The sequence below is a fragment of the Micromonospora humidisoli genome, from assembly GCF_016900955.1.
Classification (GTDB): domain Bacteria; phylum Actinomycetota; class Actinomycetes; order Mycobacteriales; family Micromonosporaceae; genus Micromonospora; species Micromonospora wenchangensis.
This window is the reverse complement of sequence record NZ_JAFEUO010000003.1, coordinates 1-56392: the sequence shown is the minus strand read 5'-3', so window position 1 is coordinate 56392 and position 56392 is coordinate 1. Positions and strand designations below refer to the sequence as shown.

Here is a 56392-nt window from a genome sequence, read left to right as displayed (position 1 = left end):
GTCCTGGCTCTGGTGGTGGCGGAACTTCCTCCCGTAGCCTGGTGGGCCGCATCCACAGTGGATATCGGAGCTGACCGGGGAGTTTGACGCATGGTGACGGATGCCCACGATGGGCCGGTTCCGGAAGTGGCCGGAGGTGGGCAGCGGGTCCTCGATCTGCTGGACAAGGCGATCACCCTCCAGAGCCCCCTGGTGCGCAAGAACATAGCCCGCGCCCGCCAGCGCAACCCGGAGGCGACCCCCGCAGAGGTGATCCGCAACCTGGAGCGGATGTACGTCAGCGCCCTGACCGGGACGGGTGCCGCAGTGGGCGGAGCCGCAGCAGCGCCCGGCGTCGGCACGGGAGTCGCGCTGGCGCTGTCGGGAGGCGAGTTCCTCTCTTCGCTCCAGTTGAGCGCCCTCTTCGCGCTCTCCATCGCCGAGGTGCACGGCGTGCCCATCGACGAGGTCGAACGCCGCCGGACGATCGTCATGGGCATCATGCTCGGCGGCTCCGGCTCCGCCACCATCACCAAGATGGCTGAACGTACGGGGCAGCACTGGGGGCGGCTGATCGTCGGGCAGGTTCCCGGCGAGACGTTGCCAGATCAACAAGGTCCTGGGAAGGCACTTCATCACGAAGTACGGCACGAAACAGGGCATCATCGTTCTCGGTCGGGTGGCACCGTTCGGCGTCGGCGCGGTGATCGGCGGTGGTGCCAACGCAGCCCTGGCTGCCCTGGCCGTGCGGGCCGCCCGCCGTGCCTTCGGCCCACCCCCGACGTCCTGGCCTGGTGATACCGGCGCGGGGCCGGACATCTGAGCGGCCCAAAGCCGGTGGGCCGAAGTAACGGTGTCCCGGTCCGGTCGATGCCCCAACATCGCCCCAATGCGATCGATCAACCCGGGTGCGGATCTCAAGGACCCATTCGATGCTCTGCGGGGTTTTTTTTCGATCCTGGAAGGAGGCAGCCCGCGCACATTCCCGTCGTGCGCGGACCGCCTCCGTCAAGACGGAACTGCAATGCCGGACCTACGTGCAGGTGACGAGCGCGGGTCGCCCGCCCCGGCCGTGACCGGGTCCTATCGGTAGACGATGTTCGACGAGGTGTACTTGCAGTACGTCCCGTCGGGGCCACTGCCGGTCTTGACGGGTTCGGCACCGGAGCTGTTGCCCGTGTAGCGGTCGCAGATGGAGATCTTCCGGCTGCTGTCGCCGTAGATGGTGATGCCCGAGAACGTCGCGGTGTCGCCGTAGTTGGTGTTGATGCCGGCGAGCACCTTGCCGGGGGCGGTCACGGTGACGTTCTGGATGACGACGGTCCGCTTGTACTGGGTCGAGCAGTTGCCGCACGACCGGTACAGCTTGCCGAAGTTGCTGACGTCGAAGTTCTTGATGGTCAGCTTGCCGCCGCCGTTGTGCTGGAACACCTTGTCGGAGGCGGACCGGGCACCCCCGCCGTCGACGGTGTAGTTCGCCGACGAGCCGCCCTTGAACGTCGCGGCGTCCTCGCCGACGTCCTCCCACCACACGTTGACCAGCGTGCAGCTGCCCTTGCAGTGGATGCCGTCGGCGGCCGGCGAACCGATGATCACGTTCTTGATCGTCGCGCCGTCGGCCAGCTCGAAGATCGGCTTCTGGCTCTCGCTCTGGCCGCCGTCACCCATCGCGCCGCCCGCCTTGTAGCGCACCAGACCGAAGTCCCGGGTGCCGCTGATCGACTGGGTGCTGGTGACGGTGGTGGTGCTCTTGGCGGTGGGCCAGGTGGCGGCCTGGGCGCCGGTCTGGGTCACGACCAGGCCGGCGGCGACCAGCCCGACGGTGGCGAACGGCAGCAGGGCGACCTGCCACCGTCGGCGTCGTGGCGTCGCGCCGTTGTCACGTGTGCTCACGTGTCCTCCGAGACGGGTGATGGGACGGGACGGTGGTGCCGGACAATCGTCCGCACGCGCAGGGGGACGCTCTCCGCCGACCGCTCCGTGCACTGGGAAAGCGCTTGCCTGCGCCTCGATACGTTACGACACACTTCGATGGAACGAAAGGCTCTCCTCAGGGGCCATGCGCCGGCTGCCGGAGTCAGTGCGTGACACCGCGCAGCCGGTGCAGGCGCTGTGTCCGTACCAGCACCGAACCGCGTCGAACGGCGGCTTCTATGGTCCTTCCGCGCGTTGCTGGCGGAGCTGCCGCAGGAGAGCGCTGTCGGCTTCGAGGTTGGAGTGACCGATCTGCCGGTCGAGGTCGACGACGCGTTCAAGTTCCCGGATCGCCTGGTCGAGATCGCCGTCCGCCCGGTGGAGCCGGGCGATGTGGTACCGGGTGGTGGCTTCGCCGACCCGGTCGCCGACCTCGCGCCGGATGGGGAGGGCCTGGCGGTGATGGTCGAGGGCCCGCTGCCGGTCCCCCAGCGTGTGGTAAGCCGCGCCGATGTTGTTGAGGATGGCGGCCTCGCCGGCCCGGTTGCCGACTTCCCGGATGATGCGAAGGGCCCGGTGGAACTGGTCGAGTGCTCGTTGAAGATCTCCCGACCTGACGTACGCGTCGCCGATGTTGTTGAGGACGGCGGCCTCACCGGCCCGGCTGCCGACGTCCCGTTGGATGGTGAGGGCCTGGTGGTAGTGGTCGATGGCCCGCTGCCGGTCCCCCAGCCTTTCGTACGCCGTGCCGAGGTTGTTGAGGGTGGTGGCTTCGCTGGCCCGGTCGCCGACCTCCCGTTGCAGGGGTAGGGCCTGCCGGTAGTGCTCGATGGCCCGGTGCGGGTCCCCCAGGTTGTTGTAGATGGAGCCGATGTCGGTGAGGGTGGTGGCTTCGCCGGCCCGGTCGCCGACCTCCCGCCTGATGGTGAGGGCCGGGCGGTAGTAGCTGAGGGCCCGGTGCGGGTCGCCCAGACTGCTGTAGACGGCGCCGATGCTGTTGAGAGTGGTGGCTTCGCCGGCCCGGTCGCCGACCTCCCGTTGGAGGGGGAGGGCCTGGTGGTAGTAGTCGATGGCCCGCTGCCGGTCCCCCACGTCGAAATACAGGTGACCGGTTTTGCCGAGGGTGGCGGCTTCGTTACCCCGGTGGCCGGCCTGCCGGTACAGGTTCAGGGCCTGCCGGTAGTCCTCCAGCGCCGGCCCGGGCCGACCGGTCGCCGACCGCGCCCATCCCCGGTCGTAGAAGGAGCCGGCATCCGGTCCCAGGGTCAGGGTGGCGGTGGCGAGGGCCTCGACGTCGGTGAACCGCGAGGTGGGCAGCCACACCCGACTCACCCGGTCTCCGACGTCCCGGGCGATCTGCGGCTGCCGCCCGGCGACCGCGAGCCGGTGCACCTCCACCAGGCGGGTAACGGTGGCCGTTGCAACGGAGACGGGCGTTTCCCGATCCCGGCTCTCCGATGCCACAGCGCTCCTCCTGATGCTCCCTGTTGCCGGCCCGGTCACCACCGGACCGTGACACCACCCGGCAAGAGGCAGTGAACGTTCTACCCGCCCGGACACGGCCGGTGAGTCGGAAAGCCGTCACCCGAGGCGGGTCCACATAGCAGTTGCGGGACGTGAGGGAAACGTACAGTGGCCACCCAAGGTCCACCGTCGACTACCCGGCGCACTGAACTGACCACCACGACGGGGATGGGCAGATGAGCACCTTCGACCTGGAGGTCTTCGAGCAGACCTCCCATCACTACGAGCTGCGGCTGTCCGCCGAGGGCCAGCCACCTCGGGTCCGCGGTCTGGACCGCGCCGCGGTCGACGAGCTGCTCACCCTGGTACGCCGTGACTACAGCACCGACGCCACCGCCTACAAGGTGTACGGCGCGGCCGGGCTGGCCGAGCTGGGAACCCGGCTGGCGGAGTTCCTCGACGGCGACGAGCGGTGGCTGGCCCCGATGCTGGCCCATCCCGCCGGGGCGGTGCTGCGGATCAGCGCCGAACAGCGGCTGCGGCACCTGCCGTGGGAGTTGCTGGCCCGGGAGGGCGGGTTCCTGACGGTGGCCGGGCGGGCACCGCTGTTGCCGGTCCGTACGGTCGGCACCCACGCGGCGTTGACCGGCCAGGTTGCGCCGGGTAACCGGCCGTTGCGGGTGCTGTTCATGGCGGCCTCGCCCGAGGGTGTGGAGCCGGTGCTCAACTTCGAGGCCGAGGAGGCGGCGATCCTGGCCGCGACCCGGCGTACTGGCACCGATCTGGTGGTCGAGGAGAGCGGCAGTCTGGAGGGGCTGCGGTTCCTCAGCCGTGACTACGGGCCCGGCCACTTCGACGTGCTGCACCTGAGCGGACACGCCACCACCGCCGGCGGGCAGCCGTTCTTCCTTCTGGAGGACGAGTACGGCAGGCCCACCCGGGCGACGGCCGACCAACTCGCCGAGGCGATGCAGGGCCACTGGCCGAGGCTGGTGTTCGTGTCCGGCTGCCTGACCGCCGACGCCCCCGACGGCGGCGTGTTCCCGTCGATGAGTGAGAGCCTGGTCGCCGCCGGTGCCCCTGCGGTGCTGGGCTGGGCGCTGCCGGTCGGGGACGTCTCCGCCACCGACTTCGCCGCCGCGCTCTACCAGGCCCTGGCCGACGGCGGGCCGTTGGACCGGGCCGTCGTCGAGGCCCGCCGTCACCTGTTCCACGAGCGCAAGAGCAGCTACTGGCATCTGCTCCGCGTCTACGCCGACCGGTCCCCGCTGGCACCCCTGGTCACCCCGCTGCACACCAGGGGTCGCAAGCGGTTGCAGGTGCGCGCCGCCGACCAGCAGTTCCTGGACCCGCAGACCCAACTGTCCCGGGTCGCGTCCCGCGCCGAGTTCGTCGGCCGGCGGCGGGTCATTCAGCGCTGCCTGCGCGTACTGCGGCAACCCGCCGACACCCCCGGCGCGGCGCAGGGCCTGCTGCTGGCCGGCATGGGCGGGCTCGGCAAGAGCAGCCTCGCCTCCCGGCTCCTGGAACGCATGCCCACCCACCAGCGCGCCGTCTGGTACGGCCGGGTCGACGCCATCAAGTTCCGCGAACTCACCAGCAAGATCCGCTTGGATAGCCTCGACCAGACCATCGAGGCTGCCGCACTGCTCGACAACGAGCAGGTTCCTCTCCCGATCCGGCTGCGGTACCTGCTCGATGCCGACGGGCCGCTCGGCGGGACGCCCTGCCTGTTCGTGTTCGACGACTTCGAGACCGGCAACCTCGACACCCGCGACGACGGCAGCCGGGTGCTCGCCCCGGCGATGGCCGAGATCCTGCCCGCCCTGCTGGCCGCCATCCGCGACACCGGCAGCCCGAGCCGCGTCATCATCACCAGCCGCTACCGCTTCCCCACCCCGGCCGGCACCACCATCGCCGTCGAGGCGCTGGAAACCCTGACCCCGGTTGAGCAGACCAAGAAGATCGCCAACCTGACCAACCTGCGCCCCGAATCCATCATCAACCCCACCATCCGGATCCGGGCGATCGAGGCCGCAGCCGGCAACCCCCGCCTGCTCGACTGGCTCAACCGGATCGTCGGCGACGCCACCCTCGACGTCGACGGCCTGCTCACCGCCATCGAGAACGAAGCCGACCGGTTCCGCCGGGAAACCGTCCTGGCCGACAACCTGCTCGACTCCCAACCCCTCGAACTGCGCCGGATGCTCGCGAGGATCAACGTCGTCGAACTACCGATCCCCGCCGCCACCGTCCACGCCCTGCACCAGCATCCCGACGCCGCCCGGCACCTGCGGCGGGCCGTCGAACTCGGCCTGCTGGAAGAGGGCACCGACCCCGACACCCGCGAGCTGCGCTACTTCGTCTCCAACGTCCTGCACCCCCTCGTCCGGCCGTTGCTCACCGACGACGAACACACCGAGGCGTGCGCCGCCGCCGCCCGGTCCCTTTACCAACTCTGGGTCCTCGACCCAGCCACCCCCGATGGCCACTGACCCGCGAGTCCTCGCCCGCTGGGTCGAGGTGCATCGACTCGCTGTCGCCGGGCGACAGCCGGAGATCGCCCGGGATGTCAGTGACCGAGTGTGTCGGGTGTGGCTGAGTGCCTCGCGGTTCGTCGCGGTCGAGGCGATGGCCACCGCGACCCTGACCCTGGGCCCGGATGCCGGCTCCTTTTACGACCGGGGTCGAGCAAGATCGTCGATCGGTCAGCCCTGGTCGGCGATGGAGGACTACCAGCAGGCCCTGACCAGGTACCGGCAGACCAGCCACCGAGGCAACGAAGCCGCGACCCTCCACAACATCGGCACCGTGTACGACAATCTGGGGGATCGGCAGCGGGCCCTCGACCACTTCTACTGGGCCCTCCCCATCCAACGGGACGTCGGTGACCGGGCCGGCGAAGCCGCGACCCTCAACAACATCGGCCGCGTGTACAGCAGCTTGGGGGATCGGCAGCGGGCCCTCGGCTACTACCACCAGGCCCTCCCCATCCAACGGGACGTCGGTGACCGGGCCGGCGAAGCCGCGACCCTCAACAACATCGGCACCGTGTACGCCAGCCTGGGGGATCGGCAGCGGGCCCTCGACACTTCTACTGGGCCCTCCCCATCCAACGGGACATCGGCGATCGGGCCGGCGAAGCCGCGACCCTCCACAACATTGGCCACGTGTACGACAGCCTGGGGGATCGGCAGCGGGCCCTGGACCACTACCACTGGGCCCTCCCCATCCAACGGGACATCGGCGATCGGGCCGGCGAAGCCGCGACCCTCCACAACATCGGCCACGTGTACGACAGCCTGGGGGATCGGCAGCGGGCCCTCGACCACTACCACCAGGCATTGCCCATCCGGCGGGAGGTCGGCGATCGGGCCGGCGAAGCCGCGACCCTCCACAACATCGGCCTCGTATACGACAGCCTGGGGGATCGGCAGCGGGCCCTCGACCACTACCACCAGGCATTGCCCATCCGGCGGGAGGTCGGCGACCGATCCGGCGAAGCCGTCACCCGGTACAACATTGCGATGGTCCACCGGGCGGACGGTGACCTCGACCAGGCGATCCGCGAACTCGAACACGTCGTCGACCTCGACCGGCAGGTCGACCACCCCGACCTCGAAGACGACACCCGCGTCCTCGAACAACTCCGCCGACAACGCGCGGAGGAGCGCGGTTCCGCACCGCCCACGTGACCGGGACGGCAACGCCGCCGCAGGGCCCTACAGCGACGCGCGGGCCGAGAAGGCGATGCTGGCCAGCAGGAACCCGCCGTTGACCACCGTGAACGCCACGACCACCCAGAACACCAGCGCCGGCACCAGCATCAACACCAACCCCGCCACGAAGATCACCGCGCCGTAGTCGCGGACCAGCTTGACCAGCCGTACCGGGAGCGACGTCGAGGTGACCATGCTGGCGGCGTTGGGGCCGGACTGCATCACCGAGGTCACCAGGTTGACCATCCAGGTGCCGGCGAAGGTCGCCACCAGCCAGGTCGGGGTGCTCGGGCGCTGCGCCACGGCGGTGGCCGACAACGCGGCGACCAGGGCGATCTGGGCGGCCACGTCGCAGAGCACGTCGACCCGGGCACCGGCCGCGCTGCCCTGACCGGTCACCCGGGCGAGCTGCCCGTCGGCGCAGTCCAGGGCGTACGCCACCTGCCAGCCGACCAGCGCGACCAGCCCGACCAGCCAGGCCGGGACGTCACCGGCGGCGACCCGGTCGGCGAGCGCCACCACGGTCACCGAGGCGGCCAGGCCGAGCACCAGGTTGGTGATGGTCAGCGCGGTCGGGCGCAGCCCGAGGCGCTGGGCGACCAGGGCGAAGACGGCACCCAGCCACTGGCTGACCGACTCGCTGAACAGGCCACCGCCCCGGTTGACCCGGTGGAAGTCGGCAACGGTGGGACGGGGTTCAGCCACTGTGGTCGCGGAGTGCACCGGCGTAGTCTGCCAGCCGCTCCCGCGTCTCGGTAACCGACATGGCCAGGTGCTCCAGGATGGTGTACCGGTCGGGGCGGGTGGCCGGGGCGAACTGCACCGCCTCGACGAACTGGTCGTCGGTGAGCCCCACGTCGGCCGGGTGCCGGGGCAGCCGGTGCCGGCCCAGGCAGGCCGCCATCTCGACGAAGCGCCGCTGGTCACCGCGCAGGAACGTGCAGAACAGCGCACCGAGCCCGGCCAGCTCGCCGTGCGACGAGGTGCCGGGGAAGAGGGCGTCGACGGCGTGCATGATCTCGTGGCAGCCGCCGCTGGCCGGCCGGCTGCTGCCGCAGACCGCCATCGCCAGGCCGCTGGAGATCAGCGCCTCGGCCAGCACCGTGACGAACGCGTCGTCGGTCATGTCGCCGGTGTGCGCGAGCACCGCCTCCGCGCCCATCCGGGCCAGCGACGCGGCCAGGCCGTCGACCGGTTCGCCGCGTACCTGGCGGGCCAGTTCCCAGTCGGCCAGGGCGCTGATGTTGCTGACCACGTCGCCGATGCCGGCCCGGTTGTGCTGGTCGGGGCCGGCGGCCACGAAGTCGAGGTCGACGATCACCGCGATCGGGATGTGCACCCCGTAGGAGCCCTTGAGCCCGCCGGTGATCAGGCTGGCCACCGGGGAGGCGATGCCGTCGTTGGCGAGGCTGGTCGCCATCGTCACCATCGGCAGTCCGCGCCGGGTGGCCGCGTACTTCGCCACGTCGATGGTCTTGCCGCCGCCGATGCCGACCACCGCGTCGTACGAGCGTTCGCGGAGCTTGCCGCCCAACTCGTCGGCGGCGTCGAGGGTGCCGCCGGCCACGGTGAACACGTCCGCCGAACGCAGCGACGGCCGCAGCAGGTCGGCGATCTGCCCGCCCTGACCGGGGCCGACCACCACCGCCACGTCACCCCCGGCGGAGATCCGCCCGTCGGCGAGGATCGTGGCCAGGTCGGCGACCGCACCGCGCCGCACATCGATGTGCAGCGGGGTCAGGATGGTACGGGCTAGTAGCGGCACGCGATCTCCCGCGCCCGGGTCAGGTCGTCGTGGTTGTCGACCTCGACCCAGGAGACGTCCCCGATCGGCGCGGCCCGCACCTCGCCACCCCGGTCGGCGAACTCCTGGTAGCCGTCCTCGTAGTAGAGGTTCGGGTCCCGCCGCCAGGTCGCCTCCAGCGCGTCGGCGAGCGCCCCGGCCACCTGCGGCTCGATCAGCGTCGCGCCGATGTACTCGCCGTACGCCTCGCCCGGGTCCATCAGCTTGGTGATCCGGGTGAGCTGGCCGGCGGCGTCGAAGGTGGTCTTCATCTCCTCGTCGGCCAGCGCCTTGAGGGTGTCGACGGCGAGCAGGATGCCCGGCCCGCGCTCGGCCAGCAGGGTCTTCTCCACGCTCACCGGGTGCACGGTGTCGCCGTTGACCAGCAGCACGCCCCGGGCGAAGTGTTCCCGGGCCAGCCACAGCGAGTAGGCGTTGTTCCACTCCTCGGCCCTGTCGTTGTGCACCAGGGTGAGGGTGACGCCGTACTTCTCCTCCAGCGCCGCCTGCCGCTGCACGACCGCGTCGGCGGCGTAGCCGACCACGATCACGATCTCGGTGAGCCCCACCTCGGCCAGGTTGCGCAGCGCGATGTCCAGGATGGTGGTCTCACCGTCCACCGGCACCAACGCCTTGGGCAGGGTGTCGGTGTACGGGCGCAGTCGGCGTCCCGCACCGGCCGCGAGCACCATCCCGATCATGCGGGGCCTCCCTCGTACGACTCCAGGTCACCGTGGAGGATAGCCCCGGGTGACCGGCCGGCCGCCGTCAACCGGGAGTTCACCCGGGCCGGCCGGGGGTTCAGCCGGGCAGGGCGGCCAGGTCGGCGAGCACGCCCAGCCGCTCGTCGGCGGTCAGCGTGGCGTACGGGCCGGCCGCCCGACGGTCGGTCTCCAACTCGATGGCCCGCCGCTCCGGCCCGTCCGGCAGCTCGCCGACGCTGGCGGCGGTGTGCCCGGCGGCGGTCCACGCCTGCGCGTACGCGTCGGCCCGGTGGTACCGCAGCGCGCCGATCCGGTTGAGCAGCAGCACGCCCGGCGGGGTGCCGTCCGGCTCGTACGGCGGGGCGACCGCCGCGAACGCGGGTCCCGGCCCGGCGTCCGGCTCTCCGGCCAGCAGCACCGCGTACGCCACCACCCGCCCGTACGCCTCGACGAGCCGGCGTACCCGGTCGTCGTGCCCGGCCCACAGTTCCTCGGTCACCTCGGCGTGCACCTGGTACAGCTCGGTGAGGAAGTCGACGCCGCGTTCGGTGGCGGTGATCCCGCCGTCCGGCCGGCGGGCGATCGTGCCGTGGGCGACCTGTTTGTCCAGCGCCCGCTGGCAGGCGGCGGGGTCGCGGTAGCGGTTGACGGCGGCGAAGCCGGCCCGGTCGACGGTGCCGCCCGGTGCGGCGAGCCGGGTGCGGAACTCCACCAGGAAGCCGGTGGCGGCGGGCCCGCCGTACCGTTGGCTCAGTTCGGCGCCGCCGCCGTCGCGGCCGGCGAGCATCCCGGCCACGAACGCCCGCTCGACCGCCGGGGCGACCAGCCCGGCGAAGCGGTGCGGTGCCAGCTCGACGCCATCGTCCGTGATCAACGCGCCGGCGTTGCGGAGGGGCTCGGTGGGCACGCTTCGACAGTAGCGAGCGGGGGCGGGCCGTGCCGATGCCCGGTCCCGTCCCGACCTGCACCGGAGTCGACCGGTTCGGCCCGTCCCGCCCCGTACGGCGTGCCCGCATGTTGAACTTGGCGTGTATGCCGGCCGGAGCGGCCCGGACAGGCCCTAGGCTCGTGCGCATGACCGCCGAGCAGCTGATCTCGTTCGCCCGTGGCGCGCCCTCGCTGGACATCGTGGATGTCGAGGGGCTCAAGGCCGCCGCCGTCCGTGCCTTCGACGCCGACCCCGCCGGGGTCACCGCCTACGGCACCTCCGTGGGTTACCCGCCCTTGCGGAAGTGGATCGCCGAGAAGCACGGCGTCGAGGCGGATCAGGTGCTGGTCACCAACGGCTCGTTGCAGGCCGACGCGTTCCTCTTCGACCACCTGGTCCGGCGCGGGGACGCCGTGGTGGTGGAGCGTCCGACGTACGACCGGACGCTGCTCAACCTGCAACGGATGGGCGGCGAGATCCACGGCGTGGGCATCGAGCCGGACGGCCTGGACACCGCCGAGCTGCGCAAGCTGCTGGAGTCCGGGGTACGCCCCCGGCTGGCCCACGTGATCCCGAACTACCAGAACCCGGCCGGCGTGACCCTCTCCCTGGACAAGCGCCGTGAGCTGCTCGACCTCGCCGCCGAGTACGGCTTCACCATCTTCGAGGACGACCCCTACGCCGACATCCGGTTCCGGGGCGAGCCGCTGCCGTCGATGCTGTCGATGGACACCCGGGGGGTGGTGGTGCACGCGTCGAGCTTCACCAAGACCGTCTGCCCCGGGGTCCGGGTCGGTTACCTGGTCGGGCCGGCGAGCCTGATCGCCGACATCGCCAAGAAGGCGACCAGCCTCTACATCTCGCCGGGCATGGTGGCGCAGTCGATCGTGCACCAGTTCTGCGTCTCGGGCGACATCCAGCGGTCGATCGCCACGGTGTCGTCGGCGCTGGGTGAGCGGGCGGGGGTGCTGGCCGAGTCGCTGCGTCGGCACCTGCCGGAGGTGACCTTCGTCGAGCCGGACGGCGGCTACTTCCTCTGGGTGGAGTTCCCCGAGGACGTGGACGTGGACCGGTTGGCCCCGGCCGCCGCCGAGCGGGGCGTCGCGGTGGTCAAGGGCAGCGACTTCATGGTCGACGGCGGGCGGCACGCGTTGCGGCTGGCTTTCTCCGCGGTGACGGCGGACCGGATCGACGAGGGTGTTCGCCGGTTGGCGGACGCGGTGGCGGCCGTACGCGGCTGAAATATCTGTCGGGTTTCTGACAAAAGCACGACGTGGGCCGGTTGAGGGCTCCCCTTGACCGGCCCGGCGACCCACAATGCTGCGAGCGTCACTCACGTTCGGCCGGTGACCCGGTCGTTCCCGCCGGACGGGTGGGCGACGCGGCAGCATTACCCCCGCCCCCAACGGTGCCGGGTGGGTCGGGTCGCCCCCTCACCCCCCTGAATGCGGCCCGACCCGCCCGGCGCCCACACCCGCCATCCACGGCGGCGGCGTAGCCTGCAAGCCGCAGCAGGACACCCGGGAGGGGGAACGCCATGACAGACCGGGCGGCACGGGAACGGTCGGCGACACTCCACGGCGGTCGGGTGCTGAACCCCCGCGCCTGGGTGTCCCCGGTGCGCGCGATGTCCCGCATCCTCAATGCCGACGGCTCCCCCCGTACCCCCACGCCCACCGGCCCGGGACGCAGTGGGGTGGTCGACTGCGGCCTCTACGTCGACGGCGAACGCCGCCCCGGCCAGTGGCAGTACGCCGAGGCGCTGGCCGCCGCCCGCGACGAGCGCGACGGGTTCGTCTGGCTCGGCCTGCACGAACCGGAACTGGCCGAGATGACCGCCATCGCCGAGACGTACGGCCTGCACGAACTGGCCGTCGAGGACGCGGTGAAGGCCCAGCAGCGGCCCAAGCTGGAGCGCTTCGGCGACGTCAGCTTCCTGGTGCTGCGTACCGCCAGGTACTGCGAGCACAGCGAGCTGACCGAGACCTCCGAGGTGGTGGAGACCGGCCAGGTGATGCTGTTCATCGGGCCGAACTTCCTGATCAGCGTCCGGCACGGGGACGCCTGCCGGCTGTCGCCGGTCCGGGCCGACCTGGAGGCCAAGCGGGACCTGCTGCGGCACGGCCCGTGGGCGGTGGCGTACGCGATCACCGACCGGGTGGTGGACCTCTATCTGGAGGTGGCCGACCAGTTGGAGGACGACCTCGACGTGCTGGAGGCCGACGTCTTCGACCGGCAGAGCAGCGGCCGGATCCAGCGGATCTACCAGATGAAGCGGGAACTGGTGGAGTTCAAGCGGGCGGTGATCCCGCTGCAACGGCCGCTGCTGACGCTGACCGCCCAGGTCAACCGCGAGGTGCCGCAGGAGGTACGACGGTACTTCCGCGACGTGCAGGACCACCTCAGCCGCACCGTCGAACAGGTCAACTCCTACGACGACCTGCTCAACTCGATCCTCCAGGCCCGGCTGGCGCAGGTCACCGTCGACCAGAACAACGACATGCGCAAGATCGCCGCCTGGGCGGCCATCGCGGCGGTGTGGACCGCGTTCGCCGGTGTCTACGGCATGAACTTCGAGAACATGCCCGAACTGAAATGGACGTACGGCTACCCGGGGGTGCTCGCGTTGATGCTCACCATCTCATTGGCGCTCTACCGGTGGTTCCGCCGCAACGGCTGGCTCTGACCGACCCCCGGTCAGTGGGCCGGGGCGGGCACCGGGGTAGCCGCCGCCATCAGCTGCGAGACGGTGACGAACTCGAAGCCCCGCCGCCGTAGTCCGCTGATCATCGCGGCCAACCCCCGGATCGCGACCAGCCGGTCCACCGGCCCGGTGTCGTGGGCGAGCAGGATGGTGCCCGGCTCACAGGAGTCGACGACGTAGTCGACCAGGCCGTCCGGATTCTGGGTGAACCGGGATTCGAGCATCTGCCGGTTCCACAGGACCACCTGGTAGCCGAGGTCGTTGGCGGCGAGCAGGGTGCTGCCGGCGAGGTGCCCGTACGGCGGGCGGAGCAGGGTGGGCTCCCGGCCCCAGAGCCGGGTCAGCTCGTTGTGCGCCCGGCTGATCGCCGTGCACGCCTGCTCGTAGGTCATCTTCGCCAGATCCTGGTGGGCCCAGGTGTGGTTGCCGATCTCGTGACCGTCGAGCCGGTGCACCACCAGCCGACCGTACTCGCGGGCCCGGCGGCCGACCATGAAGAAGGTGGCCGGGGTGTCGGTCTGCGCGAGGATCGACAGCACCCGTGGGGTCCAGTTGGGCGCCGGGCCGTCGTCGAAGGTGAGCGCGATCAGCCGGCGGGTGGTGTCCACGCTCCACACCACGTCGACCCGGGACGACCGGGGCGGGGTGCGCCGGTCGGCGTGCACGGTGGCGGCGTACCCGCCGTAGACGGGCAGCTTGCTGTCGGCGGTCGCCTCCGCGTACCCGAACTCGCCGGTCAGCGCCACCCCGGCGCCGGCCAGGGCGGCGGCGGTGCCGGAGAGCACCCGCCGCCGGGACAGCGCCCGCTCACGCCCGGCCGGGCGCTGGGCGGACTGGTCCGAGCGCCCCGTCGAGGGGGCACCGCTCGGCTCCGGAGCCGGACGCTCCGGATCGGTGGTCGGCGACATAACGAGCACTGTAGGAGCCGGACGCCCGCCGGGTGGGCCCGTAACGGTCGGGGGGAACCCTGAAAAATCCTTACGTTCTCGTGGGGGGCCGCCGTCCTGGGCAGGCTGGATGACGGTGCCGGGCCGTACCGTGCCGGGGGCTGCGGCCGGCGCGGCCCGCGACCCGCCGCAAGTCGGCTGCGGCGCGGGACGACCTGTGGGGTCGTCGCCGCGCCGCCGACGTGGTGCGGGGGATCAGCGCCGGGTGCCGGACTGCGCCTGGTTCCGAGCGGCGTCGAGCGCCTTGCCGAGGTCGTCGGCCGGCCGGCCGGAGACGTCGGTGGCGCCCTCGGCGACCGAGGGGACCTTGTCGTTGGGGTGGATCACCGGCTTGCCGGCCGGGGTGCCGGCCGCCACCGCGGAACTGCCGACGCCGGTGGCCGGGGTGGCCGAACCGGTGGGCGTGGAGCCGCCCGCCGACGGGGTCTCCACCACCAGGATGTCGACGTCGTCGCGGGGGGCGTCGACGCCGGCGGCGGCCGGGGCGGTGGAGACGCCGGTGGCGGCCGGACCGGTGGAGACGCCGGTGGCCGCCGAACCGGAGGTGGCCGACGGGACGGGGGCGGTGCCGATGCTGCGGGTCGGGTCGTACTCGGCCCACTCCTGCTGCTCGCGGCGGCGACGCAGGGCCATCGCGCCGGCCACCCCGGCCACCGTGCCGGCGACCAGCAGACCGGCCATCATGCCGCGCGAGGTCCGCTTCTGCTTGCGGGCCTTCGGGCTCTTCGCCTTGATCTTCTTGGTCACCCTGGCCTGCTTGGCTGCGGCGGCCTTCTTGCCGGCCACCGCCTTGCCGGCGGCCTCGGCCTGGGCGTGGCGCACCGCCAGGGCCACCGGGGCGAGTGCCGCGGCCGTCGTCGCCAGGCCGCTGGAGGCCCGGTCCCGCACCGCGACGGCGGTCGGTGCGACGGCACTACGGGCCGACTGGACCCGCGGGCCGACCGTGGCGCCGGCGCCCTTCGCCGCGTGCGTGGCGGCCTGCCTCAGGTGACCGATGCCCTGGTGCAGCTCCACCTTTGCCAGCTGCCCCTGGGTCTTGCGCCGCCCGATTCCAAACACGGTCCCACCTCCTGGGAGTTGTTCCTTCGTCATCCTCCACCAACGGATGCCTCCGCACTGCCAGATGGGGCACATGGGAGGATCCGCATGGAACTGACCAACGAGTGAGGAGTACCCGTGGCCGAGGCTGTCTACGCCACCTTGCACACCAACGCTGGCCCGATCCGGCTGGAACTCTTCGGCAATCACGCTCCGAAGACGGTTCGTAACTTCGTGGAACTGGCGGAGGGCAAGAAGGAATACACCGATCCCCGCACCGGTAAGCCGGGCAACGGGCCGTACTACGACGGCACCATCTCGCACCGGGTGATCAGCGGCTTCATGATCCAGATGGGCGACCCGACCGGCACCGGCCGGGGTGGCCCGGGTTACACGTTCGCCGACGAGTTCCACCCGGAACTGCGCTTCGACCGGCCGTACCTGCTGGCGATGGCGAACGCCGGGCCGGGCACCAACGGCTCGCAGTTCTTCATCACCGTCGGGGCGACCCCGCACCTGAACAACCGGCACACCATCTTCGGCCAGGTGGCCGACGAGCAGTCGGCGAAGGTGGTGGACTCGATCGCCAACACCCCCACCGGCCCGAGCGACCGGCCGTTGCAGGACGTGGTGATCGAGCGGGTCGAGATCGAGCGCACCGGGGCCTGACCGCGGCTGCGAGGTACCTTTGCACGCATGACTGAACGCTCCGGGCCGGCCGGCGACGCCACCGGTGGGTCGGTGCCGACCACCCCGGTCTGCTACCGCCACTCCGACCGGGAGACGTACCTCAGGTGCTCCCGCTGCGACCGGCCGATCTGTCCGGACTGCATGCGGGACGCTCCCGTCGGCCACCAGTGCCCGGAGTGCGTGAACGAGGGACGCCGCAGCGTACGGCCGGCGCGTACCGCCTTCGGTGGCGGTGCCGCCGGCCGTCGCGGCCTGGTCACCCGCACCCTGATCGCGCTGAACGTGCTGGTGATGATCGTCTCGGTGCTCAGTGACCGGGGCGGGGACTCGCTGATCGGTGGTTCCGGCTTCGGCGGCCTGCTCGGCGGCGGCACCCCGCTGACCCAGTGGGGTTCGGTGCTCAGCTACGCCTCGTACGTGCCGTTCGGCGAGGCCCACGGGGTCGCCTCCGGCGAGTGGTACCGGCTGGTCACCGCGATGTTCCTGCACTACGGCGTGGTGCACCTGCTGCTCAACATGTGGGCGCTCTGGGTGCTGGGGCGGGAGCTGGAGGCGCTGCTCGGGCCGCTGCGGTTCCTCGGCCTCTATCTGATGGCCGGGCTCGGCGGCAACGTCGCGGCCTACCTGTTCAGCAGCCCCAACACCGCGTCGGCGGGTGCCTCGACGGCGATCTTCGGGCTGTTCGCGGCGGTCTTCGTGCTGATGCGCCGGCTCGGCCGGGACACCTCGGCGATCCTGCCGATCCTGGTGATCAACCTGATCTTCACGTTCACCGTGCCGGGCATCTCCATCCCGGGCCACGTCGGCGGGCTGATCGTCGGGGCGCTGATGGCGCTCGTGTTGGCGTACGCCCCCCGGATGCGGCGCTCGGTGTTCCAGGCGGTCGGTGCGGGGGTCATCCTGCTCGCGCTGCTCGGACTGGTGATCGTCCGTACCGCGATGCTGCTCGGCTGAGTGGCGACGTGGCGGTGGTCGGACATCCGTCGGCCCCGCTGGGTCGGTCACCCCGGCGGCACCTCAGGGACGGGCGGCCCGGACCGCCTCGGCCACCTCGGCCGGGGGCGCGCCCAGGTCGGCCCGGCCGAGCAGGTGCAGGGTCTCGCCAGCGTCGATCTCCAACGTCTCGCCGGTCAGCCCGAACCGGGTCCGTCGGTCCACGGTGACCGCCTCCACCGCCTCCCACGGCAGGTACCGCCGGCCGGCGTACCCCCGCACGACGGTGATCCCGTCGGCGTCGACCGCGAGCCGGACCGGGGCGAGCAGGTCGCGTACCGCCCAGGCGGCGATACCCACGGCGGCGGCGACGGCCAGCGCCAGCCGGACCGGGTCGCCGTCGGCGAGCAGTAGTCCGAGGGCGACCAGCCCGACCGCGCCGGCCAGCTTCACCGCCGGGACCGCCGGGGGGACCCGCCACTGACGGGCCGGAGACGTTGGTGGATGCACCGTTCCAGCATGCCAGCCGCGCCGGGCCGGCCCCGGCGACGCGGGCGGCGGACCGGCGTCCGGGGACGTAGTATCGACACAGCCGAAGTTACCGGGGAGTAGTCATGAGTGACGCAGTCATCGTCGGTGCGGTGCGTACCCCGGTCGGGCGACGCAAGGGCGGCCTGGCCGAGGTGCACCCGGTCGACCTGTCGGCGCACGTGCTGCGCGCCCTCGCCGACCGCACCGGCATCGATCCCGGCCAGGTCGACGACGTGGTCTGGGGCTGCGTGTCCCAGGTCGGCGAGCAGTCGTGGAACGTCGCCCGTAACGCCGTGCTCGCCGCCGGCTGGCCCGAGTCGGTGCCCGGCACCACCCTCGACCGGCAGTGCGGTTCCAGCCAGCAGGCCCTGCACTTCGCCGCCGCGACGGTGGTCTCCGGTCAGGCCGACCTGGTGGTGGCCGGTGGCGTCGAGTCGATGACCCGGGTGCCGATGGGGTCCAGCGTCGGCGACGGCATGCCGTTCAGTGACCGCATCCGGGCCCGCTACCGGGGGGTCGAGGGCTTCGCCGACGACCAGCCGCTCCCGTTCAACCAGGGGGTCGGCGCCGAGCTGATCGCCGCCCGGTGGCGCTTCTCCCGTAGTCAGCTCGACGAGTTCGCCCTGGCCAGCCATGAGAAGGCCGCCGCCGCGCAGGACGCCGGGGCGTTCGACCCGGAGCTTGCCCCGGTGCCGTTGAGTGACGGCCGTTCGTTCACCGCCGACGAGGGCATCCGTCGGGACACCTCGCTCGCCGCGCTCGGCGAGCTGAAGACCCCGTTCCGCGCCGACGGGGTGGTGACCGCCGGGTCCGCGTCGCAGATCTCCGACGGGGCCGCCGCGCTCGCCGTCACCACCAGCGAGTGGGCCAGCCGCCACGGCCTGCGCCCGCTGGCCCGGGTGCACACCGCCGTGGTCGCCGCCGACGACCCGGTCGCCATGCTCACCGCCCCCATCCCGGCCACCGCGAAGGCGCTGCGCCGCGCCGGCCTGGGCATCGAGGAGATCGGCGTGTACGAGGTGAACGAGGCGTTCGCCCCGGTGCCGCTGGCCTGGCTCGCCGAGACCGAGGCCGACCCGGAGCGGTTGAACCCGCGCGGCGGGGCGATCGCGCTGGGGCACCCGCTCGGTGCGTCCGGTGCCCGGATCATGACGACGATGCTCCAGCACATGCGGGACAACGACCTCCGGTACGGCCTGCAGACCATGTGCGAGGGCGGCGGCATGGCCAACGCCACCATTCTCGAACTCCTCTGACGCCGTCCGCCGATCCCCGTAACGGGGCCGATGTCGCGGTGTCCGGGTGGCTCCGCTGCCGCCACCTCGGCTCCCTCGCGATTCCGTCCGACCGAAAATGGCGGGTGCCGGGGTGGGTGGGTGGCCTACTCTGCGCGGCGTGACGATCGTCTCCGTGGCCCCCGGCTGGGCCGACCCGCAGTGGCGGGCCACCGCGCTGGACTGGGTGACCGGGCAGCTCGACCGGCACGGCCGGCGGGTCACCGGCCCGGTCGAGGCCCGGCAGCGCCCCTGGTCGCTGGTCTGGCAGGTGCCCACCGACGCCGGGCCGTACTGGTTCAAGGCGAACAACCCCGGCACGGCGTACGAGGCGGTGCTGCTGGCCGAACTGCCCCGGCTCGCCCCCGGCCTGGTGCTCGACCCGGTGGCCGTGGACCCGGCGCGGGGCTGGTCACTGCTGCCCCACGGCGGCCCGTCCCTGCGTGACCTGGCCGAACCCGACCCGACCCGGTGGGCCGACGTGCTGGCCGCCTACGCCAACCTGCAACGGACGGTGTCTCCCCTGGCCGACGACCTCGTCGCACTCGGCGTGCCCGACCACCGGCCGGCGGCCCTGCCGGCCCTGCTCGCCGGGCTGCTCGACGACCGCGCCGCCCTGCTCCTCGACCCCGGACCCGGCGACCCCGACGCCCGCCCGGAGGCCACCGCCGGCGACGGCGACGGGAGCGACGACGGGAGGCTGGACGCGGCGACCTACGAGCGGCTGCGGGCGTACCAGCCGCGCTTCACCGAGGACTGCGGGCGGCTCGCCGACACCGGCATCCCGGCCAGCGTGCAGCACGACGACCTGCACGACGGGAACGTGTTCGCCGCCGACGGCTACCGCTTCTTCGACTGGGGGGACGCCTCCGTGGCGTACCCGTTCGGCACCCTGCTGGTGACCCTGCGGTCGGTGGCGCACACCTACTCGCTGCCCGAGGGGGACCCGGTGCTGCTGCGGCTGCGGGACGCCTACCTGGAGGCGTGGACCGACCGGCACGACCGGGCGGCCCTGCGGGAGGCCGCCGGGTTGGCCGTCCGGGTGACCACGGTGAGCCGGGCGCTGTCCTGGCGGCGGGCGCTGGCCACCACCGACCCGGGTCGCGCCGAGTACGCCGACGCGGTGCCGGGTTGGCTCGGTGAACTGTTCGCGCCGATGCCCGTGTGACGTCCCGGGTCGGGTCGTCGGCGCGGAAAGACGCACCGGCGGTGCGACCCGCAGGAGTGGAAGTTCCAAAAGTCGACAGTGACCCACATCACCCCGGGTCACGGCTCGTTGGCCAGGTATGGACGTCTTCTCGCGCACCTTCCTCCCGGCCGCCGCCGAGACCGGGCTGGCGGTCCAGACGGTGAGCCGGCACATGCCGGTCTTCCGCCAGTGCGTCGGGTCGGGGGACGCCACCATCCTGGTCGCCCGGTGTGCCCGTCCCGACCGCCCGGTCGACGGCGACTATCTCCTGCTGCTCACCCACCGTCGGCTGGTGGTGACCCGGCAGACCCGGGTACTGCACCGGTTGCGCCTGCACCTCAACACCGAACTGCGGGAGCTGAGCAACGTCACCTGGAGCCCCGACCCGCGCGCCCAGGCCGTCGAGCTGGCCGCCACCGCGATCGACGGGGTACGCGAACGGTTCGTCATCCGTACCCAGCACCCGAAGCAGGTGTGGCAGCTCGACACGCTGCTGCACCACGCGTTCCGGACCCGGCTGCGCCGACCCGAGGAACGGGTCGTCGCCACCATCGGTGACGCACCGACCGTCGCGCCGGCCCCGCTGCTGCGCCCGCTGCCGGCCCGCTGACCGGGTTCTTACCTGACCCGAACACGGCCGTCCGTTCCGCCCGACCCCGGGTCGGTCATCATGGGCCGGTGACCGTCGATGCCACACCGCCGCGTGGGCTCGTCCTCGTCGTGGAGGACGAGCCGGCCATCGCCGACCTGGTCCGGCTCTACCTGGACCGGGACGGGTTCGGCGTACACCTGGAACGGGACGGCACGGCCGGGCTGTCCGCCGCCCGCCGGCTGCGCCCGGTGGCCTGCGTCCTCGACATCACCCTGCCGGGCCTGGCCGGCACCGAGATCTGCCGGCGGCTGCGTGAGTCCGGCGACTGGACCCCGGTGATCTTCCTCACCGCCCGCGACGACGAGGTCGACCGGATCGTCGGCCTGGAGTTGGGCGCCGACGACTACGTGACCAAACCGTTCAGCCCGCGCGAACTGGTGGCCCGGGTCCGGGCGGTGCTACGGCGGACCGTCGGCGCCCCCGACGGCGCGGACCGGCCCCGCACCGTCGGCCCGGTCACCCTCGACCCGGCCCGGCGCACGGTGCTCGCGGCCGGCACCCCGGTCCAGCTCACCTCCACCGAGTTCGACCTGCTCGCCCACCTGATGGCCCGCCCCGGCCGGGTCTTCACCCGGGAGGAACTGCTGGCCGGGGTCTGGGGGTACGCGGCGCACGCCGGCACCCGTACCGTCGACGTGCACGTCGCCCAGGTCCGGGCGAAGCTCGGCGCGGCCAGCGTGATCCGCACCCACCGGGGCGTCGGGTACGCCGCCGATGGCTGAACCCTCCGCCCCCCGCCGGGGCACCACCCCGCGCCGCCGCCGGTCCCTGCACACGCTGACCGCCCGCGCGGTGCTGGTCACCTGTGCGGTGGCGCTGGTGTCGGTGCTGGTAACCGCCCTGGTCGCGGTTCCCCTGGCGGTACGCGGGGTGGAGCGCCGCGACCAGGAGGCGCTGGCCGCGCAGGCCCGGCTCGCCGCCGACGTGCTGAAGGTGCGGCCCAGCCGCCAGCGCGACGCGGCCGGCGACCGGCTGATCCGCCAGCTCAAGGACCAGCAGATCGAGGTGTACGTCGTCCAGGGCGGGCTGGCCGACCGCCCCGGCCTGCCCCGGCAGGTGGTGAACCGGGTCTCCGCCGGCCGGGACGTCTCCGGCCGACGGTTCGTCAACGGCCAACGGACCCTCGTCGAGGGGCGGGCGCTGCCCGGCGGGGAGGGGGTGGTGCTGACCCGGGCCACCCCGCAGGGACCGTGGCGGCAGGTGCTGCGCGCCCTGTGGCTGCCGCTGCTGGCCGGGCTCACCGCCGGGGCGGCGGCCGGGCTGCTGCTGGCCCGTCGACTGGCCCGGCCGATCCGGCACGCCGCCACCGCCGCCGCCCGGCTGCGCGCCGGTGACCGGGCCGTCCGGGTGCCCGTCGAACCGCCCGACGAGGTCGCCGACCTGGCGTACGCGTTGAACGGGCTGGCCGCCGCGCTGGCCACCAGCGAGGGCCGGCAGCGGGAGTTCCTGCTCTCCGTCTCGCACGAGCTGCGGACCCCGTTGACCGCGATCCGGGGGTGGGCGGAGGCGCTCGCCGACGGGGTGATCGGCGCGGACGAGGCGACCGCGACCGGCCGGACCATGCTCGCCGAGGCGCAGCACCTGGACCGGCTGGTCGCCGACCTGTTGGCGCTGGCCCGGCTGGAGGCGGTGGACTTCCCGCTGGAACCGGTGCCGGTGGACCTCACCCGGTTGGCCGCCGACGCCGAACGCACCTGGTCGGAGCGGTGTGCGGCGGTCGGGGTGCCGTTCCGGCTGGAGACGCCGGGCACGGCGGTGCCCGCGTACACCGATCCGGGACGGATCCGGCAGGTGGTGGACGGGCTGCTGGAGAACGCGCTGCGGGTCGTACCGCCGGGGGCGCCGGTGGTGCTCGCGGTCCGGCCGGCCGGTGCCGGGCCGACCGCCGGTGGGCTGGTGGAGGTCCGCGACGGCGGACCCGGTTTCACCGACGACGACCTGGCGGTGGCCTTCGAACGCGGGGCGCTGCACCAGCGTTACCGGGGGCTCCGCAAGGTGGGCAGCGGGTTGGGGCTGGCGTTGGCCGCCGGGCTGGTCCGCCGACTCGGCGGAGAGATCGTCGCCGGGCACGCCGCCGAGGGGGGCGCGGCGTTCACCGTCCGGCTACCCGCAAGTCCTTACCTGACCCGAACATCGGCCTGACCCCGCGCCCATCCCGTTCCGCCAGGCTGGTGGCATCACGGACGAGAGGACAGTCATGGCTTATCGGGGAATCGCCGTCACCGCCACCTCGCTGCTCGCGGCGCTCACGTTCGGCGTCGCCGGCTGCGGGTCGGCCCAGGTCGCGCAGGACGGTACGAAGGCCGCCACGGTCGACGTGGCCGCCGCCCTGGGCGTCGAGGGGTTGGCGCTGGCCGCGTGGGGCCTCGACCCGGCCGAGTTGGATCTGCTCGCCGAGCCCGCCGCGTCCGCCACCCCGTCCCCGCAGGCCGGGGAGAAGGGCAAGCGTGGCGAACGGTTGAAGGAGCTGCGGCAGCGCCGGCAGGCCCGGGTGCAGCTGGGCCGCAACGGCCTGCACGGTGAAGCGGTGGTGCAGACCAAGGACGGTACGAAGACCGTCGTCGTGCAGCGCGGCGAGGTGACCGCGATCGACGGGGACTCGGCGACGGTGAAGTCCACCGACGGCTTCACCCTGACCTGGAAGCTGGGCGACCAGCTGCGGGTGGTCGAGCGCCGGACCACCGTCAAGGCCAGCGACGTGAAGGTGGGCACCAAGGTCAACGTGGCCGGGGCCAAGGACGGGGACGCCAGCGTCGCCCGGCTGATCGTGGTGCCGATCAAGCAGAAGTGACCTGTGGGGGACCGGTCGGGGTCGGCGTGGACCACCACGCCGGCCCCGACGTGTGTTCCCGGTGGCTCAGCGGGCCGGGGGCAACGCGTAGCCGACGTGGTCGCGGTACTCGATCGTCCAGCCGGCCGGAACGAGTCGGGCGCACTGGGTGCGGGGGCCGGTGCAGACGATCGCGTCGACCGACGTGGGGTCGGCCGGTGGCCGGTCCGGCAGCACCGACTGCAACGCCACCAGGTCGGGCGACCGACCGTCGTCGGCGCGCAGCAGCAACCACCAGGGGTACTCCCAGTTGTCGTTCTGCTGCACCAGGCCGATCCGTCGGGCGTCGCTGGCCCGTACCGCCGAGGCGGCCCAGCGGAACTCGTCGGCCCACTGCGGGCGGCGTAGGAACCGGGTGTCCCACTCGCCGGTGGTGAAGACCGAACCCGCGCCGACCAGCCGGCGCGGGAAGCCGTAGGACAGGGCCAGCACGCCGGCCAGCGCGGAGGTGGCCAGCACGGTCACCACCAGCCCGGCGGCCACCGACCGGCGGCCCGTCCCGGCCCGCCGCCGCAGCACCGCGTCGACCCAGAGCCCCGCCAGGGGTACGGCCAGCACCAGCGCGTACAGGAGCAGCCGGTTCCCCCACGGCTGCCACTTGATCATCGCGGTGTGCAGGACCACCGCGCCCACCACCACCCCCGCGTACGCCCGCAGGGCACCCGACCGGCCGGGGACGAGCCGGCGCGGGCGGGCCAGCGCGACGACCGCCCCGACCAGCGCCAGCGCCCCGGCCAGCGGGAAGGCCACCCGGTCCTCGTCGGGATACCAGGAGGGCACCGGGAAGACCTCCCGGCCGAACGTGATGGCCCGGTCCTGTGGGTCGACGCCGACCGCCCGGGAGCCGTCCATGATCACCTCGGCGGTGCCGGCACGCAGCGGAGCCAACGGGGTGTCGAACGCGGTGTGCCCGATCCGCAGCGCGTTGACCAGCACGGCGGCCGGGTCGTGCCGTTCCATCGGGATGGACTCCCGCAGCCGGGGCGGCCCCAGCGGGTGACCGAACTCGGCCGTCTCCCGGGCCAGGAACGGCCCCACCACCGTCGCCGCGACCAGCACCACCAGCAGCGAGCCGCCCACCGTCCGGGCCACCTGCCGGGCCCCGCTCGGTCCCGGCCGGTCCGTCGGGTCCGACCTGGACCGACCGAGCGCCCGGCCGGCCGGGTCGGCGGTGACCCCGTCGGGGCGGACGGCCAGCCGGAGCTGGGCCAGGCCCCAGAGCAGCAGCAGCGGCCCGACGGCGATCAGCCCGCTGGTCTTGGTCAGTGCGGTCAGGCCGGTGGCCGCGCCGAGCGCCAGCGCGTCGGTCAGCCCGGCCCGGCGGCGCAGGCCGTCCAGCACCAGGGTGGCGGCGCAGGCGGCCCAGGCGGCGGCGACCAGGTCGGTCTGGGTGCTGGTCGCCTGGAGGGCCACCATCGGCGTGGTGGCTAGCAGGAACGCGGTGAGCAGTTGGGCCCGCCGGCCCCCGCCGAGCTGGGCGGTGATCCGGGTGGCCACGAGCAGGCAACCGAGGCCGGCGGCCCACTGCACCAGGTTGTGCAGGGCGTCCCCGCCGGTGAACAGGCGCAGATGCAGCAGCAGGTACTCCGCGCCGGGCGGGATGGTCACCTGCCGGTGGATGGCGGTGGGCCAGAACTCCAGGCTGCCCTGGGCCACCCAGTGCTCCACCTTCGGCAGGTGGTACGTCTGCGAGTCGAAGTTGTTCGGCTCGGCCAGCAGCGCCACCACCAGTTCGGTCAGCACCACGGCGAGCACCGTGCCGGCGAGCAGCCGTTCGCCCCGGGTCGCCGTACGCCGGAGGTGGGTCAGCCGGTCCGCCCATCCGGAAAGCAGCGCCGCGACGCCGCCCCGGACGGTGGTCGGGGGTGCCAGGGCATCGGCAGGCGGCTGCGGCCCGGACGCCGCGCCGCCGGTCCGCCGGTCCGCCGCAGGGCCGCCGACGGCCGCGCCGACCAGCACCGCCCGCCGGCTGCCCGCGACGGCGGCCGGGGTCGCGGCGGGGTCGCGTCGCCAGCCGACCGCCACCGCGACCCCCGCGACGAAGAGCACCCAGGCCAGGGCGAAGGCGGGCAGGGTGAGCGCGTCGAGGGCGCCCAGCACCTCCACGGTCAGCACGGCGAAGACACCGGTCAGCAGGGCGGCCCGGACCAGGCCGAGGCGGTGCGGGGCGACCACCCCGGCGGCCCGGGGGCGCAGGAGGGCGGTGAGTGACACGAGCGCGGCGACGGGGGCCGCCACGAGCATCCAGCCGGCTGCCGACATGGGCGGAAGTAAACACCATTCCGCGCAGTGACCGGGTGCCGGCCGGTCCGATGACGGGCACCAGCCGCTGTGGTGGCGACCCTCGCGCGGCTGACCTGCCAGGCTAGGCTAGGCCCGACTTACTGTCGCCACCGTGGAGATTCCCGTGAAGCTCTCGATCCTCATGCCGGTCTACAACGAGGAAGAACGCATCGCGGATGCCCTCAAGCAGGCATTGGCGGTCGATTATCCCTGCGAGATCGAGCTGGTCGTGGTGGACGACGGCAGCCGGGACGGCACCGGGGAGATCCTCGGCCGGGCGGACGACTCGCGACTGCGGGTGATCACCCACCCCCGCAACGCGGGCAAGGGCGCGGCGATCAAGACGGCCGTGGACAGCGCCGAGGGTGAGTACATGGTCATCCTCGACGCCGACCTGGAGTACGACCCGCAGGACATCCCCCGGCTGCTCGCCCCGGTGCTCGACGGGCGGGCCACCGTGGTCTACGGCAACCGCACCTTCGGCAGCCACAGCGCCTACAGCTTCTGGTACGTGATGGGCAACAAGGGCGTCACGATGGCGGCGAACGTGCTGTTCAACTCCTACATCGGCGACCTGGAGACCTGTTTCAAGCTGATGCCTGTCGAGCTGTACCGGTCGCTGGGCGTCCGGTCCCGGGGCTTCGGGATGGAGGCGGAGGTGACCGGCAAGTTGCTGCGCCGGCGCATCCGCCCGTACGAGGTGCCGATCAGCTACCGGGCGCGCGGGCGCGAGGAGGGCAAGAAGATCACCTGGAAGGACGGGGTCGAGGCGATCTGGATCCTCGGCCGGGAGCGGACCCGCCGCCGGCCCGACCGCACGCCCCGCTGACCCGTCCTCCCGGTTCGCCCCCGGTCATCCCGCCCGGGTCAGGAACCTGCCGACCGCCCGGCGTAGTCCGGCCGGGTCGAGGCCGTGCCACCGGTCGTGGTCCCCGGCGGTGCCGTAGCGCCGCAGTTCCGCCCGACCCACGCCGAGGCTGAGCAGCCGGTGCGGTCGGTCGGCCAGCGCCTCGGCCACCACCCGCGTCGAGGTGCCGGCCAGGTAGGGCTCCACCACGACCACCTCACCGCCGGCCAGCGCCCGCAGCCCGGTCACGTCGAACGGCCGGGGCCGGTGCGTGTAAGCCACCGTCACCGGCAGGCCGGCCACCGCCGCGAGCGCGGCGTCGAGCACCGGACCGACCGCCACCAGCAGCGCCGCGCCGGCTCCGGCGTCGCGTACCACCTGCAACCCACCCGCCTTCGGGTACGCCCGCGCGTTGCCTCGCAGCGACAGCCGCAGGTAGGTCGAGTGCAGCCCGCAGACCGCGTCGTGGAGCAGGTCGGGTACCTCGTCGGGGTGGCCGGGCACGTGCACCGTCCAGCCGTCGAGGGTGTCGATCAGGGCGACGTCGGCCGGGGCGAGGTGGGTCCGGCCGGCCTCCGCCCGGTCGTACGACGCGCCGATGCTGACCAGCACCGCGCCGACCCCCTGGTGGTCGAGGTCCAGCTTGATCTGCTCGTACGCCCGCTCGACGAGGAACGGGGCGTAGCTGTGCACGATCGGGCGCTGCCCGGTCAGGGCGAGCCCACCGGCCACCCCGATCATCAACTGTTCCCGGATGCCCACGTTGACCACCCGGTCCGGATACCGTCGGCCCGCCTCGGTGAAGGCGTCGGCGGAGATGTCGGCCAGCACGATCGTGGTCCGGGGGTCGGCGAGGAACCCGGTGGCGCTGGCGACGAAGGTGTCCCGCATGGTCATTTCCCGCTCCCCGGGGTCGGTCCGTCGACCGCGACGGCCACGTGGGGGCGGTGGCCGTCGTGGCCGGTGAGGGCGGCGGACAGGGCGTCGTGGTCGTGGCCGTCGACGGTGGCGGCGGTCCAGCCGTTGACGGTGAACCGGCTGGCCACCCCACCCGGCCAGCCGTGACTGGCCGACGCGTTGTCGAGCACGATCGCGGTGAGCCCGGCCAGGCCGGTCGCCCCGGCGTACGCGATCGCCTCGTGGTTGGAGCCCTCGTCGAGTTCGGCGTCGCCGAGCAGGACGTACACCCGGGGGGTGGTGCGGCCCTGGGCGCGCAGGCCGAGCGCGGTGCCCACGCCCAGTCCGAGGCCGTGGCCGAGGGAGCCGGAGCCGATCTCGACGCCGGGGACCAGGGTGCGGTCGGGGTGGCCGCCGAGGCGGCTGTCCGGCCCGCCCGCGTCGTCGAGCCAGTCGACGGGGATGAACCCCTTGGCGGCGAGCACGGCGTAGTAGCCGGCCACGGCGTGCCCCTTGGAGAGCAGGAAGCGGTCCCGGTCGGGGTCGTCGACGGTGGCCGGGGTGACCCGCAGCACCCGGTCGTAGAGCACCCAGTGCACGTCGACGGTGGAGTACACGTTGGCGTCGTAGTGGCGTCCGGCGCGGAGGCGTTCCAGCGGCGCGACGACGGGGGCGGGCAGGGTATGGCCCGGCGGGTGGGTTGCGGTCGGTGCGGTCATGTGGCTAGCGTGCAACTTGAAGTTAACTTCAACTCAAGGGCAGTGATGCACGAATCGCTCACCATCGGTCAGCTCTCCGCGCGCAGCGGGGTGGCCCAGTCGGCGCTGCGCTACTACGAACGCCTCGGGCTCATCCACGCCGAACGCACCGGCGGCAACCAGCGCCGCTACGCCCGCACCGAGCTGCGCCGGGTGGCGTTCATCCGGATCTCCCAGCAGGTCGGCATCTCGCTGGACGAGATCCGTGCGGCGCTGGACTCGCTGCCCTCGTCCCGCGCCCCCAGCCCCGACGACTGGGCTGCCCTGTCCCGCACCTGGCGGGAACGGCTGGACGAACGGATCAAGCTGCTCGGCAAGCTCCGCGACGACCTGGACGGCTGCATCGGCTGCGGCTGCCTGTCGTTGCAGCGCTGCACCCTCTACAACCCGGGTGACGCGCTGGCCGGCGAGGGCCCCGGCGCCCGCCTGGTGCTGCCCCGCCGCGACGGCCCGCGCCCGCCGGCCTGAGTGGCCCCGGGCCTGCGCCCTGCCGACGCCTGGTCCGTCCGGCAGGCTCGCCGGGGCACGCCGTGGCCCGGCCGGAGCCGTCACCCGGTGGTGAGCAGCACCTTGCCCACGTGGTCGCTCGACTCGACCAGCCGGTGCGCCTGCGCGGCGTCGCGCATCGGCAGCCGCCGGTCCACGACCGGCCGGACCGCGCCCGCCTCCACCAGCGGCCACACCTGCTCCCGCACACCCCGCACGATGTCCGCCTTGTCGGCCAGCGGGCGGGACCGCAGCGCGGTCGCCGCCACCGACGCCCGCTTCGCCAGCAGCGCGCCCAGATCCAGCTCCGCCTTCCGGCCGCCCTGCATGCCGATCACCACCAGCCGGCCGCCGTCGGCCAGCGCCGCCACGTTCCGGCCAAGATAGGACGCGCCCATGATGTCAAGGATGACGTCCGCACCCCGCCCGTCGGTGACCCGCCGGACCTCCGCCACGAAATCCTGCTCGCGGTAGTCGACGGTGTGCGCGGCCCCCAACTCCCGCAGCCTGTCGTGCTTGCCCGACCGGGCGGTCGCCACCACGGTCGCGCCCAGCGCCGCGCCGAACTGCACCGCGAACGTGCCGATCCCGCTGCCGCCGCCGTGCACCAGCAGCGTCTCGCCCCTGCCCAGGTGGGCCACCCGGACCAGGTTCGACCAGACCGTGCAGGCCACCTCGGGCAGCGCGGCGGCGTCGACCGGGTCGACACCGGCCGGCACCGGCAGCAGTTGCCCGGCCGGCACGGCCACCCGCTCGGCGTACCCGCCGCCGGCCAGCAGCGCGGACACCGGCTGACCCACCGCCCACCCGGTCACCCCCGCGCCGAGCGCGCCGATCACCCCCGAACACTCCAACCCGGGGTACGCGGGCACGCCCGGCGGCGGCGGATACTGCCCCTGCCGCTGGAGCAGGTCGGCCCGGTTCACCGCGCTGGCGGTCACCTCGACTACCACCTCACCCGGGCCGGGCTCCGGGTCGGGCACCTCCGCCCAGACGAGCGCGTCGGGTCCACCGGGTTCCGGGATCGTGATCGCGTGCATGGCCCAGTCTTACCCGATCCGGGCCGGGAACCACGCCCGTCTGTCGACAAGCGCCATGTGGGCAGGTCCGGCCGGCAATATCCACCGGCCGTCGTCCCGGGCGGTCCACCGCTCGCCCACGACGGCCGGAAATTCGGCCACAGTGGACCGTCCGGGTGAGGTCATGCTGGTCATGGCAGGGATCAAGGACCCTCTTCCGGTACGCCGGACTGCGCCCGACGGCGATGGGCCGGCTCGTCCGGACGCGGTTCGTGGCAGACTAGGCACGGGCCGCACACCCCCGGGTGGCGGTTCGGGAGGGTTCGCCTAGTGGCCGATGGCGCTGGTCTTGAAAACCGGTAAGGCAGCGATGTCTTCGTGGGTTCGAATCCCACACCCTCCGCCGGCTGATGATCTACCCTGACGCAGCTCAGCCTCGGTTTTCAGGCCAGGTCTGTTTGCCGGTGGGGGCTGGTGGGGGGTTAGCCCGCGCCGCTCCCGTCGGTGGGGCTCAGGCGGGCGGGCGGCTGGGTGTCTACATGGCTGAGCTGCGCGTTAACGGTGCCCTTACCGTGGCGGCGGGGACTCATAGGTCAGTTCTGGCCAGGGCTTGCTGTGGGTAGTCCTGCTTCCTTGGCGCATTCGAGCAGCCGTCGGTCGTATGTGACGAAGGCGGTGAGTGCCGTGCCGGATTCGTTGGTCAGCACATGGGCGGTGGCCAGGTGGATGGCGTCGAGGCTGCGGAGCATCGGCTCGGCGAAGGCGGCTGCGGTCGCCCGGATCGTGCTGTTGATCCCCAGCCGGAACAGCCGTCCGACGGCGGCCGGCACGCCGATCAACGCCTGCGGAGCTGACCGGCGCAGGGCTCTGGGGACTTCCACCTCGACGAGGGCAGAGGAAACCAGGGGCACGTCGTCGTGCGTGTTAAGCCGGCGACGAGGTCGGTGCTGCACTCCTCCTGCCGGACCAGCTTGATGATGGCGGCGGAGTCGAGATAGATCACCAGCGTTCGTCGTCGCGCATCGCGGCGAGCGAGGCGGCCACGTCCACGTTCTCGTCGCCGAGCTTCGGTGGTAGCGGCACGGGGCCGCCACCGGTGGTGGGGGGGGGGGGGGGGGGGGGGGGGGGGGGGGGGGGGGGGGGGGGGGGGGGGCGACGGCCCGTCCTGCCGACACCAGTTTGGCCAACACCGACCGGTCGTTGCCCACCGGGACGAGTCGGGCGATCGGGCGGCCGCGATCGGTGATCTCCAGGGTATCGCCGCCACTGACCTGGGCCAGCACCATTGCCCCAACCTGCTGGGTTGTACTTTGAGGTCGACTTTGGGAGAAGTGACAGGAGTAAGTCACGCCCAAAGTCAGCCCCAAAGAGTTGAAGGCGCGGCAACATGCGGCGGAGTTGACGTCTGTCTGTCGCGGCGTTCGGCTCGCTCTAGTCCTCGCTCACATACACCCCCGCACCGGCCCGGCCGACTGTGAGCCCTCGGTCCCGGGTGAGTTCCAGGGCGCGCTGGATGGTGGACACGCTGACGGAGTACAGGTCGGCCAACTCCCGTAGGGACGGCAGCTTGGAGCCCTGCGGATACTCCCCGGCGCGGATGCGGGCGGTCAGATCGTCGGCGATCTGCCGCGAGGACATGGGGATGGGCATGGCGGATCTCCGGATGGTCCGGTACCTGGTTGGCCTGGCCAGTAGATCACGACACGCCGGAAACCTTGGTCTCTCCTTGCCTAGTGGCCACATAGTGACCTAGGTTGTCGGGGCGGGTATTCCTCCCTGGTTGGCACCTGGCCGTGATGCCCTCGCCGGGCTGGGGTGGATGCCATGTCGCCACCTCAGCCCGGCATCCCGTCTTCGCAGCACCACCAGGCTGGAGGCAATTCCGTGAACGAACGCCCGCACGACAACCCACGGTCGGCTGCCTGTGCGGTTCCAGGTGGCCCCCTACCTCCGACGGGGACCCCATACCCCGGTCGCTCATGCTGCGTACGTTGATCATGCACGTCCTGCGCCGGCTGACTGGTCGTCCCGGTGTCTCTCCGCCGTTGGACCGCACCGGACCGGCCACTGCGTATCCGAATCAGACCGGCGGGTGGGCTCGGGTCCGGAGTGCGCCGCCGCAGCCGAACCCACGCGCCGCCCGTGCCGACTGCCCCTGCCGGCAGGCGGCTGTCCGCCGGGGCGCGGTGGATGCGCGCAGCGGAGTGCCGCTCCTGGTCCAGTCCGCGTGGGACTGCCTGGACCACCACCGCCACAGCCGGTGCGGCAGATGCACCGAGGGTGGCTTCTGCCCGCTGGTCGAGGCCGCCCGTGCCCGGATCAGGGCGTGGCGCAGGCTGCGTCACGTCCGGGGCCATCGATGAACGCGCCGCTGCCGGAGGCCGGCGACCTGGTGTACGTCACCCGCGCCGCCAGCGTGCAGTTCGTCAAGCCGATCTGGTGCCGGGTCATCCGGGTGCTCGACTGGATCACCTACGACGGGTGGTGCTGGTTGGACGTCTACCAACTGGACGCCAGAGGCGACGCGGTCGCTCGTCGGTCGGTCTTCGTGCAGCCCGCGAAGCTGGAGAGCCGGCAACCGGTCGGCCGGCCTGAACAGCGGCGACCCCCGGGTGTGCGCCGCCGACCCGACGCCGGTGGCAGCCGCCCTGTGCCGTCCGGCGAGCAGCCCGGACAGCCGGGTCAGGGGACAGGGCTGAGGTGGGCGGCGAGGATGCGCCAGCCGTAGCCGTCGTCGTAGGCCCAGGTGCGGGTGTAGCGCAACCGCGCCGCGAACGGTGCACCCTCGAAGGTGCCGCTGACCCGTCCCCGGAAGAACGTCACCCCGGTCGTGCCGGCCACGACCAGCTCCAACTCCTCCTCCACCAGCTCGTCGAGCACCGAGGTGCCACTGCGGTGGGCGGCCAGGTCGTCGGACTTGCCGAAGGTACGACCGTCCGGCCCGACGGCGATCAGGCGGTCGTCGAGCAGGGCGTCGAGCGCGGCCACGTCGCCGGCCCGCTGGGCGGCCTGGAGGCGGCGCTCCGCCTCCAACAGTTCCGCCTCACGTTCGGTGTCCTGCATGTGCCCTCCCGGTCGTCCGCCGCGTCCCCTCATTCTGGCGGCCCGACGCTGCGTGGTGCTTCCGGTTCGTCGTGCCGGCCCGGCGGGGTAAGAAGGGGCAGAGGAAAACGCGCACACCGGAAGGACCTTCCCGATGACCCTGGAACGACCGATCGCCCCGGACCCGTACGAGCTGCTGCCGACCGTTCCGTCGTTCGACCTGACCAGCGACGACGTGCACAACGGCGAGCCGATGGAGGCCCGGTACGCGCACGGCAGCACCGGTGGCGAGAACGTCTCCCCGCACCTGGCCTGGTCGGGCTTCCCGGCCGAGACGAAGAGTTTCGTGGTGACCTGCTTCGACCCGGACGCCCCGACCGGCAGCGGCTTCTGGCACTGGGTGCTGGTCGACGTGCCCGCCTCGACGACCAGCCTGCCGACCGGCGTGCGGGAGGCGGACCTGGGCGGGGCGTTCAGCGTCCGTAACGACTACGGCGACACCGGCTACGGCGGCGCGGCCCCGCCGCCGGGCGACCGCCCGCACCGGTACGTCTTCGCCGTGCACGCGGTCGACGTCGACACGCTCGGCGTCGGGCCGGACGCCAGCCCCGCGTACGTCGGTTTCAACCTGGCGTTCCACACCCTGGCGCGGGCGGTCATCAGGCCGACGTACCAGATCAAGGAGTGAGCGGTGGTCCGCCGGTCCCGCGTGGGCGGGACCGGCGGGCGTGCGGTGCCCTCAGCCGGGCACCCGGGCGACGGCGAAGACGGACTGACCGAACGGGGGCCGGACGAGCTGCTCGGCGGCCTTGGTGGCGGGCAGGACGAGGGTGTCGTACACCTTGACCATCGGGCCCTCCTTCGGCATCAGCCGGAAGACCTTGGTGGCCATGAAGTAGCCGATCAGGCCGAGCGCGTTGGCGTAGTGCATCGTCTCGACCCGCAGCCCGGCCGCGGTCATCGCGTCGCCGAGGGTCTTCTTGGTGTAGCGGCGCACGTGGCCGGTGGCGATGTCGGCGGGGCCCATCGCGAACTGGAACGCCGGCACGATGATGATCACCGCCCCGCCGGGCCGGACCAGGTCGCGCATGCTGCGCAGCGCGCCCACGTGGTCCTCGATGTGCTCCAGCACGTTGTACGACACGGCCGCGCTGTAGTCGCCGCCGCCAGGGTGCGGCAGCAGCATCTCGCGGACCTCGATGGTCGGCTCGTCGACCAGCCGCTCCTTGAGCAGGACGAGCCGGTCCGGGTCGGCCTCGGTGGCGGTGAAGCGGGGAACGTGTTTGGCCCATTCCAGGGCGTAGTCGCCCAGGCCGCTGCCGATTTCGATGGGGTCGTCACCGAGGTGGGGCACCGCCAGCTCGACGAACCACCGACGGTGGTTGACCGCGGTGGCCAGACCCTCCAGCACCTCTGCCTGGACGCGCTGATCCCCAAGGATTTCTACCATGCGTCGATTCCTCACGATATGACTGACCCGCGCCTGGACCGACAGAGTGAATCATCCGCAGCAGGGGCGGAGGAAACAGGGCACTGTGAGGGCCGAAATGTGGTCGGGGGAGGGCACGTGATCGGCGGTCGGCGAACCCGGCACATAGTACGGCAGTACCCGAAACATGTCACGTGACGGCCATAGGCCAACTACGCTCTGAATTGTTATGACTACTCCCGAATCGGAGCGCGGGACCGGTCGATCCGACGTCGGGGACGCCTTGTCGACGCCAGCCCGACGGGTCGTCCGGCGGCGCTGGCGGCGGGTGCTCCCGGCAGGCCGTTCACCGCGCGCCGGGCCGTCGGTGCCGGCCCGTCCGTCGGCCGCCGGGTGGCGGTGGGACGCGTTGGCCGTGGTCAGCTACCTGATGCTGGCGTTCTGGGTGACCGCCAGGCTCTGGCGTGACCCGGCGGCCGGGGTACGCGACAACCGGTCGGACCAGGCGCAGTTCGAGTGGATGATGGCGCACGGCGCGCGGGTGGTCACGGAATGGAGCTATCCGTTCGCCTCGGACCGGATGAACGTGCCCGACGGCGTCAACCTGATGGCGAATACCTCGGTATTATCCGTCTCAATCCCGATGACCCCGGTCACTGTCCTGTTCGGGCCGCACTGGTCATTTCTTCTCTTTCTCACCCTGGGAATGGCGGCCACCGGCACCGCCTGGTACTTCTTCCTGTCCCGGGTGGTCACCCGCTCCCGGGGGCCGGCGTGGCTCGGCGCGGCCTTCTGCGCGTACGCCCCGGCGATGGTGTCGCACGCCAACGCCCACCCGAACATCGTCTCCCAGTTCGTGGTGCCGCTCATCATCTGGCGCACCCTGCGGCTGGCCGAGCCGGGCCGGTGGCTGCGCAACGGACTCCTGCTCGGCCTGCTGATCGTCTGGCAGGCCTTCCTCAACCTGGAGATCCTGCTGATGACCGCGATCGGCCTGGCCGTGGTGGTCGGTGCCCTCGCCATCGGCCGGCCGCCGCTGCGCGCGGCGATCCGCCCGTTCCTCGCCGGGCTCGGCGTGGCCGCGCTGCTGTCCGCCGTGCTGCTCGCCTACCCGCTGTACGTGCAGCTCTTCGGGCCGGGTTCCTACCACGGGCTGTCCCGGCTGATCCGGGGGTACCGCACCGACCTCGGCGCATTCGTCGGCTGGTCGCGGGAGTCGCTGGCCGGGGACGCCCGGTCCGCCGACCCGCTGGCCCGCAACCCCACCGAGGAGAACGCCTTCTTCGGCTGGCCGCTGGCCGTGCTCACGGTCGCCCTGATCTGGTGGTTGCGGCGCAGCGCCCTGGTGGTCGGCCTGGCCGTCCTCGGTCTGCTCTTCGCCGTCCTGTCGTTGGGCCGGGAGGTACAGCTCAACGGGCGCGACACCGGCGTACCCGCCCCCTGGGCGCTGCTGGAGGACCTGCCGCTGCTGCACTCCGTGGTGCCCACCCGCTGGTCGCTGGCGATCACCCCGATCGTCGGGGTGCTGCTGGCCCTCGGTGCCCAGCGGGCCCGGGATCTCGCCCGCCGGCACCAGGGGGCCCGGCAACAGATCCGCTTCGCCACGGTGACCGTCCTGCTGATGGCCCTGGTGCCGCTGCTACCGACCCCGCTGCCGGCGACCCGGCTCGACCCGGTGCCGCAGTTCGTCACCGGCGGCGGGTGGCGGCCGTACGTGGCGGGAGGGCGCAGCGTGGTGACCCTGCCGCTGCCCGACAACACCTACGCCGATCCGCTGCGCTGGTCGGCCCGGACCGGGCTGGAGATGCCGCTGGCCCGGGGCTACTTCCTGGCCCCCGACACCCGGCCGTGGTCGCCCGAACCGGACGTCGCCCTGTTCACCGCCCCCTACCGGCGGACCAGCAACTTCTTCGCCGAAATCGCGCGGACCGGCACCGTCGGGCCGATCACCGCCGCCGACCGGCGGTCCGCCGTGACCGACCTGCGCTACTGGCGGGCCGGCGTGGTGATCCTCGGCCCGCACCCGCAGGCCGACGCGCTGCGCCGGGCGATGACCGCGCTGACCGGCATCACCCCCGTCCGGACCGGCGGGGTGTGGCGGTGGGACGTCCGGCCGCTCACCGGGTGAGCCCGGGTCAGGCCGTGCGGACGCAGCAGCCCTGGCAGACCTTCGGACTGGGCAGGGTGAACGCCAGGCAGCAGGTGCGCCGCTGCACGGTCGGCTCACCGCCCCGGCCGGGCACCAGCTCGACCAGGTCGGCCAGGCCGAGGGTGCCGAGCAGGGTGTCGATGGTGGTCACCGACGGGCCGGGCAGGGCGTCGCTCGCGCGCAGGATGCCGTGCGCGATCCCCGAGGCCACCGAGCCGAGCAGGGTACGCGCACCCACCCGTACCTCCGCCTGGATCGCGGTGACCATCGGGGCGAGGTGGGCGTCGAGCAGCGAGGCGCGCAGGAGGCCGAGCAGTTCGGCCTCGTCGGCGGCGACCCGGACGCCGGGCTGGCCGGTGAGGGCGAGCGGGTCACCGGGCAGCACCGCGACGGTCGTCGAGCGGTGCAGGCCCATGGTGAGCAGTTGCCGGTGGTCCTCGAAGTGGATCAGCACGTCGGCCGGGTCGAGCAGCGGCACCCGGCGGGCCGAGGCCCAGCCGAGCACCACCGGCAGCGCCGTCCAGTAGCTGTAGGACTTCCAGGCCAGCGCGGCGCAGGCGTGCGGGGTGCCACCCCAGCGGCGGGCGGCGGCGCGCAGGAACTCGGGCATCCGGGTGCCGTCGACGAGTGTGGTGGCCGGGCTCCAGCCGATCTCGTCGGTGACCACCAGGCCGGGCGCGAGGCCGGGCAGCACGTCGGTGCCGAACATGGCGCGCAGGGTGGCGGTGACCGGGGCGAGTCGGCCGGCGAGATCCTGGCCGGGCAACACCGCCGTCATCCGGACCCCTCCCGTCCCGCTCGGCCCGCCACGGGTGGTGGCGGTTAATAAGGCTAGCCTAACCATGCTCGGGGCTTCGAGGGAAGACTCTGCGGAGGCGGATCGGGAGGCCGGGATCACCATGTCCGTCCCGTCGGTGCGGATCGGCCCGGTTCGGCTACTACCCGGCCGAACGCGGGGAAAACGCGGGCGATGTCAAGGCATATGTCGGCAACGTGCCAGTTCGCTACAGGGCGACGGGAAGAACGTGAAGACTTGTCATCCCGGCTGCGCTGCGTGAGGAAGCTGATGACGACCTCTCCCCTGGAGCGGGCCGCCGATTCGTTCGCGGCGGAACTCGCCCGGCACCGGACGGGGCGAGGGCTGACCAAGAAACAGCTCGCCACGATGATGGGCTTCGACCCGTCGTACGTGAGTCACGTCGAGGGGCGACGACACCGGCCCACCGAGGACTTCGCCCGCCGCGCCGAAGCCGTCCTCGACGCCGGCGGCGTCATCTGGCAGCGGTTCCGCGAGTACGACCAGCTCCGCCAGACCCGGGCCACCCCCGGCCCCCGCGAACCCGCACCCCCCGGCCGCTGGCTCCCCCCGGGCACCGGGCTCGTCGTCGAACGGGAGACCGCCACCCTCACCCTGGTCGACGGCACCTACCGGTGCGTGATCCGCCGTCGGCTGCACAACGCCGGCACCGAACCGGTCACCCGGTACCTCGTCCGGGTCGCCGTCGACAGGTGGCCCGACGACCCCGGACGCTCCAACCGGCACCACCGCGAACACCCGCTCACCTTCGCCGAGCTGCGCTTCCGGGCCGTCCACCACGACGACGGCGCCCGCGAACCGATGCACTGGCGGGTCCGTCACGACCGGGACGCGTACAAGGAGATCTGGCTGCTGTTCGAGAACGCCGACGGGCGGTTCCCGCTGCACCCCGGCGAACGTGCCGAGGTCGAGTACGCCTACCGGGTCGGCCGGGTCAAGTGGGGCCCCTGGTTCCAGCGGGCCGTCCGCCTGCCCACCCGGCACCTGGCCGTACGGCTGGACCTCCCGGCGGCCCTCGACCCCCGGGTGTGGGGGGTGGAGACCTCGCTCTCCGCCGACGAGGGACCGCTGCGCACCCCGGTCCGCCGCCACGACCGGGGCGACCGGATCGTCTTCGACTGGTCCACCGACGACCCGCCGCTCAACACCCGGTTCCGCCTCCAGTGGCGGTTCCGGCAGGAAGCCGTCGAGTCGCCCCCCGTGCCGGCCCGCCCGGCCGACCGGATGCGCGCCCTCGGCGTGCTGCCCCCCGACGCCACCCCGCCCGGCCCGCCCGCCCGCCCGCTGCACCTGCCCCGGGAGGCCGCCGCCGCCCGCGAGGTGGCCGACCGGCTCACCGACGTGCTGACCCGGGCCGAGGAGGTGCACCCGCTCAGCGCCGGCACCGGCCTCGCCGCACCGCAGCTCGGCCTGGACGTCGCGGTCGCCGTGGTCCGCCCCGCCGACCGGTCCGCCCCACCGGTCGTCCTGGTCAACCCCCGGGTGGTCGGCGAGAGCCCGGAAACCGTCGAACAGTACGAAGGCTGCCTCGCCGCCGCCGACCACCGTGGCCTGGTGCCCCGCCCGCTACGCATCGACGTCGAACACGCCCGCGCGGACGGCAGCCGGATGATCACCTCGTTCGCGTACGGGATGGCCCGGTTGGTCGCCCACGAGATCGACCACCTCGACGGCCGCTCCTGGACCGACCGGATGGCCCCCGGCATGCCGCTGGTCCCGGTCGAGGAGTACCGCGAGAGCAACGTCTGAACCCTGCCCCGGACGCGGTCCGGGGCAGGCACGGAGGGGACCGGGGCGCGTGCCCCAGGGGGCGGGGGCACGCGCCCCGGTGCGGGGGGAGTAAAGCTCTACAGGTTGCCGAACGTGTCGTACCGGATGTGCTGCGGCGGGACGTCGTCCTCGGCGAGCGCCCGCAACGTCGCCCGGACCATCGCGGCGGAACCGGAGACGTAACAGTCGTGCGACGTCCACGGGCCGTACCGGGCCACCACGTCAGGGACGTCCCCCTGCTCACCGTCGAAGTCCGGGTCGTCACTGCACGACGGGGTCACCGACAGCCACGGGTGCGCGGCGACCAGCTCCTCCAGACCGGCCAGGCCGTACAACTCGTCGGCGTGCCGGGCACCGTAGAAGACGTGCACCCAGCGGGCCCGGTTCCAGCCCGCCAGCTCCTCCACCATCGCCTTCACCGGCGCCAGGCCCACCCCGCCGGCCACGCAGAGGATGTCCCGCCCGGAATCCCGGTCCACCGTCATCGACCCCATCGGGGCGGCCACCCGCAGCAGGTCACCCGGCTTGGTGCGGCGCACCAACGCCCCCGAGACCCAGCCCGCGCCGACCGGCGTACGGACGTGGAACTCCAACACGTTGTCGTCGTTCGGGGCGTTCGCCACCGAGTACGTCCGCCACACCCGGGGCAGGTGCCGGGGCACCTCGACGCTGACGTACTGGCCGGCCTTCCAGACCAGCGGGTGCTGCAGGGCGCGGACGGTCAGCACGGCGGTGTCGCTGCCGTACCGGTCGTGGGTGAGCACCTCCGCGTGCCAGTACGGCGGGTTGTCGTCCGACTCCGCCCCGGCCAGCATCGTCGCCGTGATCGCCGCGTACGCGTCCCGCCACGCCTGGTCGTACTCCAGGTTCCAGCCGTCACCGGCGGTGGTACGCAGCGCGTCGAGCAGCGCCACCCCCATCGTCGCGTAGTGCGCGGCGTCGACGTGGTACTTACGGTGGTCCCGACCCAGCGAACGCAGGTACTCGTCGAAGCTCTCCGGGTCGTCCATCACCTGGCTGGCGGTGACGATCGCGTCCAGGATCCGGTCGCCCTGACCGGTCATCTCCGCCGGGAACAGCCGGCGCAGCTCCGGATCGAGCAGGAACAGTCGGGCGTAGAAGCGACCGCTCAGCCGGTCCCGGTCCTCCTCGACCAGGGTCCAACTCTCCTTCAGCAGCCGAGCGAAGTTGTCCACGGGGGGCGGTCCTCCTCCTGACGGCGGATCGGGCCCCGATAGAATGTCCACGGAGCGTATACACCGGTCGCACAGAATGTGCGATCGGCTCATCTGGGCCCACCGGCCGGTGCGATCGGGCCACCCCGTCGGGCAGAGTGGTGCGGTGACCGTTGAGCAGCACACCCGCCCGGCGTCCAGGCGGGTCGTCGGCACCGAGACCCTGCTGGTCCTCGGGCTGTCACTCGGGCAGTCGGCCGTCTACGCCGTGGTGTCGCTGACCGCGAAACTGACCGCCGACGGGCCGCTGTCGAAGCAGACCGCCTCGCTCAACACCTCACAGTCCGCCCGCCCCTGGCTCGACCTGACGTACCAGCTGCTCGGCATCGTCTTCGCGCTGCTGCCGGTGCTGCTCGCCGTACACCTGCTGGCGCGCGACCCCGGCGACCCGGCGCGGACCCTCGGGGTGGACCTGCGACGGCCCGGGTCCGACCTGGCCCGGGGCGCCGGGCTCGCCGCGCTGATCGGCCTGCCCGGCCTGGCCCTGTTCTGGGCGGCGGCGCAGCTCGGCGTCAACGCCACCCTGGTCCCCGCCGGCCTGCCGCCGCTGTGGTGGGCGGTGCCGGTGCTGGTCCTCGCCGCCGTGCAGAACGCCGTGCTGGAGGAGGTGATCGTGGTCGGCTACCTGGTCACCCGGCTGCGCCAACTCCGGTGGCGGCTCGGCGCGGTCATCGCGACCAGCGCGCTGCTGCGCGGCTCCTACCACCTCTACCAGGGCTTCGGCGCGTTCGTCGGCAACGCCGTGATGGGCGTGGTGTTCAGCCTGTTCTACCTGCGCACCCGGCGGGTGATGCCGCTGATCGTGGCGCACACCCTGCTCGACGTGGTCGCCTTCGTCGGCTACTCGCTACTGCCGAAGGACTGGTTCGACTGGCTCTGACCGCCGCTGCGTCGCCGGTCGCCGCTGCGTTGCTGCTCGCCGCCGCTCGGCGGGCGGCCTAGCCGCCGCTCCGGGCGGGCCGGTAGCTCGCCACCGCGCGGGCGGCCAGCAGGTCGGTCGCCGCCGCGTCACCCGCCGCCGTCGCCAGCACCGCCGCCCCCGGCAGCAGCCGGGCCGCCAGCCGGAGCGCGGCCCAGCCGCCGGCCTGCGCGGCCAACGGCGCCGCCAACCGCCACGCGGCCTCCGCCGCACGCGGCCACGGCCCGTCGCCCGGACCGTCCGCCGCCCGCGCCGCGTCCAGCGCGGCACGGGCACTGTCCGCGTCCGGGTGCACCCGGGTCAGCACCAGCAACTCCACCGCCCGCTCCGGGTCGGCCGGGTCCCGGCCGTACGCCGCCGCCACGTGCAGCACCAGCGCCGACTGCGTCCAGAGCACCGCCGCCAGTTCGGCCAGCGGCGCGAACAGCCCGGCCACCGCCGCCGTCGCCCCACCCACCCCGGCCCACCTGACGAACCGCCGGGTGGCCAGCCGGGCCAGCCCGTCCGGGTCGGCATCCGGGTACGCCGTGCGCAGCCCGCGCACCCACTCCCGGGCCTGCGGTCCGATTCCCTCGACTGTCGCCAGGGCCAGCAACTCCGGCGCGAACCCCGGATGGGCCAGCAGCCGGGACCGGATCACCGCCAGTTCCAGACGCCCCGTCGCCGCGCCGCCAGGGTCCGCCGTCGCCGTCGCCGTCGCCGTCGCCGGCACGGCGGAGGCGCCGGTGGCGGTGGTCGGGGTGCCGACGGGGTCCGGCCCGGCGGGCGGACGCTGCCGGGCGGTCACCCGTCGCCTCGCGGGCGGGGTGGGTTCCGTGGTCGGTTCGGAAGCGGGTTGCGGTGCCGCCTTCTTCGGTGGGGTCGCCCTCGTGCGGGGTGCGGGCCGGCCGGTGGTGGCCGGGGTGGCCTCCGCCGGCGTCGCCTTCCGCGCGGCCCGTTTCCGTGGCGGTGTGCCCGGTTCTGTCGCTTCTGCGCCCGGCTCTGCCGGTGTGGCTGGTTCCGGGGGTGTGCCCGCGGTGGCGGGGCCGGCGGCCTCATCCGCCGGCAGTTGCCCCCGGGGTGCTTTGATGGCGCTGCCGGCGGCCGCGCCGCCCGTGCGGGTGCGGGCGGTGCGTCGCACGGCCGGTGTCGTGGGGCGTGCCGGTGCGCCGGCGGCGTCGGGCGTCGCGGTGGCGGCGTCGGGTGCCGCTGCATCGTCCGCGAGGGGCGGCGTCGGTGCCGTCGGCGGGTCGTCCGCCGCGCCGGTCGGTTCCGCTGCCGCACGGCGCGGTCGGGCGGGAGCCGCCGGTGGTGGTACGGGCGACTCGGCAGCAGGCGGTTGGAACAGCACGGCCGGTGCCGCCTTCGTCGGTCGGGTGCGTTTCGGTCGGGTCGTCGAGTCTTCGGCGGAGGGCTGCTGCTGCCGGGGCGGCGCGGGTGGCGGCGTGAAGGTGGCCTCCGGCGAGCGGCGACGCGCCCGGTCGCTGGCGGGGCGGCGGGGCGGGTCGCTCGGCGGCTGCTCCTGCATGGAAAAGGAGCGTAGCCGCGAACGTGACCTCGCACACGCGGGAATACTCCACGCCGGGCGGGCTGGCGGTGCCCCCGGCGCGGCTCCCACCAGGGGTTGCCGCCCGTGGGGATAGTCGCTTTGCCCCGGGTGGGGGCAGGCCTGTATCCTCGTCCGCGGTGGTCCGCAGGGTCACCGAGGAGACTTCGCCTAGTCTGGTCTATGGCGCCGCACTGCTAATGCGGTTGGGGTCTTAAAGCCCCTCCCGGGTTCGAATCCCGGAGTCTCCGCGCAAAACCGGTTGTGTAGACTGGTCGAGCACCGGGCGCCCGTAGCTCAATGGATAGAGCATCTGACTACGGATCAGAAGGTTAGGGGTTCGAGTCCCTTCGGGCGCACAAGATCATGAGGGGTCTGACCTGCCGAAATGGCGGTCAGGCCCCTTTGTGTTTCTGTCCCTTGTGGTCGGTTGGGTGCTCGGTGGGTGCTCGTGCGACGAGCATCCCTCACGTCCGGCCCGATCCGGCGGTGTTCCCTCCGATCCGGAGGCGTCTTGATCATGGTTGATCGAGTCGGTCCGCTTGTGTGGCTGGTGGGTTGCGGGCTTCCTGCATAGCGGGGTTTCGCGGTGTGCTGTCGGTTTGGCTGGGGTGTCCGGTGCTATTGCGGTGAGTTGGGATTCATGACCACGGCGACGACCACCGATGAAGCCACCCGGCGAGCCGATCCTGACCTCGATGATGGCCACCTTCGAGCTGATCCGCGAGGCACCCGGGGAGTGAGCCGAACCGGCGACAGAGTCTGTCAGATCGCGCCTTGCATCGACGTTAATCGTTATATGATCGCTGCCTCGTTCCTCCGCCCGACGGAAAAGAGTGCAGGTGAACGCGAGACTCGTCGCCATGTGGTCGGCGCTGGCAGTGGCCGTGACCGGGATCGTCCTGGTCGCGGGCATGGCCAGCGCCGCGCCCGTCGCCCCCACCACGCCCTATCCGAGCGTCCCGATCAACCCGAACGTCTGCAAGGCCGAGAAGATCAAGGTTGATCAGGCGAAGCTGCTGCACGATCAGGCGGTCGCCAGCTACAACCGGGTGCTTCAGCTCTTCAACCGGGGGGCCGCCTCGGCGCAGGAGCTGCGCGACGCGCAGAAGGCCGTCGACCAGGCGGCGCTGGCCCTGAACAACGCCCGGTACGCCGAGGCGACCTGCCAGAACAACGCGGCGAACCCGGCCGACCGGAACTGCGTCAACCTCACCCTGGAACTCAACCGGCTCATCGACGAGTTGGCGATCACCAAGGACCTGGAGGCCCTCGCCAAGGCGCACTTCGACGCCGCCACCCGGCTCTTCCAGAGCGGGGCGATGAGTGTCGAGGAGTACCAGAAGATCAAGACCGCGTACGACGTCGCCAAGCTCCAGACGGCGCTGATCGAGCAGCTCATCGCCGACCAGCGGGCGCGGACGACCGCGGCGGGCTGCCGCAACGTGGATCGCCCCACGCCGACGCCGTCGAGCCCTGCCCCCAGCAGCCCGGCGCCTTCGGGCTCGCCGTCGACCAGCCCGGCGCCGTCGACTCCTGCGCCGACCAGCACCGGCAGCACGCCGCCGGGTCCGCTGCCGACCTCGGTGACCGCCTGGCCGTCGTCGACCGTCGTGGTTTCCTGACCCACCGGCACGACTCCGCCCCCGGCGGTCGGGCGGCCCACACCGGGCGCCCGACCGCCGGGGGTGACCTCGGGCTCTGTTGCATTGGGTAGATGCATGATCGACTCCGGATTGCTCCCTGTGGGTCTGCTTTGGCCGGTGAAGTCGCCGTCTCGTGTCCGGTCCTGGTCCCCGCCCGCATCAGCGTTCACGGGGTTTCGGTTCCCGCCTGAGGTGATCGTCTTGGCGGTGCGCTGGTGCCTGCGTTTCAATCTCTCGTACCGGGATGTGGAGCAGTTGCTGGTCGAACGCGGCGTCGAGGCGGACCACGTCACCGTCTACCGGTGGGTGCAGCGGTTCACTCCGCTGCTGGCCGACGCCGCCCGCTTCGCCCGCCACTGTTCGGGTGGCCGCTGGTTCGTGGACAAGACCTACGTCAAGGTCAACGGTGTCTGGCGGTACGTATACCGGGCGGTAGACCAGCACCACAGCAGCATCCTGGCACATCAGGCGACGACGTCATGACCGCTCCCGCCGCGCCAGCCGCGGGCGTGAGGTCATCCGACCAGTCGGTCATCGCCGCACCGTCATCGGCGCCCCGGGGCGGGGTGGCCGTCGCCGACCGGCCGGGACAGGGCGGGCCGGCGACGGCGGCCGATCAGAAGTCGCTGTCGGTGTCGTTCCGGCCCCCGCTGGGGATGTCGTCGATGGTCTTCGACGAACCCCCGGCGTCCCGCCTCGGCAGGCCGCCCAGCATTCTGGCGAGCTGCTCGTCGGCCAGTTCCACGCCGTCTGCCGGAATCGTGTCGATCCGCACGGTCCTGCGCCTCATGTCGTACCCCTGTTCACCCTGAGGGAGCGCCCGACTGCTCGGCCGGACGAACGCCAGTGTGTGGCCGCCGGGAACCGCCTGGGACCAGGGATCTCCCTGGTTCGGGACCCCAGTCTTGGCTGGCCGGGGTGTCCGCCGGACGCGCGGCCGGGCCGGCGCTGGAGCGATCGTCGCCGGGGTCCGACTCACGACGGGGGTCGGGCCGAGGTGTAGGGCGGCAGCGGCAGTGGCTCGTCGCGGAGGAACGCGCGGAGCAGCGCGTCGTACGCCTTCCGCTGGCCGGAGGTGATGTCGTGTCCCGTGTGCGGTAGGTAGACCAGGGTCGCCTGCGGCAGCGTGCGTCGGTATTCGTACGTTTCCTCCCATGGGACGAAGTCGCACTCGCCGCGCATGATCAACGCGGGTACCCGGGCCTGCCGGAGCGCGGGCCGCGGGTCGGGGATGTGTGCGAAGTCCTCGACCGTCTGTTGGTTGACGTAGAAGCCCTGGTGGTTGTCGTGTGCCTTGGCGGGTGCCGAACCGGGGCAGCGGGCGGTGTCCTTGCCGAGCACGGCGACGGCGTGCATCAGCGCGTCCGCCTCGTCGTCGCCGACGAGCGCGTGCGCCGCGTTCGGGTTGACGCCCTGCAGGATCGCCTGGGCGATGACCCGGGGCGAGGCGAACAGGTCGTCGCGCTGCCGACGCTGCTCGGCGGTCATCCGGGCCCAGGGGTCGCCGCCTCCGCCGTCCGGGTAGGCGCCCGCCCAGATCGGTCCGGGCGAGGTGAACACGGCCCGGGCGACGTGCTGCGGGTGGGCCGCGAGGTACTGCGCGGCGAGCGATCCGCCCCAGGACTGCCCGACGACGATGATGCGCTCAGCGCCCAGCTCGACGCGGATCGCGTCGAGGTCGGCGACCTGCCGGGCGACGGTGTAGCCGGTGACGTCGGCGAGCCGGGTGGACCGGCCGGCGCCGAGCTGGTCGTAGGCGTAGACCTCGAAGCCGTCGGCAGCGAGCAGGGCACTGACGGCCGGCACCCCCTCCCCCGGGGTGCCGGGGCCGCCGTGCAGGAAGAGCACGGGCGTCGGGCGGGGCGTGCCGGAGGCGGCGGCGTGGACGTACGCGATCCGTGATCCGGTGGGCAGGTCCCAGAACCGGACGCCGGCGGGCGGGGGCGGGGCGGCCGGGTGCGGGCCGGGCCGGAACACGGTCACGGCGGCGAGCCCGGCGACGGCGACGGTGACGGCGGCGGCCAGCGCCGTCGCGGCGCGGCTCCGGCGTCGAACGCCGAGCAGCGCGAAGGCGGGCCGGGCGAGGAGCTGGGCGACGGTGCCCAGCAACACGAGCCCCACCGCGCACAGCAGCGGTATCCAGGCGGTGACGAGCGCGGTGGCGACGAAGCCCGCGCCGCCCACGGTCACGGCGGTGGCCACGGCGACCGGCAGCAGCAGGACGCCGATGCTCCGGCGAACAAGGGAACGAACCATAAAGATCATGCTGGCCGGTGCCTGGCGCAGGCGCGTCGTGCCACAGGACGGCTTCCGCGCGCCCCACCCCCGTCTCGCGGCGGGGTCCCGACCGGCCGGGCGGCCCGTACCATCGGGGTATGCGACGCTGGGCCCCTGACCTGGGCGACAACACCTGGGCTCCCGGCGCCGTGGCGGTGTCGCAGGCGCTGTGGTGGCTCGCCGCCCGGCCGGACCCGCGGCTGGCGCCCGGCGTCTGCGCCGGCGCCGTGGTCGCCGTGGTCGCACTGCTCTACCGCCGGCGGGTGCCCGGTCCGGCGCTGGCCGGTGCCGCCCTGGCCACCGCGCTGGCCGCCCCCGTCGTCGGGGCCGCCCCGGCCGGCCCGGCCGCGGTGCTGCTGACGGCGTACGCGCTGGTGGTGCACCGCACGGCGGCGGTCTCGGCGGCCGGCGTCGCGGCCGTGGTGGCCGGGTTCGCCGTGACGGCGGCGGCCTGCGGCGCTTCGGCGCGGGCCACCGTCGCGACCGCGCTCGTGCTCGGGGCCGTGGCCGCCGGGGTGTGGGCGGTCGGGCGGTTTGGCCGTCGGGTCCGCGCCGACCGGGCCTCGGCCGAGACCTTCCGGGCGGCCGTGGACGGGTTCGTGCCGCTCGCGGTCGCGCAGGAGCGTCGGCGGATCTCGGCCGAGCTGCACGACGTGGCCGGTCACCGGCTGACCGCGATCCTCGTGTCCGCCGGTGCGGCGCTGCGCCTCGCCGACCCGGTGCTGCGGGAGCGGGCGATCGAGCACGCGATCGGTGCCGGGCAGGCGGCGGTCGACGATCTGGACCGGGTGGTGGCGTCGGCGGGGCGGGACGACGAGGTCGGCATTGAGGCGGTCGACGAATTGGTGGCGGGCCACCCGTGGGTGCGCTACGAGCGCACCGCGCGGGTCGTCCCGCCGACGGTCGCGGCCCTGGCGCACGGGATCGTCCGCGAGGCGCTGACCAACATCATGCGGTACGCGCGGGGCGCGGCGGCGACGGTGCGGATCACCGCCGACCCCGGTGGGTTCACCGTGACGGTGCTCGACGGGGGTGGCAGCCGCGCGGCCGGCGACGTGGGCAGCGGGCTCGGCATCGCCGGGCTCCGCGCCCGGGTCGAGGCGGTCGGCGGCGACCTCGACGCCGGGCCGGCCGGTCCGGGATGGCGGGTCCGGGCCCGGCTGCCGTGGCGGCCCGGGGCGGCACCGGGCGCCCCGCCAGGGACCGGAGCGACGCCGCCCGTCCGGGCGACGACGGGAGCGCCGCCGGGCGTCCGGACGTGGGCCGGGGCCGGCGCGGCGGTCCGGGACGGGGCGATGGTCGTCCTCGCGCTCGGGCTGTCCACGGGCACGGTGCTGCTGCCGGGCGGGGACGGCCCCGATCCGCTGGCCGCGCCGATTCCGGCGGCGCTGCTGGTAGCGCTGCTGGTGCTGCACGCGCTGCCGTTGGCATGGCGTCGGCTCGCGCCCGGCGCGGCCCTGGTCGCGGCATTGACGGTCCAGGTCGCCTGGCTCGCCGGCACCGCTGCCGGCTGGACCCGGCACGACCCGGCGGAGACGTTCCTGTGGTGCTGGTGGGTCGAGCTGGCGCTGGTGTACGCGGTGGCCGCCTACCGGCCCGCAGCCAGCCTCGGGTTCGCCGCGCCGTTGGCGGTGGCCGCCGTCGGCGGGGTGGCCCTGGGCGCGGGCGCCGACATCACCGGGAACCGTGCCGCGGCCGGTGCGGTGCTGGGCGTCGTGCTCGCGATACCGCTGGGTGCCGCCTGGCTCGCCGGCAGGCTGGTGACGACGCGGCGGTCCCGCCGGTCGACCGCTGAGGCCGCCGCACGGGAGACCGTGCGCCGGCACGCCGACAGCGCGGCGCGGGGCGAGCGCGCGCGCATCGTGGACGACCTGCGCGTGAGCGCGCGGCTGCACGCCACCTCGGCGCTCGCCGCGGCCGAGGCGGGCCGGCTGGACGAGGTCGCGGCGCAGGCCCGCGCCGGCCTGGTCGCCCTGCGACGGCTGCTGCACGGGCTGCCCCAGGACCGGCCCGACCCGCCGCCCGCCGTCGCCGCCCTGTCCGACCTGGCGGCGCGCCGCCGGTCGGCGCTGCGGTTCGTCGGCGAGCCACGGTCCCTGCCCGCGCCCCTGGAGGTGGCCGCGCACCGGGCGGGCGCGGCGCTCATCGCCGACGGCGCGGTGGCCACGGTGACATACGGCACCAGCGGCATCGGCCTGGAGGTACGCCGCTGCCCGCCCGTCGGTGCGGAGGTGCTGCGGTCGCTGCGGGATTCGACGGACGCCGCCAGCGGTTCGGTGGCGGTCGACACCGACCGCACCACGGTCCGCGTCTGGTTGCCGGAGGCGCTGCGATGATCCGGGTCATCGTCGCCGACGACGAGGCCACGGTGCGCGCCGGCATCGCCGCGATCCTCGACGCAGAGCCGGACATCGCGGTCGTCGGCCAGGCCCACGACGGTGACTCGGCCGTCGCGCTCGTCGCGTCGACCACTCCCGACGTCGCCGTCCTGGACGTACGCATGCCAGCCCGCCGGCCCCCCACCCCGGGTCCGCCGGTTCGGGGGCGCCACCCGGAGGGCCCCCCACCGAGCCGGCCGACCTGCGCCGACGGGATCGCGGCGGCCGCCGCGATCGGGCAGCGGCATCCGGCGACCCGGATCGTCATGCTGACGACGTTCGGCCTCGACGAGTACGTGTTCGCGGCGCTACGGGCCGGAGCGGCCGGGTTCCTGCTCAAGGACGCGGAGCCGCAGCGGGTCGTCGACGCCGTCCGGGTCGTCGCCGCCGGGGACGCGATGCTCGACCCGGGGGTCACCCACCGGCTCATCGACCGGTTCGCGACCGGGCCCGGGCCCGAGGACGCCGCACGCCTCGGCGGGCTGACCCCCCGCGAGACGCAGGTGCTTCACCAGGTGGCACGCGGGTTGTCCAACGCCGAGATCGCGGCGGTCCTGGGCATCAGCGCGTCGACGGTCAAGGACCACGTGGCGGTCGTCCTGGGCAAGCTGGGCGTGCGCGACCGGGTGCAGGCGACGATCGCGGCGTACGAGGGCGGGCTGATCCGCCCGGGGGTACGCGAGCAGCAGGCCCTGGAATCGTCGGGGCGCCACGGGTCGCCACCGTCGAAGGGCCGGCCGCTCGGATGAAGGTCCGGCCGGTCGGCCATGCCGCACCCGGCCCCTACCGTCCCGTCGACTCCCTGAGTCACGCACGGCTGTCGGAGATCGGCTCTCTGGTGCGTTCCTGCGGCGAGGCTGGCGCGGCGGCTCCACGAAGCAGTATCCCCGGCGCTGTTGCGTTGTCCGATCGGGAGACGCGTTCCGCCTGGGTAGAGCGGTGGGAGTGAGATCGCCTGGGCGCGCTCGTTGAACGCGGCGGCCGGGCGTTGCCGGGCTGGGGTGTCGGTGGCGATCTCGTAGTGTCCGCGGCGAAGATTCTGGACGAAGGCGTGTCCGGCGATCACGGTCGGGGCGGTCCGGTCGGTCCGTAAGCCGCGCATCGGCCGGAGTCGGTGTTTGAGTCGGCTGCGATCGGCTTCGACCGGGTTGTTCGCATATCGCTCGACGTGATGCCAGGCTGCCGGGATCAGGTCGGCGAGCACGGCCGGGTAGACGGCGGCGGCGTCGGTCACCACCTCGACCGGCACCGTCTTCAACACCTTCAGTGCCCGGGTGAAGAACCTGCGGGCCGCGGCAGCGTCACGGCGGGCGGATACCAGCACGTCGATGACCTTGCGGGTGCCGATAACCTCATCCGCGCTGGTCAAGCGGCATGCTCGTATTCGTGGAGGATGCCGCCAAGTCGATCATGTCGGCGGATGCGGAGACGCACGAGGTCAGCCTGTTCGGTCATTGGGTCGGGTAGTGCTCGCAGGGGCCGGGCGTTGGCGATGCCTCGGTGCGGGCGGTGCTGATTGTGGTGGTGTTCGTACTCGCGTAGGGCGTACAGCAGATGCGCCTGATTCCAGATCAACATCCGGTCGAGCAGTTCGTGGCGGCAGGATTGGATCCACCGCTCCATGATCGAGTTCATGCGAGGCATCCGTACCCCGGTGAGCATGACCTCGATGCCGGCGTCTGCGAGGATCGTGTCGAACAGGGCCGGGTACTTGCCGTCACGGTCGCGGATCAGGTACTTGACCTGGCAGCCGGTGTCCTCGAGGTCCATGAACAGGTTCCGAGCCGTCTGGGTGACCCAGGCGGCGTTCGGATGGGGCGTGGCGCCGAGGATCCGGACCCTTCGGGTGGCGTGTTCGATCACCGCGAGGACGTAGAGGCGGGCGCCGGTCAGCGTCACGGTCTCGAAGAAGTCCGCAGCGATCAGGCCTTGGGCTTGGGAGCGCAGGAACGTCGCCCAGGTGCTGTTCGTGCGTTCGGGTGCCGGGTCGACGCCGACGTCGTGGAGAATCTCCCACACGGTGGACGCGGCGACCTTCACCCCGAGGACGAGCAGTTCGCCGTGGATACGCCGGTAGCCCCAGCCGCTGTTCTCTCGGGCCAGGCGCAGCACCAACGTCCGGATCGACCGAAGGGTTCGCGGCCGACCGGCCCGGCGGGGCTGGGACTGTCGGGCGTGCCGGCGGGCGATCAGTTCGCGGTGCCAGTGGAGCACGGTCTCCGGGCGTACCAGCAGCCGCAGCTGGTGCAAAAGCGTTCGTGGTAGCGGGTGCAGCAGGGCCGCCAGCCAGGCCCGGTCGGCCGGGTTGAACCGGACCCCGCCGCCACCGAGTTGCCGTTCGAGGACCATGATCTGGTGACGCAAGGCGAGGATCTCGGCGTCCTTGTCGCGGTCGCTCATCGGCAACAGCCGCAGCAACGCGAGGGCGTTGGTCACACCGAGATAGGCCAGTCGCAGCAACACAACCGATCATCCTCGCGGAACACTCTGCATCGAGCCTCACCGAGGTCCGGTCGCCGAAACCAGTCCGGTTCTCCGCCTGCCCACGTTGGCAGTGGGACGGCTGTGAACAGGGTGGATGAGGTTCTCGGCACCCGCACTGCCAGGGCGGGTAGGGCGCGGGGGATGTCCCGCCATGGTGATCTGGTCCGGACCCGCCACCGGATCCCGTCGATGATCACTCTCATGGTCCATCTGCGCGGCCGAGCATGACCCCGTTCCCGCAGGCAGCGACGGCTCGAGTACCGCCCACTGCACGTCGGTCAGGTCATGTCGCCTCGCTGCCGCTACGCTCGGCACGAGGTCTCCGGTGTGAAGTTCTGCTTGGTCGCTGAACCAACTACCGGAGACCTCCCCCATGAGCGACCACCGCCACGCCGCCAACCCCTACGAAACACGGCCTAGGCGGGCGCTGTCCTACCGGATCCCGACTGCCACCGAAGGCCGTGCGGCATTGTAACGCGTGGCGCTCGACTTCCCCACGATTCGATAGATCCCAGCCAATGGGTTGGCGGCCCAACCCCCCGTTTGTAGCGTCGGGTAGTCATCGGAACACCTTCCGTTCACTATGGAGGTTGTGCGTGGCGGCTATCGAGCCCGCGTTGCTGGACAAGTCCACGACCATCAAGATGCTTCACGACGCCTGCGAGCTGGAACACATGCTCTGCGTGCAGTACCTGTACGCGGCGGCGACCCTGGCCCAGGGCGGTGATCCCGGGATCACCGCAGTCCGGGCGGCCCTGACCGAGCAGTGGAGCCAGCAGCTCACCCGCATCGCGGTGCAGGAGATGTACCACCTCACCCTGGCCAACAACATCCTGATCGCCCTGGGCGCCGCGCCGTTGCTGTGGCGGCCCAACTTCCCGCAGCCGGCCAGCCGGTACTCCGACATAAACCTGCCGTCCACGTTGACGCCGTTCGACCGCGACACCGTCAACCGGTTCCTGTGCTGGGAGAAGCCGGAACCGGACGGCTGGTGGGACGCCTTCTGCGTCGAGTGCGGGCGGCAGGCACACGCCCGGCTGAACATGGCGATCCCCGCAAGCCAGGAGCGGCCGTACGGCTCGATCGCCGAACTTTACGACCAGATCAAGAAGGCGATCCTGGGGCATCCGGAGTGGATCGACCGGGCGTCCGCGACCCGGCAGGTCACCAGCGCCCTCATTCCGCTGACCCCGACGCTGGAAGCGATAACCACCGCCGAGCAGGCCGCCCGGTACATCGACCTCATCGTGCTGGAGGGCGAGGGCGTGCCGGACTGGCAGTCGAACTCGCACTTCGCGTACTTCCACCAGATCGCCGACCAGTTGGACGGGCTCAACCGTGCGCAGCCGGACTTCGTCCCAGGCTGGCCGACCGTGGAGAACCCGGCCTACGACGCGACGAACACCGGCGGAACCCTGATCACCGACCCGGCGGCACGGTCGGTCGGCGTCGCCTTCAACGAGCTGTACCTGCTCTTCGTGGACATGCTGACCCGGTTGTTCACGCCGGACGGTGAGAGCGCCGCACAGCGGCGGGGCCTGGCGCGCGTGATCACCGCTCTGATGCCGCTGGGCATCAAGCCGCTCGCGGCGCTGCTGACCCGGCTGCCGGCCGGCGCGGACCACCCGGGCCGGTACGCCGGACCCAGCTTCGAGCTACCGCAACCCCAGCCGACCGGCCCGCCGGCCACGATCGACGCGCTGGCCGGACGACTGCTCGCGGTCGCCGGACGGTGCCGGGTGCTCGGCCTCACCGACTCCGGGATCGGCGCTGAGGCGCAGGACGCGCTGGCCACCATCGCCGCCCGGCTGGAAACGCTGGTCCCGCTCTTCGCCCCGTCGTCCGTGGAGTTGTCCGCATGAGTTATCTGGCCCGGCCCAGAATCGGGTTCTTCGGCACCGACGCGATGGTCAACCCGTCCACCGCCAACAACGAGAACATCGTCCATCTGCTGGACTACGATCAGGTCCAGGTGTTGAATCCGCCGGTGGTGGAGGGCGCGAGCCTGCCGGCGATGGACGACGCCGCGTACCGGGAATGGATGACCAGCCTGGTGGTGTACGCGGACCCGGACACGGCGGCCACGCCCAGCCCCAACTGGCAGTCCGGCATGCCGGGCTACTGGAACTACTGGGGTGACCACCTCGCCACGTTCGGCAACGCGCAGGCGACAAGCGTGTGGGTGGACGACCAGCCGGTGACCAGAGCCGCCCGGGATCCGCTGCTCAACGCGTATCTCGCGTTCAACGCCCGGATCGTCGACGTGAACCCGGCCGACAGCTACGGCACCCAGTTCGTGGCGGCCGGCTTCCGGATTATCGGCCCGGACCGCGACGGCGAGCTGACCGAACTGGTGCGGGGGGTGCCGACCACCTCGTTCACCAGGTGGCTGAACTTCTTCCGTCCCGGCGGCGCCGGCTCCTTCCAGGCCGTCATCCCGAACTCCACGCTGGTCTTCGTCGACCCGGAGCGGGCGCCGGACTCGGACGGCCTGCGTGCTCTGCGCGAGGGCGCTGCCGACGGCGGTGGTCTGCTGCTGCGCTGGTGCTTCTACGGGATGCGGACCAGCTTCGACCAGATGACCATGTACGACAAGTTCCAGCGGGGCGAGCGGGCGATGAACCCGAAGGTCGGTCGGGTGGTCGGCACCGTCGGCGTGTGGAACGGCACCGACATGATCTCCGCCCCGGTCGGCCGGGCCCTGCACCAGCCCGGCCCGCCCTACTTCCCGGCCGACGGGGGCGCCCCCCGGGCGGTGACCCGGATGCGGGTCAAGACCCACGAGGACGTGGAACGCGTCGAAATCCCCGGCACCACCCTGAACGCGCTGAGCGCGTCGAGCGCGGACGCGGAGCTGGTCGGCCCGGCCATGGCGTACATCGACGAGAACCGGGTGGTGCTCGACCTGGGCACCACGTTCCCTGAGGTCGGCGGCGGCGACTTCAGCAAGATCGACTTCGACGGGGGCGTGTTCCTGGAGCTGCTCTACGAGGTCGGGGGCCAGCAGCGGCGCACGATGATCGGCGTGGTGGACTACGAGCAGGGTCCCTACGAGACGTACGGCGGAGTGGTCGAGTTTGACTTCAGTCCGCGCAGCGAGATCGGGCAGCACATCCACGACGGCGTGCTGCAACTGCGGGCCTGGGTCGACCACCGTCCCGTGCTGCTGCTGCGGGAGATCGGGACGGTCCAGGTCGCCACCGACGACCAGGCGGTGTACCTGGACATGGTGCCGGACGGCCGCGGCCAGCGGGCGAAGGGGACAGCCGCGCTGCGGCTGTTCCGCAAGGGCGAGCCGATCACCGAGCCCCTGACCCTGACCGTGCAGGTCTGGCGGGACGTGCAGACACCCGGCCGGGTGAACTCGGTGAACCCGCTGGTGCTGACCGCGACCTCACTCGGTGAGGAGAAGGTCGGCGAGTTCACCGTGCGGGTGCCGGCCGGCGGCCGGGTGGACGTGCCGATCGAGGTCGACGCGCCAGCCTGCTACAAGCTGCGGTACCTGCCGCCGGACACCCACGCCGACCCGGACAACCCGGCCTGGGCGGTGGAGTACTTCTCCACGGTCCGGGCACTGCCGTACGACGACTACAGCGATATACCGGACGACCAGCTCACCTTCGACCTGGTGTACCGGGAGGTGTTCAGCTACTACGCGCTGCTCTACCCGATCATGGGGACGATCATTCCGTGGGGGCCGGCCAGCACTCCTCACGATCCGAACCGGGTGACCCACTTCGCGGGACTGATGCTGGACGTGATCGACGAGAGCCGTCGGGGCACCGCCCTGGAGATGCCGATCACCCGGGAGTTGTCCGCAGGTAAACGTGCCCTGGTGCGACGCTGGTGCCGTAAGGAGCTGAAGATCTGACCTGAGGGCCGCCACGCCGTCGGTTCCGTCACCGCCGACGTGACAGTTCCAGACGACCCGCCACCGGTTTCCGGCCTGGTGGCGGGTTGGCCCGATGGCCCGATGGCGAGAGAGCCCAGTGGACCGCCGACGGACACCGTCGACGACGGCCTGCCTCCACCGAATCCTTACGGCGCCCACCAGTCCGCTGACGGGCTGGGCGGCGGGGAGACCTTCGGCGGGGACCAGGGCCGGACACGAGACAGGGACATCACCTGCCCGGCAGACCACACCGGGTAAGCTGCAGTCGATCATGCTTTCGCCCAACGCAACAGACCCCAATCCCCTCCCTAAATGCTGCTCAGTAGCCGGCATGAGCGTTGACGACATTGACTAGGTGCTCGACCTCGTGAAGCTGACGGGGAAGGGTTCCCGGGTTCGTGTTATCCCCTTCAGGTGTAGTGGCCAGCCTAGGGCCGTCTCCCTTCATCGGGGGATGCTCGGCTTGGCCCTCCCGCTGCCTCTCCAACCCTGTTGGGTGGCGACCCGCGAGGGGAGGTGCCCCGGTAACCCGAGATGGGAGCCGGGGCACTTCATTCTGCCGCTTCCAGTTCAGCGATGGCTGTCTTTCGGTCCGCCCGACGAGACTCCGCCACCTCCGGATTAAGTTGGCGAACGGCCGAAGTCAACTCGCTTAGGTTGCGGTTACCCTTCTCCAGTTGCTCCACAACCTTGCCGATGGTCGTCTGTCCGATCCAGGTTTCGCGCAGTGCGTTCAAATCGATATCGAACGTCAATTGTGGTGCGGGACCGAAGGGGCCTTCTGCATTGACCACGAATGTGAACTCAGTCGGCACGTTCGGCTTGAAGCGCTGGAACCCAACATCGAAAAGGAATTCCATGCGGTGACGTGGCGGCATTGTTTTGATTCCGCGTTTGAAGAGATGTCATTCGTGCATCTGCTTACCGTCGGCCTTGTCAAAGGACCGGGTTGGTGGCGGTGTTACGTCGATGCGGACGTTCCGAGCGATCGAGGGTCCGATGTTTTCGATCACCAGCATCATGACGCTCCGATCGTTTGGCGCAGGCACGATGTCCACGACGACCATCGGCTGAAGCGCCTCTTCCTGCGCCTGCTGTGTAGCTCGCTGAGCCTCCTCGGTCTGCGCGATCTGCCTTAGAGGACGTCTGATTCACGTATTTTGTGTGTGTTGTGGTTGTGGGGGTTCTCGCCAGGTTGGGGTGGTTTCGGTGGTGAGGCGTTTGGCGAGGTTGTCGATCATGGCGAGGGTGATCATGCTG

At 72.3% G+C, this 56392-nt stretch carries 50 protein-coding genes, 3 tRNA genes and 3 pseudogenes; 30 read left to right on the top strand and 26 right to left on the bottom strand.

Features of this window, described 5'->3' with window-relative positions:
• Positions 1-90: 90 nt before the first annotated feature.
• Positions 91-777, top strand: coding sequence for a hypothetical protein (locus JQN84_RS10890; protein WP_204958278.1), 687 nt, complete (start codon positions 91-93; stop codon positions 775-777).
• Between the two features lie 285 nt (positions 778-1062).
• Here the strand turns inward: JQN84_RS10890 and JQN84_RS10885 are convergent, their stop codons facing one another.
• Together JQN84_RS10885 and JQN84_RS10880 are read right to left on the bottom strand one after the other, a co-directional pair.
• Positions 1063-1872 (bottom strand): pectate lyase, encoded by an 810-nt coding sequence (locus JQN84_RS10885; protein WP_307821153.1) that lies wholly within the window; start codon positions 1870-1872, stop codon positions 1063-1065.
• 258 nt (positions 1873-2130) lie between these two features.
• Positions 2131-3291 carry a tetratricopeptide repeat protein gene (locus JQN84_RS10880; RefSeq protein WP_204958277.1) on the bottom strand — a complete coding sequence of 387 codons (1161 nt, stop codon included), beginning with the start codon at positions 3289-3291 and terminating at the stop codon, positions 2131-2133.
• 302 nt (positions 3292-3593) lie between these two features.
• Between JQN84_RS10880 and JQN84_RS10875 the strand changes: the two genes are divergently transcribed.
• From JQN84_RS10875 to JQN84_RS31325, 3 genes and pseudogenes are all read left to right on the top strand, one after another.
• Complete coding sequence (locus JQN84_RS10875) at positions 3594-5852, top strand: CHAT domain-containing protein (RefSeq protein WP_204958276.1); 2259 nt, start codon at positions 3594-3596, stop codon at positions 5850-5852.
• Positions 5842-6387, top strand: a pseudogene (locus JQN84_RS32245) (tetratricopeptide repeat protein); the annotation flags it as partial. The gene JQN84_RS10875 and the pseudogene JQN84_RS32245, both read left to right, overlap by 11 nt.
• 140 nt (positions 6388-6527) lie before the next feature.
• Positions 6528-7052, top strand: a complete 525-nt coding sequence (locus JQN84_RS31325; protein WP_307821151.1) for a tetratricopeptide repeat protein — start codon at positions 6528-6530, stop codon at positions 7050-7052.
• A 27-nt stretch (positions 7053-7079) separates the two neighbouring features.
• Here the strand turns inward: JQN84_RS31325 and JQN84_RS10865 are convergent, their stop codons facing one another.
• From JQN84_RS10865 to JQN84_RS10850, 4 genes are all read right to left on the bottom strand, one after another.
• Positions 7080-7799 (bottom strand): CDP-alcohol phosphatidyltransferase family protein, encoded by a 720-nt coding sequence (locus tag JQN84_RS10865; protein WP_204958275.1) that lies wholly within the window; start codon positions 7797-7799, stop codon positions 7080-7082.
• Complete coding sequence (locus tag JQN84_RS10860; protein ID WP_204958274.1) at positions 7774-8841, bottom strand: iron-containing alcohol dehydrogenase family protein; 1068 nt, start codon at positions 8839-8841, stop codon at positions 7774-7776. The genes JQN84_RS10865 and JQN84_RS10860 overlap by 26 nt, the downstream gene beginning before the upstream one ends.
• Positions 8829-9560 carry a phosphocholine cytidylyltransferase family protein gene (locus tag JQN84_RS10855; protein ID WP_204958273.1) on the bottom strand — a complete coding sequence of 244 codons (732 nt, stop codon included), beginning with the start codon at positions 9558-9560 and terminating at the stop codon, positions 8829-8831. The genes JQN84_RS10860 and JQN84_RS10855 overlap by 13 nt, the downstream gene beginning before the upstream one ends.
• Positions 9561-9660: 100 nt before the next feature.
• Entirely contained in the window at positions 9661-10470 is an 810-nt protein-coding gene (locus tag JQN84_RS10850; protein WP_281901792.1) for a hypothetical protein, read from the bottom strand.
• A gap of 167 nt (positions 10471-10637) precedes the next feature.
• Here JQN84_RS10850 and JQN84_RS10845 point away from each other — a divergent pair, with 167 nt between their 5' ends.
• Together JQN84_RS10845 and corA are read left to right on the top strand one after the other, a co-directional pair.
• Complete coding sequence (locus tag JQN84_RS10845) at positions 10638-11732, top strand: aminotransferase-like domain-containing protein (protein WP_204958272.1); 1095 nt, start codon at positions 10638-10640, stop codon at positions 11730-11732.
• Positions 11733-12028: 296 nt separating this feature from the next.
• Positions 12029-13177, top strand: a complete 1149-nt coding sequence (corA, locus tag JQN84_RS10840) for a magnesium/cobalt transporter CorA (RefSeq protein ID WP_204958271.1) — start codon at positions 12029-12031, stop codon at positions 13175-13177.
• Positions 13178-13188: 11 nt separating this feature from the next.
• Here the strand turns inward: corA and JQN84_RS10835 are convergent, their stop codons facing one another.
• Positions 13189-14103, bottom strand: a complete 915-nt coding sequence (locus JQN84_RS10835; RefSeq protein ID WP_204958270.1) for a polysaccharide deacetylase family protein — start codon at positions 14101-14103, stop codon at positions 13189-13191.
• A 234-nt stretch (positions 14104-14337) separates the two neighbouring features.
• Positions 14338-15234 (bottom strand): hypothetical protein, encoded by an 897-nt coding sequence (locus JQN84_RS10830; protein ID WP_204958269.1) that lies wholly within the window; start codon positions 15232-15234, stop codon positions 14338-14340.
• Between the two features lie 84 nt (positions 15235-15318).
• Between JQN84_RS10830 and JQN84_RS10825 the strand changes: the two genes are divergently transcribed.
• Positions 15319-15849: a peptidylprolyl isomerase gene (locus JQN84_RS10825; RefSeq protein WP_204958268.1), complete on the top strand. Its 531-nt coding sequence runs from the start codon at positions 15319-15321 to the stop codon at positions 15847-15849.
• A 27-nt stretch (positions 15850-15876) separates the two neighbouring features.
• Entirely contained in the window at positions 15877-16824 is a 948-nt protein-coding gene (locus JQN84_RS10820) for a rhomboid family intramembrane serine protease (protein WP_204958267.1), read from the top strand.
• Between the two features lie 63 nt (positions 16825-16887).
• On the opposite strand, the gene JQN84_RS10815 is transcribed toward JQN84_RS10820, so the two are convergent.
• On the bottom strand, positions 16888-17313 hold the full coding sequence (locus tag JQN84_RS10815; RefSeq protein WP_204958266.1) for a PH domain-containing protein: 426 nt from the start codon (positions 17311-17313) through the stop codon (positions 16888-16890).
• A 104-nt stretch (positions 17314-17417) separates the two neighbouring features.
• Here JQN84_RS10815 and JQN84_RS10810 point away from each other — a divergent pair, with 104 nt between their 5' ends.
• The 6 genes from JQN84_RS10810 (at position 17418) to JQN84_RS10785 (ending at position 23240) form a co-directional block, all read left to right on the top strand.
• Positions 17418-18590: a thiolase family protein gene (locus JQN84_RS10810; protein ID WP_204958265.1), complete on the top strand. Its 1173-nt coding sequence runs from the start codon at positions 17418-17420 to the stop codon at positions 18588-18590.
• A gap of 139 nt (positions 18591-18729) precedes the next feature.
• Positions 18730-19776, top strand: a complete 1047-nt coding sequence (locus tag JQN84_RS10805) for an aminoglycoside phosphotransferase family protein (protein ID WP_307821149.1) — start codon at positions 18730-18732, stop codon at positions 19774-19776.
• Between the two features lie 118 nt (positions 19777-19894).
• Complete coding sequence (locus JQN84_RS10800) at positions 19895-20407, top strand: hypothetical protein (protein ID WP_204958263.1); 513 nt, start codon at positions 19895-19897, stop codon at positions 20405-20407.
• Between the two features lie 68 nt (positions 20408-20475).
• On the top strand, positions 20476-21171 hold the full coding sequence (locus JQN84_RS10795) for a response regulator transcription factor (protein ID WP_204958262.1): 696 nt from the start codon (positions 20476-20478) through the stop codon (positions 21169-21171).
• Positions 21164-22591, top strand: coding sequence for a sensor histidine kinase (locus tag JQN84_RS10790; protein WP_204958261.1), 1428 nt, complete (start codon positions 21164-21166; stop codon positions 22589-22591). Before JQN84_RS10795 ends, JQN84_RS10790 begins: the two co-directional genes overlap by 8 nt.
• A gap of 55 nt (positions 22592-22646) precedes the next feature.
• Complete coding sequence (locus JQN84_RS10785; RefSeq protein ID WP_204958260.1) at positions 22647-23240, top strand: hypothetical protein; 594 nt, start codon at positions 22647-22649, stop codon at positions 23238-23240.
• A 66-nt stretch (positions 23241-23306) separates the two neighbouring features.
• Here the strand turns inward: JQN84_RS10785 and JQN84_RS10780 are convergent, their stop codons facing one another.
• Positions 23307-25541, bottom strand: coding sequence for a phospholipid carrier-dependent glycosyltransferase (locus JQN84_RS10780; RefSeq protein ID WP_204958259.1), 2235 nt, complete (start codon positions 25539-25541; stop codon positions 23307-23309).
• 145 nt (positions 25542-25686) lie between these two features.
• Between JQN84_RS10780 and JQN84_RS10775 the strand changes: the two genes are divergently transcribed.
• Complete coding sequence (locus JQN84_RS10775; protein ID WP_204958912.1) at positions 25687-26391, top strand: glycosyltransferase family 2 protein; 705 nt, start codon at positions 25687-25689, stop codon at positions 26389-26391.
• A gap of 24 nt (positions 26392-26415) precedes the next feature.
• Here JQN84_RS10775 and JQN84_RS10770 read toward each other — a convergent pair whose 3' ends face one another.
• Complete coding sequence (locus JQN84_RS10770; protein WP_204958911.1) at positions 26416-27300, bottom strand: transketolase family protein; 885 nt, start codon at positions 27298-27300, stop codon at positions 26416-26418.
• 2 nt (positions 27301-27302) lie between these two features.
• Entirely contained in the window at positions 27303-28025 is a 723-nt protein-coding gene (locus tag JQN84_RS10765; RefSeq protein WP_204958258.1) for a thiamine pyrophosphate-binding protein, read from the bottom strand.
• A gap of 45 nt (positions 28026-28070) precedes the next feature.
• Between JQN84_RS10765 and soxR the strand changes: the two genes are divergently transcribed.
• Positions 28071-28532: a redox-sensitive transcriptional activator SoxR gene (soxR, locus tag JQN84_RS10760; RefSeq protein WP_204958910.1), complete on the top strand. Its 462-nt coding sequence runs from the start codon at positions 28071-28073 to the stop codon at positions 28530-28532.
• Between the two features lie 80 nt (positions 28533-28612).
• Here the strand turns inward: soxR and JQN84_RS10755 are convergent, their stop codons facing one another.
• Entirely contained in the window at positions 28613-29590 is a 978-nt protein-coding gene (locus tag JQN84_RS10755) for an NAD(P)H-quinone oxidoreductase (protein WP_204958257.1), read from the bottom strand.
• A gap of 295 nt (positions 29591-29885) precedes the next feature.
• On the opposite strand from JQN84_RS10755, the gene JQN84_RS10750 reads away from it, so the two are divergent.
• Positions 29886-29972: transfer RNA gene (locus tag JQN84_RS10750), tRNA-Ser, on the top strand.
• Positions 29973-30162: 190 nt separating this feature from the next.
• Here the strand turns inward: JQN84_RS10750 and JQN84_RS32240 are convergent.
• Positions 30163-30450 (bottom strand): PIN domain-containing protein, encoded by a 288-nt coding sequence (locus tag JQN84_RS32240; RefSeq protein WP_307821148.1) that lies wholly within the window; start codon positions 30448-30450, stop codon positions 30163-30165.
• A gap of 550 nt (positions 30451-31000) precedes the next feature.
• Entirely contained in the window at positions 31001-31219 is a 219-nt protein-coding gene (locus JQN84_RS10740) for a GntR family transcriptional regulator (RefSeq protein WP_204958256.1), read from the bottom strand.
• Between the two features lie 709 nt (positions 31220-31928).
• Here JQN84_RS10740 and JQN84_RS31310 point away from each other — a divergent pair.
• The gene (locus JQN84_RS31310) at positions 31929-32297 is read left to right on the top strand and encodes a hypothetical protein (RefSeq protein WP_239485256.1); all 369 of its coding nucleotides are present in this window, start codon (positions 31929-31931) and stop codon (positions 32295-32297) included.
• Here JQN84_RS31310 and JQN84_RS10730 read toward each other — a convergent pair.
• A complete protein-coding gene (locus tag JQN84_RS10730; RefSeq protein ID WP_204958255.1) occupies positions 32252-32632 on the bottom strand; it encodes a nuclear transport factor 2 family protein in 381 nt (126 codons plus the stop codon). The two genes, JQN84_RS31310 and JQN84_RS10730, sit on opposite strands and share 46 nt — an antisense overlap.
• Positions 32633-32765: 133 nt before the next feature.
• Between JQN84_RS10730 and JQN84_RS10725 the strand changes: the two genes are divergently transcribed.
• The gene (locus JQN84_RS10725; RefSeq protein ID WP_204958254.1) at positions 32766-33299 is read left to right on the top strand and encodes a YbhB/YbcL family Raf kinase inhibitor-like protein; all 534 of its coding nucleotides are present in this window, start codon (positions 32766-32768) and stop codon (positions 33297-33299) included.
• A 51-nt stretch (positions 33300-33350) separates the two neighbouring features.
• Here the strand turns inward: JQN84_RS10725 and JQN84_RS10720 are convergent, their stop codons facing one another.
• Positions 33351-34061 carry a class I SAM-dependent methyltransferase gene (locus tag JQN84_RS10720; RefSeq protein ID WP_204958253.1) on the bottom strand — a complete coding sequence of 237 codons (711 nt, stop codon included), beginning with the start codon at positions 34059-34061 and terminating at the stop codon, positions 33351-33353.
• A 409-nt stretch (positions 34062-34470) separates the two neighbouring features.
• Between JQN84_RS10720 and JQN84_RS10715 the strand changes: the two genes are divergently transcribed.
• Positions 34471-36168 (top strand): DUF6311 domain-containing protein, encoded by a 1698-nt coding sequence (locus tag JQN84_RS10715; protein WP_239485305.1) that lies wholly within the window; start codon positions 34471-34473, stop codon positions 36166-36168.
• Between the two features lie 7 nt (positions 36169-36175).
• On the opposite strand, the gene JQN84_RS10710 is transcribed toward JQN84_RS10715, so the two are convergent.
• A complete protein-coding gene (locus JQN84_RS10710; protein ID WP_204958908.1) occupies positions 36176-36955 on the bottom strand; it encodes a hypothetical protein in 780 nt (259 codons plus the stop codon).
• A 300-nt stretch (positions 36956-37255) separates the two neighbouring features.
• Between JQN84_RS10710 and JQN84_RS10705 the strand changes: the two genes are divergently transcribed.
• Positions 37256-38755 carry a peptide deformylase gene (locus JQN84_RS10705; RefSeq protein WP_204958252.1) on the top strand — a complete coding sequence of 500 codons (1500 nt, stop codon included), beginning with the start codon at positions 37256-37258 and terminating at the stop codon, positions 38753-38755.
• Between the two features lie 98 nt (positions 38756-38853).
• On the opposite strand, the gene JQN84_RS10700 is transcribed toward JQN84_RS10705, so the two are convergent.
• Positions 38854-39972 carry a globin domain-containing protein gene (locus JQN84_RS10700; protein ID WP_204958251.1) on the bottom strand — a complete coding sequence of 373 codons (1119 nt, stop codon included), beginning with the start codon at positions 39970-39972 and terminating at the stop codon, positions 38854-38856.
• A 145-nt stretch (positions 39973-40117) separates the two neighbouring features.
• On the opposite strand from JQN84_RS10700, the gene JQN84_RS10695 reads away from it, so the two are divergent.
• The gene (locus JQN84_RS10695; protein ID WP_204958250.1) at positions 40118-40891 is read left to right on the top strand and encodes a CPBP family intramembrane glutamic endopeptidase; all 774 of its coding nucleotides are present in this window, start codon (positions 40118-40120) and stop codon (positions 40889-40891) included.
• A gap of 58 nt (positions 40892-40949) precedes the next feature.
• Here the strand turns inward: JQN84_RS10695 and JQN84_RS10690 are convergent, their stop codons facing one another.
• A complete protein-coding gene (locus JQN84_RS10690; RefSeq protein WP_239485497.1) occupies positions 40950-41717 on the bottom strand; it encodes a hypothetical protein in 768 nt (255 codons plus the stop codon).
• Between the two features lie 898 nt (positions 41718-42615).
• Between JQN84_RS10690 and JQN84_RS10685 the strand changes: the two genes are divergently transcribed.
• From JQN84_RS10685 to JQN84_RS10670, 4 genes and pseudogenes are all read left to right on the top strand, one after another.
• Positions 42616-42706: transfer RNA gene (locus JQN84_RS10685), tRNA-Ser, on the top strand.
• Positions 42707-42741: 35 nt separating this feature from the next.
• Positions 42742-42814, top strand: a tRNA-Arg gene (locus tag JQN84_RS10680).
• Between the two features lie 483 nt (positions 42815-43297).
• Positions 43298-44080, top strand: a complete 783-nt coding sequence (locus tag JQN84_RS10675) for a hypothetical protein (RefSeq protein WP_204958249.1) — start codon at positions 43298-43300, stop codon at positions 44078-44080.
• Positions 44081-44218: 138 nt separating this feature from the next.
• Positions 44219-44545: pseudogene (locus JQN84_RS10670) on the top strand (IS6 family transposase); the annotation flags it as partial.
• Positions 44546-44717: 172 nt separating this feature from the next.
• On the opposite strand, the gene JQN84_RS10665 reads toward JQN84_RS10670, so the two are convergent.
• Complete coding sequence (locus JQN84_RS10665; protein WP_204958248.1) at positions 44718-44891, bottom strand: putative ATP-grasp target RiPP; 174 nt, start codon at positions 44889-44891, stop codon at positions 44718-44720.
• Positions 44892-45076: 185 nt separating this feature from the next.
• Positions 45077-46357, bottom strand: a complete 1281-nt coding sequence (locus JQN84_RS10660; protein ID WP_204958247.1) for an alpha/beta fold hydrolase — start codon at positions 46355-46357, stop codon at positions 45077-45079.
• A 119-nt stretch (positions 46358-46476) separates the two neighbouring features.
• Here JQN84_RS10660 and JQN84_RS10655 point away from each other — a divergent pair, with 119 nt between their 5' ends.
• Positions 46477-48714, top strand: a complete 2238-nt coding sequence (locus tag JQN84_RS10655; protein ID WP_204958246.1) for a sensor histidine kinase — start codon at positions 46477-46479, stop codon at positions 48712-48714.
• Positions 48711-49505 carry a response regulator transcription factor gene (locus JQN84_RS10650; RefSeq protein ID WP_204958245.1) on the top strand — a complete coding sequence of 265 codons (795 nt, stop codon included), beginning with the start codon at positions 48711-48713 and terminating at the stop codon, positions 49503-49505. Before JQN84_RS10655 ends, JQN84_RS10650 begins: the two co-directional genes overlap by 4 nt.
• A 284-nt stretch (positions 49506-49789) precedes the next feature.
• Here the strand turns inward: JQN84_RS10650 and JQN84_RS32560 are convergent.
• Both JQN84_RS32560 and JQN84_RS10645 read right to left on the bottom strand, forming a co-directional pair.
• Positions 49790-50080, bottom strand: a pseudogene (locus tag JQN84_RS32560) (DDE-type integrase/transposase/recombinase); the annotation flags it as partial.
• Positions 50081-50121: 41 nt separating this feature from the next.
• On the bottom strand, positions 50122-51219 hold the full coding sequence (locus tag JQN84_RS10645; protein ID WP_204958244.1) for an integrase core domain-containing protein: 1098 nt from the start codon (positions 51217-51219) through the stop codon (positions 50122-50124).
• A gap of 617 nt (positions 51220-51836) precedes the next feature.
• Here JQN84_RS10645 and JQN84_RS10640 point away from each other — a divergent pair.
• Together JQN84_RS10640 and JQN84_RS10635 are read left to right on the top strand one after the other, a co-directional pair.
• Positions 51837-53102 carry a ferritin-like domain-containing protein gene (locus JQN84_RS10640; protein WP_204958243.1) on the top strand — a complete coding sequence of 422 codons (1266 nt, stop codon included), beginning with the start codon at positions 51837-51839 and terminating at the stop codon, positions 53100-53102.
• Entirely contained in the window at positions 53099-55111 is a 2013-nt protein-coding gene (locus JQN84_RS10635; protein WP_204958242.1) for a hypothetical protein, read from the top strand. Before JQN84_RS10640 ends, JQN84_RS10635 begins: the two co-directional genes overlap by 4 nt.
• 572 nt (positions 55112-55683) lie before the next feature.
• On the opposite strand, the gene JQN84_RS10630 is transcribed toward JQN84_RS10635, so the two are convergent.
• On the bottom strand, positions 55684-55992 hold the full coding sequence (locus JQN84_RS10630; protein ID WP_204958241.1) for a hypothetical protein: 309 nt from the start codon (positions 55990-55992) through the stop codon (positions 55684-55686).
• 45 nt (positions 55993-56037) lie between these two features.
• Positions 56038-56262 carry a DUF8453 domain-containing protein gene (locus tag JQN84_RS32695; RefSeq protein WP_504739431.1) on the bottom strand — a complete coding sequence of 75 codons (225 nt, stop codon included), beginning with the start codon at positions 56260-56262 and terminating at the stop codon, positions 56038-56040.
• Positions 56263-56392: the final 130 nt, after the last annotated feature.

Bases quoted from the DNA above. Each gene is read 5' to 3' on its own strand.
- JQN84_RS10820 (WP_204958267.1), top strand. From the start codon at position 15,877: ATGACTGAACGCTCCGGGCCGGCCGGCGACGCCACCGGTGGGTCGGTG.
- JQN84_RS10810 (WP_204958265.1), top strand. From the start codon at position 17,418: ATGAGTGACGCAGTCATCGTCGGTGCGGTGCGTACCCCGGTCGGGCGA.
- JQN84_RS10845 (WP_204958272.1), top strand. From the start codon at position 10,638: ATGACCGCCGAGCAGCTGATCTCGTTCGCCCGTGGCGCGCCCTCGCTG.
- JQN84_RS10650 (WP_204958245.1), top strand. From the start codon at position 48,711: ATGATCCGGGTCATCGTCGCCGACGACGAGGCCACGGTGCGCGCCGGC.
- soxR (WP_204958910.1), top strand. From the start codon at position 28,071: ATGCACGAATCGCTCACCATCGGTCAGCTCTCCGCGCGCAGCGGGGTG.
- JQN84_RS10715 (WP_239485305.1), top strand. From the start codon at position 34,471: ATGCTGGCGTTCTGGGTGACCGCCAGGCTCTGGCGTGACCCGGCGGCC.
- JQN84_RS10730 (WP_204958255.1), bottom strand. From the start codon at position 32,632: ATGCAGGACACCGAACGTGAGGCGGAACTGTTGGAGGCGGAGCGCCGC.
- JQN84_RS10830 (WP_204958269.1), bottom strand. From the start codon at position 15,234: ATGACGAAGGAACAACTCCCAGGAGGTGGGACCGTGTTTGGAATCGGG.
- JQN84_RS10785 (WP_204958260.1), top strand. From the start codon at position 22,647: ATGGCTTATCGGGGAATCGCCGTCACCGCCACCTCGCTGCTCGCGGCG.
- JQN84_RS10790 (WP_204958261.1), top strand. From the start codon at position 21,164: ATGGCTGAACCCTCCGCCCCCCGCCGGGGCACCACCCCGCGCCGCCGC.
- corA (WP_204958271.1), top strand. From the start codon at position 12,029: ATGACAGACCGGGCGGCACGGGAACGGTCGGCGACACTCCACGGCGGT.
- JQN84_RS10635 (WP_204958242.1), top strand. From the start codon at position 53,099: ATGAGTTATCTGGCCCGGCCCAGAATCGGGTTCTTCGGCACCGACGCG.
- JQN84_RS10875 (WP_204958276.1), top strand. From the start codon at position 3,594: ATGAGCACCTTCGACCTGGAGGTCTTCGAGCAGACCTCCCATCACTAC.
- JQN84_RS10725 (WP_204958254.1), top strand. From the start codon at position 32,766: ATGACCCTGGAACGACCGATCGCCCCGGACCCGTACGAGCTGCTGCCG.
- JQN84_RS10655 (WP_204958246.1), top strand. From the start codon at position 46,477: ATGCGACGCTGGGCCCCTGACCTGGGCGACAACACCTGGGCTCCCGGC.
- JQN84_RS10660 (WP_204958247.1), bottom strand. From the start codon at position 46,357: ATGGTTCGTTCCCTTGTTCGCCGGAGCATCGGCGTCCTGCTGCTGCCG.
- JQN84_RS10890 (WP_204958278.1), top strand. From the start codon at position 91: ATGGTGACGGATGCCCACGATGGGCCGGTTCCGGAAGTGGCCGGAGGT.
- JQN84_RS10770 (WP_204958911.1), bottom strand. From the start codon at position 27,300: ATGCGGGACACCTTCGTCGCCAGCGCCACCGGGTTCCTCGCCGACCCC.
- JQN84_RS10705 (WP_204958252.1), top strand. From the start codon at position 37,256: ATGACGACCTCTCCCCTGGAGCGGGCCGCCGATTCGTTCGCGGCGGAA.
- JQN84_RS10780 (WP_204958259.1), bottom strand. From the start codon at position 25,541: ATGTCGGCAGCCGGCTGGATGCTCGTGGCGGCCCCCGTCGCCGCGCTC.
- JQN84_RS10630 (WP_204958241.1), bottom strand. From the start codon at position 55,992: ATGGAATTCCTTTTCGATGTTGGGTTCCAGCGCTTCAAGCCGAACGTG.
- JQN84_RS10720 (WP_204958253.1), bottom strand. From the start codon at position 34,061: ATGGTAGAAATCCTTGGGGATCAGCGCGTCCAGGCAGAGGTGCTGGAG.
- JQN84_RS10665 (WP_204958248.1), bottom strand. From the start codon at position 44,891: ATGAGGCGCAGGACCGTGCGGATCGACACGATTCCGGCAGACGGCGTG.
- JQN84_RS10740 (WP_204958256.1), bottom strand. From the start codon at position 31,219: ATGCCCATCCCCATGTCCTCGCGGCAGATCGCCGACGATCTGACCGCC.
- JQN84_RS10835 (WP_204958270.1), bottom strand. From the start codon at position 14,103: ATGTCGCCGACCACCGATCCGGAGCGTCCGGCTCCGGAGCCGAGCGGT.
- JQN84_RS10855 (WP_204958273.1), bottom strand. From the start codon at position 9,560: ATGATCGGGATGGTGCTCGCGGCCGGTGCGGGACGCCGACTGCGCCCG.
- JQN84_RS10755 (WP_204958257.1), bottom strand. From the start codon at position 29,590: ATGCACGCGATCACGATCCCGGAACCCGGTGGACCCGACGCGCTCGTC.
- JQN84_RS10765 (WP_204958258.1), bottom strand. From the start codon at position 28,025: ATGACCGCACCGACCGCAACCCACCCGCCGGGCCATACCCTGCCCGCC.
- JQN84_RS31310 (WP_239485256.1), top strand. From the start codon at position 31,929: ATGAACGCGCCGCTGCCGGAGGCCGGCGACCTGGTGTACGTCACCCGC.
- JQN84_RS10800 (WP_204958263.1), top strand. From the start codon at position 19,895: ATGGACGTCTTCTCGCGCACCTTCCTCCCGGCCGCCGCCGAGACCGGG.